This is a genomic window from Marinimicrobium sp. C2-29, from assembly GCF_038419845.1.
Taxonomy (GTDB): domain Bacteria; phylum Pseudomonadota; class Gammaproteobacteria; order Pseudomonadales; family Cellvibrionaceae; genus Marinimicrobium.
This window is the reverse complement of sequence record NZ_JBCAQT010000007.1, coordinates 1-57,671: the sequence shown is the minus strand read 5'-3', so window position 1 is coordinate 57,671 and position 57,671 is coordinate 1. Positions and strand designations below refer to the sequence as shown.

Below are 57,671 nucleotides of genomic sequence, written 5' to 3'. Positions count from 1 at the left end.
GGCGAAATCATCCGAGCCAAAGTCCAGGCGAACATAGCCGGCCGTGTTGGTCTCGGTGGTGTCGTATATCTCTTCGGGCGCAAAATAGGTCCCATCGATGACTTCATCACGATTCGGGTACGGCTCCCAGATACCCTCAGCGCCAGGGTTGTTCTGGGGCAGCTGGCGACCGGCGATCACTTCTTTCAACAGCTCTTCTTTCGGGAACAGGAAGCCGTCTCCGGGAATGTTCACCACACCGCCGCGATGGAAGTCAGACCAGTCGATGTACTCATAGTCATCGGCCAGCTCTTCGGTTTCCGACAGCCACATGGCACCTTCGCCACCATTGGGGCCCCACTCAGCGCCGATGTGACCCCAGTTGTACGACGTGCTGCGCACAATCTGGTTACGGTCGGCATAGCGCACGCCCGCTTTGACCGAACGGAAAAAGTCCATGCCATCCAGGTAATGGGTCACATCAAACCGTCCAGCGACGGACTCGCCTTCTGAACGCTCGTAATGGTCCATGGCCGAGCGCCACCAGTAGCTGTCCGGGTCCTGGTAGTAGTTGGTATCACCCGCCGGATCATCGGAGAAGCCGGGGAAGTCTTCCGCGTACCACTCGGGGTTCGCGTCACGACGTCCATCCCAGGGCTCGACAACAGTCAGGCTTGGTGTGTCACCGGTGGTGTCATAGCTCTGCAGCACGTAAAGGCCGTTGGCAACCTGGATGTCGTCATCCGAGGTGGTCGCATCCACAAACTGCAGATCACCTTCAAACTCCCACGCGTCTGACGGGGTCCACTTAACGTTAAAGCTCAGGTCATCCACGATGGTGTGGGTGTCTTTGTAGCGAGTGTCGGCCTGGAACTTCTGACCGAAGTAATCATTGGCAGTCACGTAGTCTTCCGGCGCATCACCTTCTCCGGTCCAGCCAGAGGGCACACGGCCTTCACCGCCGCGCCAGCCGCCGCCATCAACGATGAAGCCGGACTCGAAGATACCGCGATGGTTGAAGTCGAACTCGGTGCCCGGGTAGGGACGCGAACGACGGGACTCGGTCACTGTACCGTCATCCGTCTCTTCACCGTAGCCACCCTGATACTTGATAGCGTTCTCTTTCCAGCTCAGGCGAGCATCAGAGCGCATAAATTGTGCAGTCGCCTCGATCGTATCGTCGGGGCTGGCCCACTGGGCCGCTGCCGCGAAGCCCTGGCGCACACGGTCATCTTCTTTGGTAAAGAAGTTGGAGCCGTTGGTCATCCAGACCTGGTTTTCCTCGTCAGCCAGACCCGGAGGGGCGCCCACGGTATCCGCGTTGTACTTCACATAGGCGTCGCCCTGGATGCCGTGAGAAGTACCGATCAGCTCGGAGTAGGAGGCGTTCAGCAACAGGCCAAACTCACCCAGCTCCTCGGTCTCCCAGCGGTCACTGTACAGAGCGGAGAAGGTCGGAGAGGCTTCTTCGGCCATATCGCCGTAGGAGACGTCGCCGGTGAAGGCCAGCAGGCGGTCGTCCTGGTCAAAGGGCTTGCGGGTACGCAGGCTCACTGTGCCGCCAATGCCGCCTTCAATCATGTCGGCAGACTGGTTTTTGTACAGGTCCACACCGGCCATCAACTCGGGCGGCACGTCCTGGAAGTTCAGGCCACGGCCGGAGTTGGCGGTGAAAGAGTCCCGGCCGTTGAATTCACTGCGGGTCGCACTCATACCGCGGATCACCGCACCACTGCCCTCAACACCAAAGTGGTCGGGGTCATCAGGTGCCTGAAACCGCTCAATGGAGACGCCGGGCATCCGCTGCATGGCTTCAAGCACACTGCGGTCAGGCAGTGACCCGATATCCTCGGAGGAGATGGCATCGACGAAGGTATCGGCGTTGCGTTTGATATCCTGGGCGTTTTCCAGGTTCTGCCGGACGCCGCTTACGACGATTTCTTCCAGGAGAGGTTGTTCTTCGGACGCGGTCTGCGCCAGAGTGGGAGATCCCATTGCCATGACACACATGGCGAGCATCGACTTCTTGAAGGTGATGCCTTGTTTAGCGTTTTCGCGATAAACCATAGCGCTTTACCCCATTGTTATTATGTAACACAGTATCGACCGGCAGCCCCTCCCTTACCTTTAATGCCTAATAATAGAGAAGCGGTACTACCTGTGAACATTTGGCTTTCATTTTAAGTCGTGCCTGCTCGCTACTGCCCGGGCCGAACCGCTCAGGTAATAGTCAAACAGACCACTATATTGATAGTGCATCAACTCCATCTAATAGTCAAACAGTAAATTAAGCCGATTTGGACATGTTTTTCCACACCGGCAGCCAAATACGGTTGACACATGATTCCTCCTAAAATATAAACAATAGAGAAGTGATAAATCATACAAAACCGGCCAGCCCTCGACCTTTGCCCGGCGCATCGCTATAATCCGCGTGCGTCAAGGACCAGCCACAGCCATACTGGATGCCTTAAAGAGTCAGACGACCGCCGTTTTCGCCAATCAACCTGGATTTGAACCGTGGCCTCAACGAAGAACACAGATTCACGCCCGCACAGTCGCGTCGAGCCGCTGAATGAGCCAGACAACGTCCTCCCCGGCCTGTCAATCGACAACCTCATTTTTGGCCTGGACCACGGCCAGCTGGAAATCATGCTGGTCAAGCACGACGTGGGTCCGGGCAAGGGCCGCTGGGCCCTGCCGGGCGGCTGGATCAAGCGCGAGGAGAACCTGCGCGACGCCGCTTCCCGTCTGCTGGAAGAGCTGACCGGCGTGCGCGACCTGTTTCTGGAGCAGCTCAAGACCTTCGGCCGAGTGGACCGTTTTCCCAATGAGCGGGTGGTGACCATCGCCTACTACGCCCTGGTCAGCGCCGAGGACTACACCCTGGTGGCCGGGCGCAACACCTCGGACGCCAGCTGGTTCAACGTCCATGATCTGCCGGAGCTGATCTATGACCACTCCGAAATCGTCTCCTACGGCATCAACTTCCTGCGCCACCAGGTGTGCCACAAGCCCATCGGCTTCAACCTGTTGCCCGAGAAGTTCACCCTGCTGCAGCTGCAGGAGCTGTACGAGGCGATCCTGGATGTGAAGCTGGACAAGCCCAACTTCCGCCGGAAGATGATGAAGATGAACCTTCTCGCCCCCTGCAATGAAAAGCAGAAAGGCGTACCCCACCGCGCCGCCAACCTCTACCGGTTTGACTCAGAAGCCTACGAGCGCCTGACCGACAAAGGCTTCTCTTTCGAGTTTTGATCGACAGTGCGCCCCGGATTGGGGCGCACGGCTCCCGCTTTCGCACTTCCCCGAACATCAACGCGACTCGACAGCACCGATGTCTTGTAATCCGGAGCTGACTCAGTTAGTGTTATTGTTTGTTTGACTAGAAGATAAAAGGGCGGCCCCACCGCCAGAGATTCTTTGTTGTGAGATGGTTATGCAACGACCCCGAACCCTGAGTAAGATCCTCCTGGCCACGCTCGCGCTCAGCGCCAGCCTTCCCGCTCTGGCACTGGATGGCCTCCCCTATGTGAAGCACCAGTCCTCGGCGGACTCGCTCAGCCTGGTGGGCCCCGAGCATATCGCCAACCTGTACGTCGACTCCGGCGATGACGCGGGCGTAAAGCGGGTTGTCCGCGACCTGCGCGGCGACATTCAGGCCGTCACCGGCAAAAAACCGCAGATCGTGCACACCGCCGAGGGCCTCGGCACTCACGGCGTGATCATAGGGACGCTGGGGCAGAGCAAGCTGATCACCCGCCTGATCGACGAGGGCAAGCTCAACCCCTCGGACATCGAGGGTGAGTGGGATGCCTACCACATGGAAGTGGTGGAGAAACCTATGCCCGGAATGGACCGGGCGCTGGTCATCGCCGGCGCCAACAAGCGGGGCGCCATCTACGGCACCTACGACCTTTCCGAACAGATCGGGGTTTTCCCCTGGCACTGGTTCGCCGATGTGCCCGCCCAACAGCACGAACACCTCTTTGTAGACGGCGACCTGAAGGTGCAGGATCAGCCCAAGGTGAAATACCGGGGCATTTTCATCAATGATGAGGCGCCAGCCCTGACCAGCTGGGTCCAGGAAAACTACGGCGACTACAACCACGAATTCTACGAAAACGTATTCGAGCTGATTCTGCGCCTGAAAGGCAACTTCCTCTGGCCCGCCATGTGGAACAACGCCTTTGCCGACGACGATCCGCAGAATATGATTCTCGCCGACGAGTACGGCATCGTGATGAGCACCTCGCACCACGAGCCGATGATGCGCGCGGACAAGGAGTGGAACCGCTACGGCGAGGGCGCCTGGGAATACTCCACCAACCCCGAACACCTCTACGACTTCTGGGTTGAGGGCGCCAGGCGCAACAAGCCCTACGAGAGCATGTACACCCTGGGCATGCGCGGTCAGGAAGACACGCCCATGAGCGAAGGGCAGAATATCGAGCTGCTGGAAAAAGTGGTCAACGACCAGCGCGAGATCCTCGAGACCGTCTTTGACGACCGGCCGATCGAAGATGTGCCGCAGGTCTGGGCGCTCTATAAAGAGGTCCAGGACTTTTACGAAAAAGGCATGCGCGTACCCGACGATGTGACCCTGCTGTGGGCCGACGACAACTGGGGCAACATCCGCCGCCTGCCCACCCCCGAAGAGCGCGACCGCGAAGGCAGCGCCGGGGTTTATTACCACTTCGATTACGTGGGTGGCCCGCGCTCCTATCGGTGGATCAACGTCACGCCGCTGGCCAAAATCTGGGAGCAGATGAACCTGGCCTACCACTACGAGGCCAATGAGATCTGGATCGTCAACGTGGGCGACATCAAGCCCATGGAATACCCCACCGAGTTTTTCCTGCGTATGGCGTGGGACCCGGAATACTGGAACCGGGAGCGCCTGGAGGAGTTTGGCCCGCGCTGGGCCGAGCGCGAGTTTGGCCCGGAGCACGCCCAGGCCATCGCCCAACTGATGACCGATTACACCCGCCACAACGGCCGTCGTCGGCCCGAGCTGCAGAGTGCTGATACCTACAGTCTGCTGAACTATCGCGAGGCCGACCGCATCGAGGCCGAGATGGATGACATGATCGAACGGGCCAACGCCGTCTATGAGCAATTGCCCGAAGCGTACCACGACGCCTACGAGCAGCTGGTGCGCCACCCGGTCCGGGCCAGCGCCAACCTCACCAAGATGTACATCACCCAGGCGCGCAATCAGCTTTACGCCGAGCAGGGTCGCAACTACGCCAACGAACTGGGGCAGCGGGCGCGCGAGCTGTTCCGAAAGGACGCGCAGCTGGAGGAGCACTTCCACACCGAGGTGGCCGACGGCAAGTGGAACCACATGATGTCCCAGACGCGTATTGGTTACACCCACTGGAACAACCCGCCGGAGAACACCGCGCCGCTGATTTATGACTACCTGCCCCACGGCGCCGCCGATATGGGTGTGGCCGTGGAAGGCACAGAGCGTGCCTGGCCGGTGCCCGGTGCCTACGCTCTGCCCACCTTCAGCCCCTACGGGCGCGAAAGCGGGCGCATTGACATCTACAACCGTGGCACCACCCCCTTCGAATTCACCGCCGAAGCGAGCGACGACTGGATTGAGCTGAGTTCAAAGAGAGGAGAGGTGGAACGCGAAGTCACCCTGGATGTCAGCATCGACTGGGACCGCGCACCCGAGGGCGAGGCCCAGGGCGAAGTGTTCGTTCAGGGCACCGGCTGGGGCGGCGCCCGGGTTCAGGTCAAGACCTTCAGGCCCGAACCCGAGATGGCCCGTAACGTCGAAGGTTTCGTAGAGGCCAACGGCTACATCAGCATTGAGGCGGCCAGCTTTACCGACCAGAAAGACCAGGGCGGCCATTCCTGGAAGGTGATCCCCCAGCACGGGCGCACCGAGTCATCGATCAGTACTTTCCCGATCAGCGACAAGAGCTTTGAGGACCCGACCCATGGGCCCTACGTCGAATATGAGGTGTTCTTTTTCTCCACCGGGGAGTTCGAGGTTCACGCCCTGTTTGCCCCGAGCCTGGACATCGCCCCGGATCGGGGGCTGCGCTACGGCATCGGCTTTGATGACCAGACACCCCAGGTGGTGGACATCCTGGCCGACGATAGTGACGCCGCCTGGGAAAAAGCGGTCAGCGACGGCGTCCGCCGCTCGGTCAGCACCCATAGCATTGAGAAGCCCGGCCGGCACACCCTGAGAATCTACCGGGTGGATCCGGCCGCGACGCTGCAGAAAATCATGATTGATACCGGCGGGCTCAAGCCCAGTTACCTGGGCCCACCCGAGAGTCAGCGCCGCTGATCTCCGCAAAGAACAACGAGAGAGAACTATGAAAATCACCGACGCCAAGGTCATTGTCACCTGCCCGGGCCGCAACTTTGTCACCGTGAAGATCACCACGGAAGACGGCCTCTACGGCATTGGCGATGCCACACTCAACGGGCGGGAAAAATCCGTGGTCTCCTATCTTGAAGACTACGTACTGCCCGCCCTGATCGGCCGCGACGCCCGGCGCATTGAAGACATCTGGCAGTTCGTGTACCGCGGGCCCTACTGGCGCCGCGGGCCCATCGGCATGACCGCCCTGGCCGGTGTGGACGTCGCACTGTGGGACATCAAGGCCAAGGCCGCCAACATGCCGCTGTACCAGTTGCTGGGCGGGCGCAGTCGCGACCGCATCATGACCTACACCCACGCCAACGGTGAAGATATCCAGGCCACGCTCAAGGCCGTGGAAAAAGCGCGGAGCCAGGGCTACGACGCCATCCGCGTGCAGTGCGGCATCCCCGGGATCGACAAGATCTACGGCGTACCCCAGGGCGGCAAGGACTACGAGCCCGCCGATGCCGACCTGCCCTCGGAAGAGAGCTGGTCCACGCACAAGTACCTGAATTTCATTCCCCGGGTGTTTGCCGAAATCCGCCGCGAGTTTGGCCCGGACCTGCACCTGCTGCACGACGTGCACCACCGCCTGACGCCGATCGAAGCGGCACGGCTGGGCAAAGAGCTGGAGCCCTACCACCTGTTCTGGATGGAGGACCCGGTGGCGGCGGAAAACCAGGAGATGTTCCGCCTGATTCGCCAGCACACCACCACGCCACTGGCGGTCGGTGAAGTGTTCAACAGCATCCACGACTGTCGCGAGCTGATCCAGAATCAGCTGATCGACTACATCCGCACCAGTGTGGTCCACGCCGGCGGCATTACCCAGATGCGGCGCATCGCCGACTTCGCCAGCCTCTGGGGCGTACGCACCGGCAGCCACGGTGCCACCGACCTGTCACCGGTGTGCATGGGCGCCGCCCTGCACTTTGATTACTGGGTGCCCAATTTCGGCATCCAGGAACACATGGCCCACAGCGACAAGATGGAGTCCGTCTTCACCCGGGCCTACCGGTTTGAAGAGGGCTACTTCACCCCCGGAGAAGCGCCGGGACATGGCGTGGATATAAATGAAGAAGAGGCAGCCAAGCACCCTTATCAACGTGCCAGCCTGCCGGTAAATCGCCTGGAAGACGGCACCCTGTGGCACTGGTGAGCCAGCGCTTAAACCAATTTTTGATGTTCGACCTGCAAAGTGAGATTGCCCGTGACCGATACTAAACCAGAATCCGAGACGAAGTTTTCATCAGCCCCGCTGGTGACTCATATGTACACCGCCGATCCCTCGGCCCACCTGTTCGAGGGCAAAATCTACATTTACCCGTCACACGATGTGGAAGGCGGAGTGCCGTTCAATGATGATGGCTCGCACTTCTGCATGGAGGACTATCACGTTTTCTCCATGGACGAGCCCTTTGGCGAGGTGACCGATCACGGTCTGGCGCTGCACGTGGATGATGTGCCCTGGGCCGCCCGCCAGATGTGGGCGCCGGACTGCACCGAGAAGGATGGCAAGTACTACTTCTACTTCCCGGCCAAAGACGCCAAGGATGTGTTTTACCTCGGCGTTGCCGTCGGTGACCGCCCCGAGGGCCCCTTCAAGCCTCAGCCGGAGCCCATCAAGGGCAGCTTCAGCATCGACCCGGCCGTGTACAAAGACGGGGACGACTATTACCTGTACTTCGGCGGCATCTGGGGCGGCCAACTGCAGCGCTGGACCACCGGCACGTTCAGCGAGCAGGATCAGTACCCCGCCGACGACGAGCCCGCACTCTGCGCCAAGGTCGCCAAACTGCGGGACGATATGCTCGAATTCGCCGAAGAGCCCAAGGATATTCTGGTGCTGGATGAAAACGGCGAGCCGCTGAAAACCGGGGACAACGCCCGCCGCTACTTTGAAGGCCCCTGGGTGCACCAGTTCAACGGTACCTACTACTTCTCCTACAGCACCGGCGACACTCACTGCATCGCCTACGCCACCGGCAACAGCCCCTACGGGCCGTTTACCTACCGGGGCATCATGCTGGAGCCGGTCCTGGGCTGGACCAACCACCACTCAGTGTTGGAAAAGGACGGGAAGTATTACCTCTTTTACCACGACTGCGAAATGTCAGGCGGGGAGACGCATCTGCGCAATATCAAAATGGCGGAGCTGATCCACAACGAAGACGGCAGCATCCAGACCGTGAGCGCGTTCGAGAAATAACCGGACGTAAGGTAACGGCGGATGCGCCTTGGGCTTATCCGCCCTACGCCATCCGCCGTTGCCCAAACTCACGCCACCCCAACGGGTTAACTCAACCTACCGGATCGACCTACTTCTTCTTCGCCAACGGATTCGGCAAATCGGTAATCGTTCCGGCCGCCATCTCCGCCGCCAGACCCACCGTCTCATGCAGGGTCGGGTGCGCGTGCACCGTCATCGCCAGATCCTCCGCCGACGCACCAAACTCCAGCGCCAGGCTCAACTCACCCAACAACTCACCGGAATTCAGGCCCACAATACCGGCGCCCAACAACTGGTCGTTGTCCTTGCGGTAAATCAGCTTGGTCTTGCCCTCACTGCGACCCGCACCCAGCGCACGGCCACTGGCCGACCAGGGGAATACCGCCGTGCGATACTCAACGCCCTGCTCCTTCGCTTCCTTCTCGGTCAGACCAACCCAGGAGACCTCCGGGTCGGTGTAGGCGATGGACGGAATGCATCGCGGCTCGATAATCTTGTGCCCGGCGATCACCTCGGCGGCGGCATGACCTTCGTGGCTCGCCTTGTGCGCCAACATCGGCTGGCCGATGATGTCGCCAATGGCGTAGATGTGCGGCACATTGGTCTGCAGCTTCTCATTGGTATTGATAAAGCCACGCTCATCCACCTCGACACCGGCCTTCTCGGCACCGATTTTTTTGCCGTTGGGCGTGCGCCCCACCGCCACCAGAATCGCGTCGTAATTCTGGTCCTTGTCCGGCGCGTTTTTGCCCTCAAAGCTCACCTTCAGGGCCGTCTTGTTGGCCTTCACATCAGTGACTTTGGTGGATAGCATCACGTTGAAGTTGTCTTTGTTGTACTTGGTGTAAACCTGCATCAGGTCTTTGTCAGCGGCGGGAATCAGCTGATCGGCGAACTCCACCACGTCCACTTCGCTGCCGAGGGCCTTGTACACCGTGGCCATCTCCAGGCCAATAATGCCACCGCCGATCACCAACAGCTTTTTGGGGATTTCGCGCAATTCCAGCGCCGAGGTGGAATCCCACACCCGCGGGTCGTCATGGGGGATGAACGGCAGCTGCACCGGCAGGGAGCCCGCCGCGATGATCGCATTCTCAAACTCGATCTCAGTGGTCTTGCCCTCGTGGGTGACCGACAGTTTGTGATCGCTCACAAACTCGCCCACACCCTGCACCACCTGCACCTTGCGCTGTTTGGCCATGCCGGCCACGCCCTGGGTGAGCTTGCCCACCACGCCCTCTTTGAATTTGCGGATCTCATCCAGATCGATCTTGGGCTTGGAGAAAGTCACCCCGATGTCCTTGCCGTGGTTGCCTTCGTTGATCACCTGGGCCACGTGCAGCATGGCCTTGGAGGGAATACAGCCCACGTTCAGGCACACGCCGCCCAGGCTGGGATAGCGCTCCACCAAAACCGCGTCCATGCCCATATCGGCGGCCCGAAACGCCGCGGAATAGCCGCCCACGCCGCCGCCCAATACCAAAACCTGTGTCTTTAGGGTGTCTGCCACGAGATCTGTCTCCTGTTGTTGAGTCGATACTCTAAAAAGTCAGCCCATGATACTAATGACTCTGGGCCCAAAAGCCAATAAACTGAGGCCCGACGCCACCAAATAGACATAAACGCGCCCAGGATACAGACCACGGCATGAGCGACCCTCGCGGACAATTCTCCTCCAAAATCGGATTTCTGATGGCCGCCTCCGGCTCGGCCGTGGGGCTGGGCAACATCTGGGGCTTTCCCACCCAGGCCGCCAGCAACGGCGGGGGCGCCTTTGTACTGGCCTATCTGGTACTCGCATTTCTGCTCGCCTACCCGGCCCTGATGGCCGAACTGGTGATCGGCCGCCACGCCCGCGCCAACATCGTTACCGCCCTGGATCAGTTGGGCGAACGCCCCGCCACCCGACGCCTGGGGCGCGCTGTGGGCTACTACGGTGTTCTGGTGGCCGGACTGATCCTGAGCTTCTATGCCATCGTCGCCGGCTGGATGCTGGCGGAATTCGGCAAACCGGTCGCCGGGCTGATGGGCTGGAGCAGCGCGGAACAGTGGTTGGGCGGCGAGAGCCTTGCCCGCAACCTGCTGGTGTGCGGCATCTTCAGCGCGCTCACGGCGGCCATCATCGCCAAGGGCGTGGAAGATGGCATCGAAGCCTGGTCCACCCGGCTCATGCCCCTGCTGTTTCTTATCCTGCTCGCGCTGATTGGCTACGTCCTGCTGCAACCCGGCGCCACTGAGGGCCTCAAAACCTACTTGATCCCGGACTTCCGCCAACTGGCCGACCCCGGCCTGATGCTCAGCGCCATGGGCCAGGCGTTCTTCTCCCTGTCGCTGGGCGTGGGCACCATGCTCATCTACGGCTCCTATTTGCGCAAAGGCGACAGCCTGCCGCGCCTGGGGGCCGCCGTCACCCTGCTGGACATCAGCATCGCCTTCACCGCCGGTCTGCTGATTCTGCCCGCCATGTACGTCGCCCAGCACCAGGGCATCGCCATCTATGGCGAGAGCGGCGAGCTGCTCGCCGGCCCCGGCCTGATCTTTCAGGTGTTGCCCAGCCTGTTCGACACCATGGGCGGCGCGGGCGTCTGGCTCGGCATCGCCTTTTTCGCCCTGATGAGCATCGCCGCCCTCACCTCCTCCATCTCCATGCTCGAAGCGCCGGTCTCGGTGCTCACCGAACGCACCCGCCTCAAACGCACCGGCGCCGCATGGGGCATCGGCGCGTTCATCTTCGCCGTGAGCGCACTGATCATCGCCAACATGGGCACCCTGTTCGACGCCACCGTCTCGCTCACCACTGAATACAGCCAACCGCTGCTGGGCATCGCTCTGTGCCTGTTCGTCGGCTGGATCATGCACCGCAACCACCTGCTCAACGAACTCAAAGCCGGCCACCAGGACATCGAACACAGCCTGTTCTGGAAAATCTGGCCCTTCTACGTGCGCATCATCTGCCCACTGCTCATTCTTCTGGCCTTTATACAGTCCCTGCGATGAACCCTGACCTACACTCTGACCTTAACTCTGACCCGGGCTCTCAAGACCTGCTCGAGGCCGTCAACCAGACCATGCCTTTTGGGAAGTACAAAGGCCGCAAGCTGTTGGAGCTACCCGAACCCTATCTGGTGTGGTTTCATGGACAGGGGTTTCCCAACAGTAAATTGGGGAGGCAGCTGGCGCTGATGTATGAGGTGAAGGTGAATGGACTGGAGGGGATGCTGCAGGAATTGGTGCGCCGGTGACGTTTGAATTTGATTGCTGTATAACAGGGATTAGTTGGGCAAGTTGCCATACGACTATTAACTCTGACCTATATGAATCACCAGATGCGCCTGAACTATGCCCGTTGATCTGAACGCGCTTTTCCCCAAGCTGACCAATTTGTTGCTGGACGCTGTCTTCGTCGTTGATCTGGATGACCAGATCGTCTTTGTGAGCGATGCGTGTGAGGCACTGCTCGGGTATCGTGCCGATGAGCTGGTGGGCACGCCGATCACCGACTATGTGCATCCCGATGATCTTGCGGACACACGAGCGTCCATTGTTCGAGTTATGGTAGGCCAATCCCACAACGACTTCTGTAACCGTTATATCCACAAAGATGGCACTATTGTATACATCCTCTGGTCTGCCCGCTTATCCGAAGAGGACGGCGTGCGGATCGGTGTGGCGCGGGATGTGACGGCCCTGAGACAGGCCGAGGATAAACTGCGTTTCCTCGCCCATCACGACCCCTTGACAGGGCTTACCAACCGATTGTTGTTCCATGATCGACTCGAGTCGGCACTGTCCGCAGCCCACCGTCACCAGAGCAGCCTGGCGTTGCTGTTTCTGGATCTCAATGACTTCAAGTACATCAACGATACCCATGGACATGCCATGGGTGATCGGGTGCTCTGTATGATTGCCGGACGGCTGGAGGGCTGCGTTCGAGAGACAGACACGGTGGCCCGGATGGGTGGCGACGAATTCACTGTGCTGTTGACGGATATCCAGTCGGTGGAAGCCGTTTACGACAAGGTGGAGGAAATCATCGCCACTGTAACCGCGCCTCTGGGTGCCGAATTCGGCAATATCAAAACGCCGTCCTGCAGTATCGGCGTAGCCTGTTATCCAGCGGACGGGGAGGACGCCGACACCCTCTTGAGCCATGCTGATGACAATATGTACCAGCTGAAACGGCGACGCACCTGATCCTGGCCGACGAGTTACACTGTACGCCAGGCGTCATGCGGCCAGCATCGACAAACCATTGGGAGCGCCCACTTCGCGGGGCGGAATACGAATCGGGACCACAACCTGGGAAATCAGACCGTTGTCACAACACTATAAGCACAAGGACATACACTGGCTGACGGGGCAGTTTTGCGACGCCAGCAGCGAATCGAAGTACCGCGATTCTATCGAGGAAAGAGTCCGGTTTGAATCTCGTCTTGCGCTGGTTGTAGCATCCGCAATCTTTGCCATGTTCGGCATTAGCGACTACAACCTGCTGGGGTTAACCCGAGAGTATTATTTACTGTTAACCATGCGCATCGTTGTGGTCAGCTCGTGCCTCGCGCTGGCATTTATCCTTGGGCGTAGCGGCGGGTACTCCCGAGCCGTATGGCTGCATGCGTTCCCACTGTGGATATTCGCGCTGGGTATTATTTTGATTGTACCCTTGCGTCCGGAGAGTTTCTCGACCCAGGTAACCGCCGCAGTGGTCGCAATAATGGCGTTTTACCTTCTGATTCCCAACTTGCTCACGGTGGCGGCAGTCGCAAGCGTTTGTTTAAGTATTGGATTTTTATGGGCTGCAGTGATTTTTGTGGGGATATCACCAGCGGTTACGCTCCGTATCGGTCTGCTGTTGGTTATGGCGAATATCGTCGGCTACAGCGCTTTGTTGCGTATAGAGTTTCTTCAGCGCAAGCAATTTTCGCTACTTAATGAGGAGCGCGACCAGAACGGACAACTACAAGCCGAAATCGCACACCGAAAGTCACTGGAAAAGCAACTGCGCATGGTCGCTGAGCATGACGCGCTGACAGGCGTCAATAGCCGGGGGCATTTTATGCAACAGGTCGAGGCGCAACTGCATCGCTCCCAGTGGGAAGAAACGCCCTTCTGCCTGTTCATGATCGATGTCGATCATTTCAAGCACGTGAATGATACCTGGGGGCACACCCACGGCGATCAAGTGTTGACCAGAATCGCGGAGGTGTGTCAGCAATCGCTGCGCCCCACCGACATAATCGGTCGCTTCGGCGGTGAGGAGTTTGTGGTGGGGTTACCGAACACCGATCCAGGCGATGCGCAAGCCGTGGCAGAGCGACTAAAGGAAAATGTTGCCGCACTGACACTCGGCGGTGAAATGAGCGGACTGCGCCTGAGCGTCACCATTGGTATAGCGGTCGCCAACGCCGAAGATGATCTGGATGCACTTATTGCGCGAGCGGATAACATGCTATATGTGGGTAAGCGTGATGGTAGAAATCGGGTGGTAATGTGAAGCTAAGGCGGTCTAGCAAGTACGGTAATAACTTCGTAGCTCTAAAGCGCCACCTTTACTGTGAGCAAATGCGAGCGCACTGTCGAATGCTTTTGCAACAAGCTCGGCTTCCTCGTTGAGTCCTGCCGACTCACAGATTACCGTCGGCTAGGTTCAGACTGTTAAACAGGTCACAGCCGACGCCATCCAAAGACTGTAAAGTGGCCGCTGAATTCCAGTCACCACTACTTTATCTTTGACCAAATTGAAAGGTCCAGATAAATTTGAGAAAAACGGACCCCAACCCATCGAGAAGGAGTTTGCTATGTCTCAATGCCCTCCAATTATTGGCCTAAACCTGGACGTGGAAAGCAACGAAGCCATCGAACGTATTCGGGAGAAAACGCAGTTTGGTAGAATGCTTGGCGCAACGTTGACCGCAGGCGTCTTTAACAGCATATTTACCAAGAGCAAGGCGCCAGTGTCAGGCTACAATATCACTCAAACGGATTGGCGGCTCTACACCGAAGCCATTAATGCTATTCCTACGCTTACGAAACGGGCTATCAGGCAGGAAATCGATATGATGCTTGTCCATTATCAAATGCCGGGAAAATATGATCACAATCACGTCGAATTCTGGAGGGGGCTTAAAAATGGCTGCCAAATTCCCTAAAACCATTTTCTTTATCGGCGCATTAATAGCGACCAGCTCTTGCGCTCAGACGGCATCGACGTCTCACGATGAAGAGTCACGTCTTTTGGCACACCTTGCCGATAAGGTAACCGCTGACCTGGTTGATCTGGATGCGTCGATTGACAACTGCAATGCGAAAGCCAGTTCCCGCGGAACGGTTGACCTGGAAGACATTCCGGTTGAAAGCGATGATGCGAATAAGGAGAAGTTGATGGTGGGAATCAGCCACCTCTACTTCGACAATCTGTTTGAGTGCGAGCGCGCTGCCAGGGAGCGATTGGCCTTTAGTCTGGGAACGCTGAAATCACTCAACCCACAACCTGATCAACTTCCGCCTGATATTGAAGCGATCAATGCCGGATTACTATACCCGACGAAGAAGCAGGTAGAGTACGCTGTTCATTATCAAAGCCTGCCAGAATCTCTGCGAGAGACTTTGGAAGACCGGGTAGGAGAAGATCCTTTCGAATTAATGAGCACTTTGGAGAAAAACGGGCTTATCAGGAACTAGCCAGCGACGACTGCAACTTCGGGGGTTTTAGCTATTTACGTCAGCTCGCGCTTGGTAGGCCTCGTTAAAGTCATCTACAGCGACGCCTATGGCCTGGCATATTTCCACCACCTCAACATAGTCGAGCCGCCGCTCGCCGGTCTCGTACTTGGAGACATAGCTTTGCGGCCGACCCAGTGCTTGGCTCAGCTCAACTTGCGTCAGCCCCGCCCTCTCCTTTCTCAACTGTCTTAACAGCTCTCTCAGTACTTGTCTGTTGTGGTCCCAGGATCGATTGGTCATTTGGATATTTCTACCGCTTGAGAAATATCCCAAACTAGTATATCTTTTGATCTATCCCATTTCAGGATATTAAAGGACGATCATAACAAGGAGTCAGACAAATGTCGCTTAAAAACACATTTAGAGTACGCATCTGCATTCATGAAATGACCCCAAACTTCCCTCTCGGGGAGTTTATGCGGTTAACCTTCGACTTGGGCATACCTCGAACCCGGGTTCTACAAGAGCTGGACCAGTTGCAGGAGGAGCTGGATATGGAAGCCGAGGCCCTGAGGAGTAGACCAGAGAACCAGTCAAGGTCGGCGATTCAGCATGAGTACTGGTGTTTTTATTGCGCCCAGGTTCGGGCGCACTACCGAATGTTAATCAACAGTGATTCACACCTGCACTAGAACTCCGAAAACTGACGTCCGACCGCTCCATTTCGCGACGTCGAGACGTCTCCGCTATTTTTGGCCTGTAGTGGTCAACTAATTCCGGACAATAGGTCAGGATGGTTGCCGCCACTCTTGAAAAGCCCTCCCGGGCGGTCTATACCTTGTTATTACCATCCTTACCCGCATCGAGGCCGCTTCCGCCAACGCGCACCGGCTGGGTGCCAGTCGACGGAAAAGGAAAAGTGGTGAAGCTTCAACAGCATACGGATACCGCGGTCGTCCAGAAGGCTACACAAGCGTAAGTACAGAAAACATTGAGCAGCCGATTTGCGCTGCTGCGGAGTTGATTCATGAAATCAGCGGCTGCCTTGCTGTATTCGTCGTTGTTTCTGGCCCCGGCCCTGTTGCTCTCCGGGGTTGGCTGGGCGCAGACGCCCCCGGCGCTCGAACCGGGCGAACGCGTGCGCGTCCATCGGCTGGATGCCCAAAGCGTGGTGGGGCAGGTGGAGCGTGTCCAGGACGATACACTTTTCCTGATCGCTGAAAGCCGGGCCCGGACAATGACGGTGCCGCTTCACTCTGTCAGCCGGCTGGATGTACAGCGCCGTCGCACGCGCGGTCAGGGGGCCTGGCATTGGGCCAAGGGCGGTTTTGTCGTTGGCGCGGTCGCCGGTGCGGTGACCTGCAGCGCGGACGTGGAGCGGTGCCGGGAGTCGTCCGGGATGAACGACGCCGAGATCCTGCTCGGCTCGGCCCTGTTCGTCGGTGGGGGCCTGGCATTTATCGGAGCCGTTGGTGGAGCCATGTTTCCGGGAAACTATTGGGAGGGGGTGCCGGTGCCGGCACAGGTCAGCCTGACGCCGGTCGGAAACGCCGGCTTCAGGCTATCCGCTACCTGGAAGTTTTAGCGGTGCCTCGTCCCGAATAGGTCCGAAGGACACTGATACCCGATGATCCTGTTCGATGTTGTTATGCCACCCAAGGAGGCCAACCATGAAATTTGTTCACGATCCCGAGGGCGCCCGCCTGCCCATCAAACTGGACAGCACCAGCAACGGGGAGTTTTCGCCCATTCCGCTGGACCGGACGAGCAAGCTGGCCAATCGCATGGCCCATGAGGCCGCTTCCACCAACGCGCACCGGCTGGGGGTCAGTCGGCGGCAGCTGCTGGTCTCCGCCTGTGGCGCGGCGACCACGCTGCTGGCGTTCAACGCGGCCCAGGCCGCCGCTGGACGCGGTGCCGGCTTTTATTCCCTCGCCTCGGAGGCGGGGCTTGATAAGGATGCCGCGACCGAGGCGCTGGAGGGGGATGAGTTCATCTTCGATGTGCAGGGCCATTTCGTGAACCCTACCGGGGCCTGGCTGGACCATATTCCGGAGGATGCCCGGCCCCTGTCCGGCATGGAGCAAGCCGGTTGTGCTCTGGCCAGCGGCAAGGGGGATCGCTCCTACCTGAAGTGCCTGGGTCCGGATGCGTTCATCCAGGATGTGTTCATGGATTCGGACACCGACCTGATGGTGCTCTCTTTCGTGCCCTCGAAGCGGGACGAGGAGCCGCTCACCATTGAGGAGGCGGCCGCCGCCCGCTCGATTGTCAATCAGATGAAAGACAACCGCCACCGCCTGTATCTGCACGGGCGGGTCAACCCGAACCAGGACGGTGACCTGGAGGACATGGACCGTCTGAAGGAGGAGTTCGGCGTGGTGGCCTGGAAGACCTATACCCAGTGGGGGCCGGACGGCCAGGGCTATTGGCTAGACGACGAGGACACCGGCATTCCCTTTCTGGAGAAGGCACGCAAACTGGGCGTGAAGATCATCGTGATTCACAAGGGCATTCCCTTTGGCAAAGAATCCTATGAACACTCGCTGTGCGATGACATTGGTCGGGTCGCCAAGCGCTATCCCGACCTGAAGTTTCTGGTCTATCACTCGGGGTTCGTGCCCGGGCAATCCGAAGGCCCCTACGACCCGGAGCGGAACGAGGGCGTGGATTCGCTGGTCAAGACCGTGGTCGAAAACGACCTGGGCCGACACTCCAACGTCTACGCGGAACTGGGCTCGACCTGGCGCTTTCTGATGCGCGACCCGGACTCCGCCGCACACACCCTGGGAAAGCTGATCAAGTACCTGGGGGAGGACAATGTGCTCTGGGGCACCGACTCCATCTGGTACGGCTCGCCCCAGGATCAGATTCAGGCGTTCCGCACCTTCCAGATCGCTGAAGCGGTGAGAGAAAAACACGGCTATCAGGCGCTGACGCCCGAGATCAAACGTAAAATCTTTGGCCTGAATGCGCTGGTTCCCTACGAAATTGACGAATCGCTTATCCGCCAGTTAGTGGGCAAAGACAGAATCTCGCTGGCCCGCGCCCAGTACCGCGAACACCCGGACCCCCATTACCGCACCAATGGCCCCAAAACCCGCCGCGAGTTTCTGAACCTGATGCAATGGAGTGGTGGCCGGGCTACTTGATCGGGCAGTGTAAACAGCTCAGCCCGGCGGTTACTGTTCAAGCCTCTGCAAAAACGCCTCAAGGCCCTGGACATAGCGCTCCCGGGAGCGGAGAAAACCGGTGGGAGATATTGCCGGCGTTGCCGTGGAAAAACAGCAGCACGCCCCGCGCTTCGTGTGCCGGCAAGAACCAGGCATGCAAGCGTTCGCCGTCGGCGGTGGTCAGGGTCAGCTCCTCGTATCCCAGGCCAGCGTCGGCCGGGGTAGCCTCCAGGGCCCGGCTCGGAAAGTGGATCATACAGCCCTGCAACAACCAGGTCAGGATCAACAACGCCAGATAGCCCGACCCCAGTACGGCTAGCCAGTGCAACAATTTGCTCATGGGTGTCTCGATGCGTGGTAGTCGGTTTCTCTTAGTGTAGCCGACCCATTTTACCCAGAACAGCCGGCGCCCTTTTTTCACGGTTGGCGTTGACCTTTTGATCAGCTGCTGATGGGTGGTCTTGCGCGACAGGGGGCAGGATGCCATCATGGCTTTGTATTATAAAGGAACGAAAACCTAACCAGGTCCCGCTTTAAACGTTGAGTCTTATAAAGGTTAACCCCATGATAAAGAACGCTGTATTACTCACTTTCACTCTTTTGTCCCTGTTTGCCGCTGTGGCCACGACCCAAGCGAGCGAAGAACACGTGCGACATATTGTCGTATTCCAATACGAAGACAGCGCAACAGACAATCAGATCGAGCAGGTGACGGAAGCTTTCCGTAGCCTGGAGGATGAAGTTCCGGGTATTGTCGCCTTTGAAGATGGCGTCAATAATAGCCCCGAGGGGTTGAACAAAGGATTTACGCACGTCTATATGGTGACCTTTGAAGACGCCAACGCCAGAGATGAGTACCTTCCTCACCCGAAGCACAAGAAGTTCGTTGAGCTGATGGAAGAGCTCGACATCCTTGAAGATGTTTTTGTGATCGATTATTCAATCAAGGCTCATTGACAACCACAACCCACCCGTCTGTCAGTCCCTGTTGATTCAACTGTCAAAAACGGGGACTGACGGCAGAACGTGAAGCAGCTGACAGCGAGTCTGTTGAGCATTAGCTCTCAAATTTTTGAAAAATTTTCTGGTTTTGTTTATTGCAACGCCAGAGATTATATAGCCAGCTTGATCCGCCAAAAACCAGCCTATAAACTCCAAAGTGATAAGCGCCCAATCTGAATGAGCGGGCATACCTTCCCCGGTATTTACAGGAGTTTTCTTATGGCACTTGGCGACGAACTTTCAAGCATTGACTTCAAATCCATGATCGGCGGTCCACTCGATGCAGTGGTTAGGGCTCAGGCACAGTCGGCACAAACCTCCGTTGATTTCATCAAGGCAGTCGGCTTTGAACAGGACAGCAATGAACCGACAATGATCACCTTCAGTTACATGAAGGCGCTTGAATCAACTGATGACGACGGAAACACAACCGTAACACCGACCAAGTACGACTTAACGGTACCCATTCTTACCATGCTCCCCATACCCTTCATTCGGGTGGAGGAGACCACAATTGATTTCAACGCAAAAATCAATTCCGTCCAGGAGTCGACAACCAGCTCTTCCCATGACCTCAACACCAAGCTTTCCGCCAAAGGAGGCTGGGGTCCGATTTCAGCCAAACTCAGTGCGAGCTACTCTTACAAAAAATCAACTTCTGCCAGTTCCAAGATCGAGCGAACCTACAGTATGGCGGTGCATGTCAGGGCCGTTCAGGACGAGTTACCAGCGGGAACGGAACGACTTCTCGGCATACTCGAAAACTCCATCCAGGAAGTTCCTTCAAACAGCCAATAATAAGTAACCGAGTATAGGCGGGCCTCCACCAGGGCCCGTCTGATCACCGAAAAAGGACCATACTATGTCAGAACTTAGCAACGTGCTTGGAACGTTGATGGTGAGCCTGGTTCACGCCCGCCGCATGGCGGATGAAGAGACTGCAGCAGTCGCCGAATACTACAAAGATCACCCATTATTGGAGGGAATGAGTCTGCCACGGGTTCGCGTTCCAGAGTTGACCATCGACATGCCCATCACACTCGATGAACATGAAATGGAAAGCGAAGCAAAGCTCAATAACCCGGCAACGATCCAAAAGGCCATTGGCGACCAGCTAAGGAAATCAATGAGCGAAGAGGGAGTGGACGACGGCGATGACGTGTTCACCAAAACGTTTACCCAGGAAACCAAGCGGCTTTTGGAACAAATCAATAGCCGGCACAAGTCACTGGGCGGAAAGGTAAGCCGGGAAGAAATCGTCAGAGCCGTCGACGACTCACTCCGACGCTCCCTGAAGAAATCGAGCCTCGACCGTTCTCTTCCCAGCGAAAACAAAGAAAACATCATTAAAGCCATACGACACAAAGTATCCGCAATCTCCCTTAAAAGCCCATCCAGGCCCCAAAGCTTCAAAGCGTCAGCCATTACCAGCGCTGTCAAGGAAAAGGCCACCTCCGAATCGGCGGTTCGACTGAGAATCACCCTCCGGGAAGAAGGCTTAGAATGGGCCACTGGTCAGAACAGTGACGGATCAATACGCAGCCAGCTTCAACCTGAGTAGTTTCCATGCTAGCCGTCGTCCGTGAACAGATAGTCGAACAGCTGATGGGGTTGCCCGCTATTGTGGATCAGTACCTGAGCCACGACAGTCACTTTGTCGGAAACACGCTGCGCTGGATGCGGGAAACTGAAGAAAAGCTTCAGAGCTCGCGTTTACCCATCACCTCGGAGATATCAACACTACGTGGCCTGGTGGCGGCAACGGACGAGGGTTACACCGAGCCAGAGGTGGTGACCGGACAAAGAAGCAGTCGCAAAACCCGCCGGGTAATGGTTATGCATCTGCTACGAAAGGCCGAGCAGGCTTTACGCGAGCAGGCCACTCAGATCGATCGGGAATTTGACGATTTTAAGGACAAGCTCTCTCAACTGCTGGCAGTATCCTCTTCCAAAAAGGCTATTCCCGCCTCAAAAGCCATCGACACCCTCTATATCGATAAAATATGGGAGCTCTTGAAGGAAGCACCAGAAAACAAGAACCTGTATTTCTACATACAGGCCAGACTCTCGGAAACCGACCGACGTTATCTTCTGCAGGACCTGTTGCATCATTTACTGAAGTCTTAGGAAGAACAACGGAAGAAACCCGACCACCTCTACTCAGGCGCCGATCCGGCCAGGCACTGGAACGATACCGTGCAGACAGGCTCTCTCAACACCTTCCCTCGTCGGCCATGCTCAGGCCCAGAAACACCATGTAGCCCCGTCATCTTTACATCACCATTTATATGACTTATTGTTGAAAGCCTATCCTACCATAAAAAAATCAGCTTCTACCGGAATGGAAATAGCATGAATACACTCTCCCTGCGCACTCTGTTGATCGCACTCCCTGCCCTGTTCACGCTCAGCGGCTGCACGACTCCCGACTCTCAGCCCGACCAGCCATTGCCCGATCCCGATGCGGTCCTGGAAAAGCTGACCCGGGCCAACGACTATTGGCAGGAAGAGAACCCGGAACCCGGCTGGGCTTTTTGGGAGCACGCGGCCTACCACACCGGCAACATGGAAGCCTATTTTGTAACCGGTGATCAGGATTATCTTGATTACTCGCTGCGCTGGGGTGAGCGCAACGACTGGATGGGCGCCAAGTCCGATCAACCCTCCGAGTGGAAATACAGCTACGGCGAGACCGACGAGTTCGTGCTCTTCGGGGACTGGCAAATCTGCTTCCAGACCTATATCGACCTTTACGAAATCACCGGTGACCGCGAAAAAATTGAACGCGCGCTGGAAGTGATGGAGTACCAGATGGCCACCGATGCCTCGGACTACTGGTGGTGGGCTGATGGCCTCTACATGGTGATGCCGGTGATGACCAAGCTCTATCAGGTGACCGGCGACGAGCTTTATCTCGAGAAGCTGCATGAGTACTTCACCTACGCCAAGAGCATCATGTACGACGAGGAAACCGGCCTGTTCTTTCGCGATGCCAAGTACGTTTACCCCGAGCATAAAAGCCTGAACGGCCGCAAGGATTTCTGGGCACGGGGCGACGGCTGGGTTTTTGCAGGTCTGGCCAAAGTGCTGGAGGATTTGCCCGAAAACCATAAGCACCGGGACGAATACCTTGGCATTTACCGGAAAATGGCCGACACCCTGGCCCAGGCACAACAGCCCGGCGGTTACTGGACGCGCAGCCTGCTCGACCCGGAGCACGCGCCGGGTTATGAAACCAGCGGCACGGCCTTTTTTACCTACGGTTATCTGTGGGGCATCAACAACGGCGAACTCGACCGCGATACCTATCTGCCCGTCGCCCTGAAGTCCTGGGAATACCTGTCTGAAACCGCACTGAAAGACAGTGGCATGGTCGGCTATATTCAGCCTATTGGCGAGCGAGCCATACCCGATCAGGTGGTTGATGCCGACTCCACGGCCAATTTTGGTGTGGGCGCCTTCCTGCTTGCCGCCTCGGAAATGTACCGGTTGGTGGAACAATAGGATTACCACAACGATGGAGGACCATGAGTCGAGTGCCTCCTTTCTTGCGGGAGGCACCAACATGGTGCAACAATACATTCAAGGAAAGCCGCCGTAAGGGCGACACAATCATTCATCGCTTTTTCCTTCAAACCAACTCATGCGCCAGACGCGAGGGACGGAAACTTCTGTAAACTTGTGTTTATCAAGTGGAAAGTTCCAACAGTACCGACTAGCCTTGCCATTATATGAGCAATTGGTATCGTAGAGGAGTGCAGGGCGTTGATAGACTTTCACAATCACAATGGCCAACAGGCCTCCTCAGCCGACCAGACCGCCACCTCCGCGAATATCGATCCTGGCACGACGATCAATCAGCTATTGCCGAGTCTTCTTGAGGCTGTCCGCTTCAATCTCGAAATGGACGTTGGCTTCATTTCAAGGTTCAAGAATGGGTTCCGGGAGTTTCTCCATGTCAGTAGCGAAGGCCTGCAAGCGGCACCGGTACCGGGGGACAGTGACCCGCTTGATGAGTCGGCCTGTATCAGGGTTGTCAGTAACCAGGCCCCCAAGCTGGTTCACGATGCCCAAACGCACCCAACTCTGATGGACCTGCCCGCCATCAGGGCACTGGGAGTCAGAACCCATATGAGCGTCCCTATTCCATCGGGAAACGGCGATGTTTTTGGTACCCTGTGCTGTTACTCCTCTCATTACAGGGAAGCGATGGACGAACGCGATATCGGCTTCATGTCCGTAATCGCCGATTTGATCGGCGCCACACTGCAAAAGGAGCAGCGTGTTCTTGATGACATCTCAGACCGCCGTGACTACATCCGCAATGTGCTAAATTCCGACGGACTACAGATGGCCTGGCAACCCATTGTGAATAGCATAACGGGTAATATTGTCGCGGTTGAAGCACTAGCCCGATTTCAGACTGACCCCTACCGGCCACCCAACGAGTGGTTCGATGAAGCGGTAAAACTCGGGATCGGCACAGAGCTGGAGAAAAGCGCTTTTGCCAAGGGGATGGCCATTGGGGAACACCTGCCCAAGAATATCTATGTGGGCTGTAATCTTTCCGGGACGACTTTTATTGAGCCGACCTTTCAGACCTTTCTCAAACAACAGAGCCTGGAACAAACCGTACTGGAGATCACGGAGCATGACGTCATTGTGGATTACGACTCATTGACTTCCAGTCTTTCAGGGTTTCGCAACCAGGGGCTTCGGTTGGCCATTGACGATTTTGGGGATGGCTATGCGGGATTCCGACATATCGTGGAGCTGAATCCCGACACGATCAAGTTAGACATGTCCCTGGTACGCAACATAAACCATAACCCCACGATTCAGGCGGTGGTAAAGGCACTGGTGGGTTTCGCCGAAGACCGCAATACCCAACTACTGGCCGAGGGTGTTGAAACCCAGGCCGAGCTCGATACCCTAAGATCACTGGGAATCAGACTTGTGCAGGGCTATTTATTCTACAGGCCAATGCCTCAATCTCAACTTTTAGAGCTTTTCCACTCCACTTGAAGTGAGGTGTGCTGTGGTTTCTGTATAACCCAGACCCACGCGAGATAAACACCGCAAGATTCGGGTCGACGCCGACCCCGCCGTGATCTAACCTACAGATCCAACTGCCGCGCCTGAGGCCCCTCATGTCTGACTATGACCGTGTCGCACAAGCCATGGCGTACCTGGTCGAACACGCCACCGACCAGCCGACGCTGGAGGAGGTGGCCGCTCAGGTGCACCTGAGCCCCTATCACTTTCAACGGCTGTTCAGCCGGTGGGCAGGAACCACCCCCAAACGCTTTCTTCAGGCATTGACCCTCGAGCGCGGCAAGCGCCTGTTGGCCGAGCCGATTGGGATGATCGAGATCTCACACGAATTGGGCCTGAGCGGCAGCTCGCGGTTGCATGAGCACTTTGTGCAACTGGAGGCGGTCACCCCTGGCGAGTACCGAAGCCGAGGCGAGGGGCTCAACATTGACTATGGGCTGCACCCGACACCCTTCGGCCCGGTCTTTGTCGCACTGACGCAGCGCGGCATCTGCCGCCTGGGGTTTGTCGATGAGTCCAGCCTCGATGAGATGGCGGCCGAACTGGAAAAAGACTGGCCGGCAAGCGCGCTGAGCAGGAACGACAGCAGCACTCAAGCGGTACTCGATTCGCTGTTCCATTCAGCCCCGGAGGATCGGCCGGGCCCGCTCTCGGTGTATGTGAAGGGAACCAACTTTCAGATCGCGGTATGGCGCGCCCTGCTGCACATTCCTGCGGGCGCACTGGCCAGTTACGTCCAGGTAGCCGCCGCAACAGGGCGACCCACCGCTTCCAGAGCCGTCGGCAATGCCATTGGCGCGAACCCGGTGGCCCTGCTGATCCCCTGTCACCGCGTAATCCAGCAAAGTGGCGCCCTGGGTGGCTACCGCTGGGGCGCCGGGAAAAAGCAGATGCTGCAGGCCTGGGAGCGGGCGCGATACGACTGACGTTGGGGGCGGGTTACTTCTCCTGCTGGCGCACCATTTGTGCAAACTGCTCCGCCGGCAAGGGTTCATTGCCGTAAAAGCCCTGAAATTCATCGCAGGCATAACCGCGCAGACAGTCATACTGGCCGACCGTTTCGACGCCTTCGGCCACCACCCTGAGCCCAAGACTTCGACCCACCGCGATGATCGCCTTGGTCAGCCCCTGATTTTCGGTCGAACGAACCAGATCGTGAATGAAGGAGCCGTCGATCTTGATGGTATCCACCGGGAACTGTTTCAGGTGCGACAGCGACGAATAGCCAGTGCCGAAATCATCGATGGCCACCCGAACGCCCATCTGTTTGAGGCTTTCGAGAATCTTGATGGTCTGCTGCATGTCGTGCATGACCATGCTCTCGGTGATTTCAACCTCCAGCAACCGCGGGTCCATCCCCGTTTCCTCAAGCGCCAGGGTAATATCGTCCAGCAGGTGCTCGTCGATGAACTGCCGGGCGGACAGGTTGATCGCCATGCTCAGGGCGGGAAAGCCTTCCTTCTGCCAGGCCACGTTCTGCTGACACGCGGTTCTGAATACCCAGCGACCAATGGGAATGATCAGTCCGTTTTCTTCGGCCAGCGGAATGAACTGCATCGGAAAGATAATGCCCAGCTCAGGGTGCTCCCAACGCAGCAGCGCCTCCATCCCGGTCACCTGTCCCGTGGCCATGTCGCGTTTGGCCTGGTAGTAAAGCCGGAACTGGTCGTGTTCGAGCGCGTTGCGCAGGCTGGACTCCAGCGACAGCCGCTCAAGAGAGTTGGTATTCAACTCATCGGAATAAAACTGGAAGTTGTTTTTGCCCTGCTCCTTGGCGTGATACATCGCCACGTCGGCATTTTTCATCAGGGTCTGCTCGTCATCGCCATCCTTCGGGAACAGCGTGACCCCAATGCTCACGGTCACCCGGAACTCCTGCCCCACCAGCGTGAAGGGCCTGGCGGCGGCCGAGAGAATTTTTTCAGCCACTGGTGCAACCTCACTGGAGACACGGATTTCCGGCAAGAGCACCACAAATTCATCGCCGCCCAGGCGGGCCACAATATCGCTGTCACGAACCGAGCGATTCAGCCGGGCCGCAATTTCCTTGAGCAAGTCATCGCCCGCCTCATGGCCCAGAGAGTCATTGATGGTTTTGAACCGGTCCAGATCGAGAAACAGCAGCGCAAAGCTTCTGTGATAACGGCGAGCCTGAAGCATTTCCTGAGTCAGCAATCGGCTGAAAAACGCGCGATTGGGCAGCTCCGTCAGGCTATCGTGAAATGCCAGATACTCCACGCGCCGGGCATGCTCGATCCGCTCTTCCAGCACCCGGGAGCGCTCTTTCTGCAGTCGCCAGCTCAGCCACCCCAACAGCCCCAGGATGGCGATCAACAGTACACTGGCGCCCGCCGATCGCCACAGATAGACCCGCCGGGCCTCGACTGCACCCGCCATTTGCTCCCGCTCTGAAAGCCCGACGACAATGGCCAGGGGGTACTGGTACATTTCTCTGGCAATCGTGTATCGGCGGGTGTTATCCCACCGGTTGAGCTGAACCTCGGCTTCCCCCTCCAGGTCATCCATCACCCAGGAGTCGTAGTCGATCTGCTCGCCCACCGACACAGTGTCACCGCTGCGGCGGGCCCGAAAGACCCCGTCGGTGCCCACGATCCCCAGCACACCCTGCTCCCCCAGGGCAGAAGGGTCATAGCCACTGACAAAATAACTGGCATCGACCATCAGCATCACCAGCCCGTGACGGTTGTTTTCACGCTCAAACCGGCGAGCAAAATACAATGTCTCGTCCCCGTCGGGATGTTGCTGAGGCTTGCCTACCACCATCGAAGCGCTTTGCAGTGCCCGGCGCCGCGTATCAGGGGAGATCCGTTCCTCGGCGGTGATGTCCTGGTTGGCGGCCAGCGTGTCGCCGTTGTCGTCGGCCACTACCACGGTGAACAACAGCGCCGGGGGCAGCAAGCCCCGGTCCGCCAGATCCTGCAAACTCTCCTCGGGTGATTGGCGGCGCAGGTCGTAGCGCACAAGCTTCAATGTTTGATCGATCTCACGCAGGGCTCTCACTACCTGGGCTTCATAGGTGTTGGCGACATCGACCGTCAAAGCCGCCGCCGCCCGATCCGCCGCCGCGCGTTCCCGTGCGATGAGATTGAACGTTACGCTCCACAGAATGGCCAGCACCACCAGTGTGACGATAGCAAACAGAACCGAGGGGTCCATCAGGTGGTGCCAGCGGCCTTTGGCTTTTGCACCCTCTTGCGTGTGTGGCCCGGTTGTTGGCGTCTCGTTGCTACTCAATGTCCAGAACCCGTAATGTGTTGTCCACCGGCACCTGGTTGGAGTCGATGTAGCCAATGGCCGTGCGATCATCTGACACAACGTCGGCCACCGCCTGACTGTCGGAAACACTCCGCGGTGGCTGCCCCCGACCGGTAAAGATCAGGCGCGACCAATGCGATTTGATCTGGGCGGGCGAGCGGCCCAGGTACTCTTGATAAAACTGTTCATGAGCGGGGGAGCGGTCGGACTGGTCGATCGGTGTCAGGCTTTCACCATTGGGCAGGCTGACCGACCGGCCCAGATAGAGGTCGGACAGTTGAGCACGGCTCAACGAGTCCAGGGCGTTATCGGCCGACACCACCACGACCACCTCGGCCGCAGCGATGCTGGTCAGCAGGCTCAACAACAGCCCACAAGCCACCCCTGTCAGTCGTTTTAGCATGGCGATCACCTTAAAATACGAAGTCGAGTGTGGTGCTGAACAGGGTCATCGTGCCACCCCGTTCAAAGCCCGGCTGGTCATTCGCCAGAACCCCTTCGGAGTCCGCTCCCAGATCGATGTGATCGAACTGCACCTTGAGCGCCACACTGCGAGCAAAATCCCAGCGAATACCGGCGGCGACACGGCCCTGTCGCGCGGCGTCATTCAACGCTTCGTTCAACAGGGCGTTGAGCGGTTGCGCCTGGGGCGCATCAATTCCCGGGTGAGAGGTCTCGCTGAAAACTTCCCGGTCGGCCAGGGTAAGGTAGGGGGTCAGGGCACCCAACCGGTAGCCACCGGTGATGTACCAGCCGCGATTGTCGCCCACCAGAGTCCGGCTCCGGTTGCGCGCCCATTCGGCCATCACAAACCAGTCACCCGGATCATAGCGAGTACCAATACTCATGACTTCAAAGCGTTCATCGTCGATATGGTACCGATCGGCGATGGCCTCACCCGGGGGACCAAACGCCCGGTAGCCTTCAAACAGGCCATCGAAGGCATCCACCGTCAAGCGGATGTTGGTATAGCTGGCAAACAGTGTGGTCGCCCCCCACTCCAGAGTGTTGGCCAGGGTGATGCCGTTCTCGGCATCGACGGTAACCTCAATCTGATCTTCCGGGACGTTCGCATCTTTACTGCCATACAGGACCTGCAGCGTATTGGTGGCCTGACCGAAGCGGGCACGATAGCTCAGACTCAGACCATCCGTGTTGGTCACCGGCACCAGGTGATACACCTCGGGGGGCGGACGGCTTGAGGGGGTGGCGTAACCCACCTTGCGGTACTCCGAGGTCATGTACGTTGGCAGCACCATGCGTCCGACGCGCAGCTGCAGATTCCGGGTGATGTCAAAACTGATATTGGCCCACTCAACGGCCGGGTTATAGGTGCCGTCGTGTTGCTGCTCCATCACAAACTGGAGCACCCCCGAGGTTCGGGGCGCCAGATCGGCGGACAGCTGAAGCCCCAGCTTGGTATCCACTTTGGCGCTCCAGTCACCGCTGTGACCTACGCCCTCGGGAGCCAGCAAGCTGGATACGAAGTCCGCCTGGTCTTCATCGGAATGCACAATGCCCAGGGTGCCAAACCCGTCCAGGTTCAGCCTGGAGGACGCCGCAGCCACCGGCGTGGAGGCCAGGAGGGCGGCAGCAATCGCGGTGGTAAGCATGGCGAAGGCGGCACAGCGTGTGCCCCGGGAGGCCATCCACTTCGTTATAACCATAGAATTTCAACCTTTCAGGGTCATGTTTTTATTGTCATTGTAACAGGTCCGCGCTACCGCCCGCTGCCACCCTGCCAGCATGGGGGTACGCTCCTCGCGGCTCATCTGGGTCTCACAGCGCCGCTCCAGCTGCCAGGTCTGGGCCACCTCATCCAGACTCCGGAACAGCCCCAGCTGCAGGCCCGCCAGGCGGGCCGCGCCCAGGGCGGTGGTCTCGATAATGGTCGGGCGCTCCACCGGCACCTCCACGATATCCGCCAGCATCTGGAGCAACCAGTTGTTGGCGACCATCCCCCCGTCCACCCGCAGGGTATCGGGGCGGGCTCCGGCATCGTCGCTCATGGCCTGAAAGAGATCCCGGGTCTGATAGCACACCGCCTCCAGAGCGGCCCGCGCCAGTTCGGCCCGACCGCTATCGCGGGTGAGGCCACAGAGCACGCCCCGAGCTTCCGGGTCCCAGTGGGGCGCCCCCAGCCCGGTGAAGGCCGGCACCAGGTACACGCCCTTATTGGAGTCCAGACTGCGGGCCAAAGCTTCGGTTTCCTCTGCTTTTTCAATGACGCCGAGCTTGTCGCGTAACCACTGGACCGCGGCGCCCGCCACAAAGATCGCGCCTTCCAGCGCATAGGTTGTTTTGCCATTGAGGCGATAGGCTACGGTAGTCAGCAACCGGTGCTGGGACAGCCGGGGCGTCTCCCCGATATTCATCAGGGCAAAGCAGCCCGTTCCGTAGGTACTTTTGACCATGCCCGGCTGAAAGCAGGCCTGGCCGATAAGGGCGGCATGCTGGTCCCCCGCCACCCCGGCGATGGGCAGCTCCCGCCCATCCAGACCTTCGGTGGCCAGACCAAAATCGGAAGCGCAGTCATGCACCCGGGGCAACATGGCCTCTGGGATGGCAAATATCCTCAGTAACTCGGGGTCCCAGCGCTGCTCGTGAATATTGAACAGGAGGGTGCGCCCGGCATTGGTGGCGTCGGTGGCGTGCACCCGGCCTCCGGTAAAAATCCAGATAAGCCAGGTGTCCATGGTGCCGAACAGCAGCTCCCCCCGCTCGGCCCGGGCCCGGGCACCATCCACCCGCTCCAGAATCCAGGCCACCTTGGTGGCGGAAAAGTACGGATCCAGCAGCAACCCGGTACGCGCCCTCACTTCATCTTCCAGGCCCTGATCGGCCAGGGCGCGACACTGACCGGCGGTGCGCCGGTCCTGCCAGACGATGGCGGGGTGAATGGGCTTGCCGGTCTGCCGATCCCAGACCACTGTGGTTTCACGCTGATTGGTGATGCCAATGCCCAACACAGCCTGGTCTTTGCCAAGCCCCGTCAACGCTTCCCGACAGACCGCTGTGGTCACCTCCCAGATCTGCTCGGCGTCGTGCTCCACCCAACCGTCGTCGGGGAAGTGCTGGTCAAACTCGCGCTGGGCGCTGCTGACCAGCTGCCCGTCCGGCGTAAAAACCATGGCGCGACTGCTGGTCGTGCCCTGGTCGATGGCCAGTATGCAATTGGACATAGTGGTGCTCCTGTCGTTTTTGATATTTTGGAATCTTATCTGATCTCCCAAGGATAGCACTTCACCTCTCTCCCTAGAGTTGTGCTTCGAGTCTCACCCCCGGCATGAACCAGCCAGCACTTTCTGAATTTCATGGATGAAAAATGCGAAAGCTGTGCACCTTCGCGCATTTTTTGGAGAGGTTCCGATGCACACTCGGCGGTCATTGGTATTGATGATCAGACCACCGGGGGATTTTGACCATGGGAACACTGTTCGCGTTTGTGATTGGCGCTTTTCTGGGCATGGTGGTGACCGCCAGCCTGTACCGAAACCGGGACTCCCGGAACGTCTGCAACGCCATTGCCAGCGTGCAGCGCTATCTGGAGACCGACGACCTGAAGCCGCTGGACAAAATGACGGGCAAGCTCAAGCTGCATCTGGACCTGATCAACGAAGCCGATGAACTGGTGGTTCGTAGCGAGTGGGCTCAACAGCAGAAAAGCCGGTTTGTGTCCCAGGCGGTAAAAATCATCCGTTTGCGCAACAGGGGCGAAGCAAAGGCGCAGCAAGAGCGATTGCTTCTGGCCCAGAAAGGGCTGAAGCAATCCGGTCGGAATCTGCTGGGGTATTTTCAGTTCCCGAGTTTTCTCTGGCTTCGGGCGACGCTGGCGCGGCTGATGGTGGATACCCGTAAGCAGGTGACCGCGCTACGCACCTCGTAGAGCCCCGGTGTGGGCTCTAAGGCTTTTCCGTTCAGAGTCTCAACGATCACTCGGCGACACGGAGAGCTCGGCTGGAGTGAGGTGCCGACGCTGCCAGAAATAGTGAAACGCCCCGACGATATGAAACAGCAGAAGCGCCGGGAGCACATACAGCCCTGTATACACATGAAACAACTCCGCTGGCCCGTGCAGAAACGCGAGGCTTTCCAGCGGAATGAGCACCGTGAACCAGCCGAACACATTCACGCCCTCATTCTCCGTAAACAAATAGAGTGGCCCCGTGATCACCTGAATCAATAACAGCCAGAGCACCAACCGGTGCACCCAGGCAGCCGCTACACGTTGCCAGCGCACCTCCCCCTGTGTCGGCGGAAAGCCCTGATAGAGCCGGTAGCCGACACGCCACAGCACGAACCAGAAAGCAAAAAATCCCAGCCCGACATGGGCGGACATGATGTAGCCTTCGGCGCTATCCGGAGCCCCGGCGGCCATCAGCCCCAACACCAGCATGGCGGTGACCAGCAATACCGTCACCCAGTGGTTGATGACCGATATGGCAGAGTAGCCCGTTGTGTCATTCATTGAGCACCTCCCTTCAGGATTGGAATAGGTCCAGGGATAGTAACCCGGATTTGCGACAGTTTAATTGATTGATTCGAGATCAGAGAATGAAAAAGGGGGAAGTAAGGATCAATTGAGGAGGGGTGATTGGCAGCGGACGCTGGGGAAGCGCCCGCTGCACAACAAATGCTTAGGCCAGTTCGGCCAGCACTTCTTCCACGATGTTCAGGCCTTCTTCCAGGACGTCGTCCTGGATGGTGACCGGCATCAGGAAGCGGATGGAGTTGCCATGCATCCCGCAGGTCAGAATGATGAGGCCCTTTTCTTTGGCCTTTTTCATCACCTGCGCCGCCAGATCGGCACGAGGCTCGCGGCCCTTCTTGTCAGTGACCAGCTCAAACGCGGCCATGGCGCCCAGGTTACGGCCATTGTCCACGCACTCGAACTGATCCTGCCACTTGGCGAAACGCTTGGCCAGCTTCTCACCCAGGCGCTGGCTCATACCCAGGATGTCCTCTTCTTTGAACACGTCCATCACGGCCAGAACCGCCGCGCAGGAGACCGGGCTGCCGGTGTAGGTGCCGCCCAGGGAATTGGGGCCGGAGCTGTCCATGTGCTTGTCGGTGCCCACGACCGCTGAGATCGGCATGCCATCGGCCATGCTTTTGGCCACGGTCATCATGTCCGGCTCAACGCCACTGTGCTCAATGGCAAACATCTTGCCGGTGCGACCGAAACCGCTCTGCACTTCATCGACGATCATCAGAATGCCGTGCTCATCACAGATCTCACGCACCGCCTTGAGGAACTCGGGCGACGCGGCATAAAAACCACCTTCGCCCAACACCGGTTCGATGAAGATGGCGGCGGTGTCCTTGGGATTGGAGTCAGTCTTCAGAGTCATTTCCAGACCGCGCAGCGCCTGCTCTTCACTCATGCCATGATAGGGCACGGGGAAGGGAGCGCGGAATACCAGCCCGGGCATGGGGCCGAAATCGCCCTGATAGGGATTGACCTTGCCATTCATGGCCATGGTCATGAAGGTGCGGCCGTGGTAGCCGCCATCGAAACAGATGACATTGTTACGACCGGTCGCCGAGCGGGCGATTTTCAGGGCATTCTCTACCGCTTCGGCGCCGGAGTTGGCGAGCATCACCTTGGCGTGACCGCGTACCGGTGCCACCTTGCTGAGCGCTTCGGCCACCTGGACATAACCCTCGTAGGGCATGACGGTCTGACAGGTGTGCATCAGCTTGTCCAGCTGTGCCTTTACGGCAGCAACGACCTTGGGGTGACGGTGACCGATGTTCAACACACCAATACCACCGGCAAAATCGATCATGCGTTTGCCGTCCGCGTCCCACACTTCCGAGTTCTCGGCGTGGTCGGCAAACTGATTGTTGGGGCTGGCGGCGCCGGCGGCGACGTAGCGATCTTTCAGGGCTTGCAGGTCTTTGTTGCTCACTGTAATTCTCCTTTAAGAGTTGGTACCGGACGACTGCGATAGCGCCCGTCCAAGCTGAGTAAAATACTGATGAAAGGCCGCGTTGATACGTTCACGCTGATCGCCTTGTGGGTAGAGGCCAAGTCTGGCTTCGTCGGATTGGCGGGTGCCCTGAACCAGAAATCCGTTTTTTATCGGGGCATCCTGCACAAAAGCTTCAAACGCACGAGCGCACAGCTCCTCAGGTAAAGTATAGTAAATAACACCCAATCGCTCATCCTGAAGCGCAGACTGCCGGAACAGCTCACTGGGTGCCTGCCCCGATTCGTTGACCAATACAGTGCGGTAACAATTACGCAACAGCTCGTTCAGCGGATGACTGACCGGGGGCGCACCATCCAGCCAGGCCTTGGAGCCAAATCGCATGGGTGCGCCTTCCAGCGCAAAGGCCTTGCGGCAAATGTAGTGATCAAACGCATGAAACCATTCGTGGGCGATACTGCCCGGGCCCGCGTTTTTGGCCAGCGCAAAGGTATGGGTGGCCGGCTCGTAATGGGCGGCGACGCCACGCTGGCCCCCGGTGCCGTACTGCAGCGCCAGCGTACCCCGCAGGGAAATCAGCGCTTCCGGTCCGCTCAATATGGCCATTAAATCACACAATGCATCGTGAAACAGGGTGGCGGCCCGCAATTTCTCGGGTTCTGTCACCCAGCGACCGATCGCAATTGATCTGAAATTGAACCGACGACGAATATCCAGGAATGATGTTGAGGCCTGGGATCCATGCGCCGGGCCTCGCCGGTGAAAGGCTCTGGACAGCAGGGTAGCGCCTGTCGGGGCCTCGTGATTTGCCTTGGCGCTGTACCTCTGTACCATGAAATGACCGTCAACGATTAACAGGGCGCCGCCCCCGGAAGAGGCCACGACAGTTCACATGATGCCACAGCCTCGGCCGTCGCCCAACCATCCACTCAGGAAACAGGACCCAATCCATGACCGCAACGAAAGCCTATGCCGCCCAATCCGCCAGCTCGGGCCTGAGCCCTTTCACCCTGGATCGGCGCGACCTGCGGCCCGATGACGTCGCCATTGAGATCGACTACTGCGGGGTCTGCCACACCGATATCCACTTTGCCGAGAACGATTGGGGCTTTTCAGTCTATCCGGTGGTACCAGGCCACGAGATCATCGGCCGGGTCACCGCCGTGGGCGACAAGGTCAGCCAGTACAAAGCCGGCGACCGGGTCGGTGTGGGCTGCATGGTGGATTCCTGCCGCCACTGCTCGGCCTGCGAATCCGGCCTGGAGCAATACTGCTTTGAGGGGATGACCGGCACCTACAACGGCGAGGATCGCCGCGATGGCAGCATCACCTACGGGGGCTACTCCGACAAGGTGGTGGTCAGCGAGCGCTTTGTCCTGCGTATTCCCGACAAGCTCGATCCGGCCGCCGCGGCGCCACTGCTGTGTGCCGGCATCACCACCTACTCTCCCCTGCGGCACTACGGCGTCAAGGCCGGCGATAAAGTCGGCGTACTGGGCATGGGCGGCCTGGGCCATATGGGCGTGAAGTTCGCCAAGGCCCTGGGTGCCGAAGTGACCATTTTCACCCGCTCCGAGGCCAAAGTCGCCGAAGCCAGACAACAGGGCGCCGATCATGTGATCATTTCCTCGGATGAAAAGCAGATGGAGGCGGCCACGGAGCAGTTCGATTTTCTGCTCGACACCATTCCGGTACAGCACGATCTGAACCCCTACCTCAACTGCCTGCGTTTTGACGGCAAGCACATCGTGGTGGGGCAGATTGATACCATTGAACCACCAGTGCACACCGGCAGTCTGATCATGAAGCGCCGGGTTCTGGCCGGCTCCATCATCGGCGGGATTCCCGAGACCCAGGAGGTGCTGGACTTCTGCGCGGAGCACGACATCAGCTGCGATGTTGAAATGATCAATATGCAGGACATCAACACCGCCTACGAGCGCATGAAAAAAGGCGATGTGAAATACCGGTTTGTAATTGACATGCAGAGCCTCAAAGCCGAGGCCTAGCGGTCCACTACAGCGGCCATATCCACAGCAGAAGGGGCGTGCCGAGGGCGATCACGATCAGCTCCATCGGCAGGCCCAGTCGCCAGTAGTCACCGAAGCGGAAACCGCCGGGACCCAGGATCAGGGTGTTGTTCTGGTGGGCAATGGGTGTCAGAAACGCACAGGAGGCGCCCACTGCCACCGACATCAGAAAGGTATCGGCATTCACGCCCAGTTGGTCGGCACTGCTGATGGCAATCTGGCACATCACCGCGGCCGTGGCGGCGTTGTTCATGAAGCTCGACAGCACCATGGTCACCACCATGATGATCACCAGCGCAATGATCGCACTGCCCATCGAGAACCAGTCCAACAACCAGACCGCGATCAGATCCGCCGCGCCGGTGCTGGCCATCACGCCCGCCACCGGCATCATGGCCGCAAGTAACACCACCACCGGCCAGTCGACCGACTCATATACCTGACGCAGCGGCAGGACACGCAGCGCCATATAGGCGAGCATGGCACCGGCGAAGGCCACTGCGGCGGGCAACCAGCCCAGAGCCGCCACCAGGACCGCGGCCGCCATCACCCCCACCGCGGTGGCCGCTTTGCCCTTGTCGGGCATGCCGATGGCGCGTTCGGCCAGGGGAATGCACCCGAAGTCCCGGGCGAAGGCCCCCAACGCATCGTTGGTGCCCTGCATCAGCAGCACATCGCCCGCGTGTACCCGGGTGGAGCGCAGCCGTTTGATGGAACGCTGCCCCTGGCGCGACAGGGCCAGCAGGTTGATGCCGTAGCGTGAGCGCAGGTGAATATCGCTGACCGTACGGCCGATCAGGTCGGAATCCGGCATGGCCACCAACTCCTGCAAGGTCAGGTCGGTCTCTTCCGGGCTCTTTTTTTCGCGTCCTTCCAGCTCGTCATCCGCCTCCGGGTCGTCAGACTCGACGCGGTTTCTGTCGATATTGTCTTGTCGGGCCTCGGGAGTCTTGCTCGACGCTACGCCCTCTTGCTCAGTCTCGTCCTCAGGCTCCTCTTCATGATCCTCTTCATGGCCCTCCTCTTGGTCCTCTTCAGGCTCTTCCTCAGATTCCTCTTCGAAGGCCTCTTCCAACGCCAACCCCAGACTGGACAGCACACTCGATAAGGCCTCGGGCTCAGACTCCAGCACCAGGATGTCGCCCTCGCGCAACACCCGATTGGCGTGCGGCGCCATCACGCGCATGTCACTTCGCACCATGCCCACGATCTGGGCCTCGCCTTCATCGAGCATCTGCTCAACGTCACCCAGCCGCTTGCCCACCACTTTGTTCTTTTCGCTCACGCGCACTTCGGTAATATAGGTGCCGGTATCAAAGCCCTCGGCCCCCGCCGGCTCGCGCCTGGGCACCAGTCGCCAGCCCAGCAGCGCAATAAAGGCCACCCCCGCGAGCGCCACCAGGCCGCCCACGGGAGAGAAGTCGAACATCCGGAAGGGCTCGCCCATCTCCTCGGCACGAAAGCCGGACACAATCAGGTTGGGCGGCGTACCGATCAGCGTGGTCATACCCCCCAGAATGGTGCCAAACGCCAGGGGCATCAGCACCGCCCCCGGTGGCACCCCCTGTTTGTTGGCCAGTTGTATGCCGATGGGCATCAACAGCGCCAGCGCCCCCACGTTGTTCATGAAGGCCGACAGCACGGCTCCGAGGCCTGTCAGGGCGGCAATGCCCAGCGCCAGGCCGCCACTTTTGGGCAGAACCTTCTGCGCCATGACATCAATGGCCCCGGTGAGCTGAAGCCCGCGACTGAGTACCAGCACACAGGCCACGGTAATCACCGCCCCGTGACCAAAACCGGAAAAGGCCTCATCCCCGGGAATCAGCCCGGCCACGACACAGGCCAGCAGCGCCGCCAGAGCCACCATATCGTGCCGCCAGCGGCCCCACAGAAACAGACCGATGCTGGCGGCCAGGATGGCGAGAATGATGGCTTGGTCTTGGGTCATGGCGCTTTACTCCAGGCGCAAATGGTCCAGATGAATCGTCTGCTTTTCTGAAATATTAGTGGCGAACAGTAACAGACGTCCAATCCCGGCCAGATTCATGTCGCGCCCGGCGGGCGCTTCGCGCACTTCCGCCAGTGAAATGCGATAGTGATTCCAGCCGGGCGCCAGCTCCAGACGTTTGTTGAGGCGGTCGTCGTAGCGATTGGAGTGCCGATCATGCCGGTGATCATTGATGCGCAGAGTCATCACCAGTGGCTGCTCGGTGTGCAGGGAAAACGCCAGCCACTGATAACCACGCCAGTCACTGACCAGGTGGTTCAGGCTGGCGCCGGTATAGCGTCGCTCACCACTGGGGTCGCCCAGCGGGATGGCCAGGCTGTATTCGCCCTGAGCCACCGGCTCGGTCACACGCTTGAGCCCCCCACTCCAGGACGCAAGGTCGCGCTGATGCTCAAAGTCCGACAGTACCGGGAACTGTTGCACCCGGTGGTAGTGACTCAATAACTCGCTACCCAAACCGGCCAACTGCCAGAGCAGTAACAGTGATGACAGGAACCGTCCCGTCCAGACGCGCCAGTCGGGCCGCAGCCCCCAGAAAAGCCCGAACCAGGTACCGATGAGGTTGCGCATCACATCGTTCCAACTGGCATCGCGCCCCACTTGAGACTGGATTGCTTCGATGACCAGGCTGGAAAAAAACACCGCAAGACTCAGGAACAACCAGCGCCGAGGCGTATCCAGGCGAATCCAGTGTCCGAGCCACACAATGAACAGGGCAAAGAACACCATGTGTCCCTGGCTCCAGGCCGTGCGGTACACAGGCGGGGAAACCCAGTCGGGCCCGCCGATAAAAAACAGTGGCACCGCTACCAGCAAAGGCAGAAGCAGCCAGCGGCGCCATATCGAGCGAACCCGATCCCCCTCGTCCATCAATAGTGATACCCAATGGTCAACATATAGGCAGGCTCATTCAGTTCGGTGCGGCCCCAACGATCAAAATCCAGTTCGCCCTTCAGCCGGCGAACATTGATCCCCAGATTGATCTTCCGGTTGACCGTAAATTCCAGGCCGAAACGGGCGTAAGGTGCCAGTATCAGATCCCATTCTGCACCGCTCAGATCAACCGACAGGCGATTGCCATCGCTCACGTCGTCATAGTAGTAGTCTGGATTGCCGACTCGGCCCCAGTAGAGCGCTGGCCCAGTGGAGGCATAGACCCGCACCCAGTCAACCGGACGCAGACTGACGAAACCGCCCAGAGAAAAGTCACCCAGCCATTGTTCACTGCTGACCCTGACTTGTGAATTGCGGCCGGCAAGGAACAGGCCGTAACCACTATTGCTGTTGTGGCCTACCTGGGCACCCATTTCCCATCCGTACTGAAAATCGCCGTGCTCACTCGCCAGCTGGCCCACAAAACCGAAAGTATCAAAGGACTGCTCCCATTCCGTCATGGGAGTGGAAGCCTCCGTCTCCCGGCCCCGGGAATAAGTGTCGAAAACTCCCACAGTGGCCTGCACATAGCGAGTGGGGCTGTGGTTCATCCGGGACGTTAAATAAGAGTACTGAGCGCTGACGGTTGCAGGCCAGAACGCGGCCGCCGCCAAAATCCCAACGTAAACAAAAAAGTTCACCCGGTGCTTTTTATTAATCATTCTCAATACATCCATTTTCGGCCTCCTGTTGCCTGTTATTGACGGCCGGTGGTTACCGCTCAATTATCAAAACCGCGCCTGTCCCATACCATTGAACTGCTTGGCCAGATTGGTGGCGTAGTTGTCCGTCATGCCGCTGATGTAGTCAATCACTGCCATCAGCGCCTGATACTTGTAGCTTCCCTCTTTGGCGAATACCGAGGGGTGAAAGTTGTTATCGCCCATCAGCGCGCGCACGCGATTGTCTTTGTAGGTCACCTGTTCCGGGTCGCCCAGCAACGCATCCACGGCGCCGCACAACGTGCTCAGCAGAGTGCCGATGGTATTGTAGGCGCCGATTTCCAGCTCCACCCGCTGGGCGTGATTGAAAATACGCTGGCGCGCCAGGTCCTTGGCGGCGGCCACTGCGTCGCGCACCTTGGGCTCGCAGAGCGCGATCAGATCGCCCTGCACCCGCCCGGCAAGAAAGTCTTCCTGATGCGCCATAAAGGCTTCGGCACCGGCATCGATCAGGGCGCCAATCACCTTGCCCCGCAATATCGCGGGTTTACGCCCATCGTCCACCCGGGCCAGATTCTTTTCCAGCTCGGCCAATTGCGCCGGTTCAATCACCGAGCTCAAGATGTCATAGACTTCCGGCCAGTTGAGCAGCCCCATTTCCAGGCCGTCTTCCAGGTCGAGAATGCAATAACAAAAGTCGTCCGCCGCTTCCATCAGGTACACCAGTGGATGGCGACAGTACCAATGCTCCCCCACCGGAAGCAGGCCGGTGTGGTGGGCAATCTCGTGAAAGTAGTCCAGCTCAGTCTGGAAGACGCCATACTTGTTATTTTTGGGTCGCTGGTTCTGCACGCTCGGCGTCGCCGTCCAGGGGTATTTAATTGAGGCGCCGAGTGTGGCGTAGGTCAGTCGCATGCCCTCCTCGTACTGATAATACTCCAGCGTGGTCAGCACCCGCAGGCTCTGGGCATTGCCTTCAAACAGGCGGATATCATCCCGTTCGGCTTCGGTGAGCGCCTCCAGATACTGGCGCCCCTCTTTCTGAAACCAGTTGCGGATGGCCTCCTCCCCGGTATGACCGAAGGGCGGGTTGCCGATGTCGTGGGCCAGACAGCTGGCCTGCACAATATCCCCGATGTCGGTCGGCAGCACCGGCTCGGGCAGATCGCCCCGGGCCTGGAGAGCGTTGCCCACCCGCATTCCCAATGTCCGCCCAACGCAGGCTACCTCGAGGCTGTGGGTCAGCCGGTTGTGAACATGGTCATTGGCCGCCAGTGGATGCACCTGGGTTTTGCGCGCCAGACGACGGAAGGCGCCGGAGAAGGTAATCTTGTCGTGATCGGAGTAAAACGCGGAGCGCCCCTCCTCGCTTTTGGCGGGGCGCCGGCCCAGACGCTCGGCACAGAGCAGTTGTTCCCAGTTCATGGTCATGCAATCGATCCTCGAGGGCCTGATAATACAGTTCTGCAATGTACCCCAGTATGAATCATCAGCACAAACCCGCCCAACATTAGGGCGCCATGCCCAAGCGCGGAGCATCCGGGCGAGCCATCGCGCTCTGATACTGGCCCGACCATTGACCTAAAGAACGCGTAAGCACCTGATTTAAAAGCCTTTACGCGGCTTCATGGCGTACGGGGAAACTCTGGCACAGTTTCTGCTGAATACAATCTTGCATACAAGATGGTATTTCCAGAGGAACTGTAATGACGCCCCAAACCGGCTGGACTGTGAACGACTGGCGCCAGGCTTACCAGAAGAAAACGCTGGAGCCCCGTGCCGCCCTGCAATCGCTGCGTGCGCAACTCTCGGTCGACGATCCGGCCTGGATCTATATTCTCACCGAAGAAGAGGTGGATGCCCAGCTGCAACAACTGCAGGACCGGGGCATGCCCGAGACCCTGCCGCTCTACGGGGTGCCCTTTGTCATCAAGGACAATATCGATGCGGCCGGTCTGCCCACCACCGCCGCCTGCCCGGCTTACCGCTACCTCGCCTCGGACGATGCCAACAGCGTCGCACGGCTGAAAGCCGCCGGCGCGATCCTCATTGCCAAAACCAACCTGGACCAGTTTGCCACCGGGTTGGTGGGCACTCGCTCACCCTACGGAGCGGTGCCCAACAGCTTCAATCCCGACTACGTGTCCGGCGGCTCCAGTTCCGGTTCTGCCGTGGCGGTTAGCCGTGGCCTGGTGCCCTTCAGCCTGGGCACCGATACGGCCGGCTCCGGACGGGTGCCCGCCGGCTTCAACAACATTGTGGGCCTCAAGCCCACCAAAGGGCGCTTCAGCATCAGTGGCGTGGTGCCCGCCTGCAAAAGCCTTGACTGTGTCTCGGTTTTTGCCCTGAACGTGGAAGATGCCGAGACCGTCGCCTCGGTGATGGAAGGCTTTGACTACACCGATGGCTACTCCCGCCGGGCGCCCCATCCCGCCCGCTACTTTGCCGAAAACCCACGCTTCGGCATTCCCGCGCAACCCGAGTGGTTTGGCGACCAACACGCCCAGGCCGCCTGGAAACGGACTCTGGAGCAGCTGGAGCTCCAGGGCGTCGAGCTGGTGCCACTGGATTTCACTCCCATGCAGACGCTCGCGCAACTGCTCTATAGCGGGCCCTGGGTGGCCGAGCGCCACGCGGCCGTGGACGACTTCATGGCCGATCACGGCAATGGGATGAACGAGGTAGTGCGCGGCATCATCGAGCAGGCGACGAAATTTTCAGCCACCGACGCCTACAAGGCTGAGTACCGACGGGCCGAGCTGGCCCGGGAAATCCAGACCCTGATGCAGTCGCTCGACGCCCTGCTGGTCCCCACGGCGCCGCGGCTGCCGACGATCGCGCAGGTGCAGGCCGATCCGGTCAAGGTCAACAGCCAGCTGGGCACCTGGACCAACTTCGTCAATCTGGCCGACTGCAGTGCCCTGGCGCTGCCCGCGGGCCTGCGCACCGACGGCCTGCCCTTCGGCATCACCCTGATCGCGCCCGCCTGGCAGGACGCCGCCCTGGCGGACTTCGGCCGACGCTGGCAGCGTGCCCAACCCTGGAAGCGCGGCGCCACCGACCTGCCCCTGCCCGAGCCCGTCGAGCCCGAAACGCCGCCCGAGGGACATGTGCGTCTGGCCGTAGTGGGCGCCCACCTGAGCGGCATGCCCCTGAACACCCAACTGACCGAACGCCACGCGCGTTTTGTTCAGAGCACCTTCACGGCCGACCACTACCGGCTGTTCGCCCTGCCCAACACCACTCCGCCCAAGCCCGGCCTGATTCGTGCCGCCAGCGACACCGGAGGGGAGATTACCGTGGAGTTGTGGGACATGCCCCTGGATCAGTTCGGCCGTTTCGTGAATCTGGTACCAGCGCCGCTGGGCATCGGCACACTGACGCTCAAAGACGGGCGCGAAGTGAAGGGGTTCATTTGCGAGGGCGCGGCGATCGAAGGCGCTGAGGAGATTACCCAGCTTGGTGGGTGGCGGGCCTATATCGAGAGCCTGCAATAGAGGTTGTCCGCCGCAACGCCCGGTGCTTCTGGTGGGCGAAGCCCACCCTACGAGCTCGTTATTGGTGGGCAGAGCCCACCCTACGGGCTAACACAAAGCATTATTGATGGAGAACAACCATGCTTCACACGGTACTCATTGCCAACCGCGGTGAAATCGCGGTTCGCATCGCCAAGACGCTGAAGAAAATGGGCATCACCTCGGTGGCGGTGCACTCGCACGCCGATCGCAACAGCGCACATGTGGACGCCGCCGATATCGCCATCAACCTGGGCGGCGAAAGCGCGACCGAGAGCTATCTGAAAGTGGATAAAATTCTGGCTGCCGCCCGGGAAACCGGGGCTCAGGCCATCATTCCCGGCTACGGCTTTCTCTCGGAGAATGCCGAGTTCTGCGAGCAGTGTGAAGCCGAGGGCATTGCCTTCTGCGGCCCCACGCCGCAACAGATTCGCGAGTTTGGCCTGAAGCACACCTCGCGCGAAATCGCCGAAAAAGCCGGCGTGCCCCTGACGCCCGGCACCGGCTTGCTGGACTCACTGGAGGAGGCGGTAGCCGCCGCCGATCGGATCGGCTACCCGATCATGCTCAAAAGCACCGCCGGGGGCGGCGGCATCGGCCTGACCCGCTGCGACGACAAAGCGGCATTGATGGAAGCGTTTGAAACCGTCAAACGGCAGGGACAGAATTTTTTCAGCGACAGCGGCGTGTTTCTCGAACGCTTTGTCGACAACGCCCGCCATGTGGAAGTGCAGATTTTTGGCGACGGCGAGGGCAAGGTACTGGCGCTGGGCGAGCGCGACTGCTCCCTGCAGCGGCGCAACCAGAAAGTGGTGGAAGAAACTCCCGCCCCCAAGCTGCCGGCCGCCACCCGCGAAAAACTGCTGCAGGTTTCCACGCAACTGGGCGAGGCGGTCAAATACCGCTCGGCCGGCACCATCGAATACATTTACGATCCGGCGCGTGATGAGTTTTATTTTCTGGAAGTGAACACCCGCCTGCAGGTGGAACACCCCATTACCGAGGCCTGCACCGGAGTCGACCTGGTGGAGTGGATGATACAGACTGCGGCGGGCGAACCGCCCGAGCTGGACATCGAGATTGAACCGAAAGGCGCCGCCATTGAAGTGCGCCTCTACGCCGAAGACGCGGTGCGGGACTTTCAGCCCTCGCCCGGCACCCTGACCGAAGTGGTGTTTCCGGAGGATGCGCGCATCGACACCTGGGTGTCCGCCGGCACCGAAGTCTCGCCCCACTACGACCCCATGATCGCCAAGATCATTGTGCACGGCAAAGACCGTCAGGATGCCATCGCCAAAATGCTGCATGCCCTGAGCGCCACCCGCACCGCCGGCATTGCCACCAACCTGGAGTATCTGCGTCAGATCGTGGGCTCGGATTTTTTTGCCAGCGGCGATGTGGCCACCAATAAACTGGCCGACTTTGTCTACCGCCCGCCGGTGGTGGAAGTGATTCAGCCGGGCACCTACACCAGCATTCAGGACTACCCGGGACGCGTGGGCTACTGGGGCATCGGGGTACCGCCCTCGGGCCCGATGGACGATTACGGTTTTCGCCTGGCCAACCGCATTGTCGGTAACCACGAGCACGCCGCCGGTCTGGAGTTCACCATCATCGGCCCCAAGTTACGCTTTCATGCCGACACGGTCATCGCCCTGACCGGTGGTCACACGGCGGCCACTCTGGATGGCGAGGTCGTTCCGCACTGGCAGCCGATTCCGGTCAAGGCCGGACAGGTGCTGGATGTGGGCAAAGCCGAAAACGGCTGTCGCACCTATCTGGCCGTGCGCAACGGTTTTGATGTGCCCGAGTATCTGGGCAGCCGCTCAACCTTTGCGCTGGGCCAGTTTGGCGGCCACGCCGGCCGCGTCCTGCGCGCGACCGACATGCTCATGCTCAACAATCCCGAGCTCGAAGCCTGCACCACCCCCGCCCCCATCGCCGAGCCCGCGCCGGCACCGGCCGGGTTGATTCCCGATTACGTCAACGAAACCCTCGACGGACCGCGCGAGTGGGAAATCGGTGTGCTCTACGGGCCCCACGGTGCGCCCGACTTTTTCAAGGAAGAAGCCATCGAAATGTTTTTCAACACCGCCTGGGAGGTGCACTACAACTCCAATCGCCTGGGCATTCGCCTCAACGGCCCCAAGCCCAGCTGGACCCGCAGCGACGGTGGCGAGGCGGGGTTGCATCCGTCCAACATTCACGACACCGAGTACGCGGTGGGCTCGATCAACTTTACCGGCGACATGCCGGTCATCCTTACCAAGGATGGCCCCAGTCTGGGCGGGTTTGTCTGCCCGGTCACCATCGTCAAGGCCGAGCTGTGGAAGGTGGGTCAGGTCAAACCCGGCGACCGCTTGCGCTTCAAACAGTTGAGCTTTGATCAGGCGCTGGCCATGGAACTGAGCCAGGACAAAGCCGTAGAGGAGTTGAAAGAACAGCCGCCGATTGAGCCCATACCCATTCCCGAACCGGAGCACGACCTGTCCCCCTGCATTCTGGCCGCCCTGCCCGAAGCGGAGGGCCGACCGGAGGTGGTCTATCGCCAGGCGGGCGACAAATACATTCTGATGGAATACGGCCCCCTGCTCATGGACCTGCGTTTCCGTCTGCGGGTGCACGCCATGATGGAGGCGCTCAAAGAAAACCCCATTGAGGGCATTATCGAACTCTCGCCCGGGGTGCGCTCGCTGCAGGTGAACTACGACAGCCGCGTGATTCACCAGCGCGATCTGGTCAAGGCATTGCTGGATATCGAAGAGCATCTGCCCCCCGTGGACAAGATGCGCGTGCCCAGCCGGGTGATCCATCTGCCCATGGCGTTTGAGGATTCCGCCACCCTGGAAGCGGTCGCCAAGTACCGGCAATCGGTTCGCGATACCGCTCCCTGGCTGCCCAGCAACACCGAGTTCATGCGTCGCATCAACGGCCTGGAGTCCATCGAACAGGTGCGCGACGTTCTGTTCAATGCCAGCTACCTGGTACTGGGGCTGGGCGATGTCTATCTGAGTGCGCCCTGCGCGGTGCCCATTGATCCGCGCCACCGGTTGCTCACATCAAAATACAACCCGGCGCGCACCTACACGGCCGAAGGCACCGTGGGTATCGGCGGGGTGTATATGTGCATCTATGGCATGGACTCGCCCGGCGGCTACCAGCTGGTGGGGCGCACCCTGCCGATCTGGAACAAGTTTCTGAAAAACGATGTGTTCATCAACGGCGAACCCTGGCTGTTGCGGTTTTTTGACCAGGTGCGCTACTACCCGGTCAGCGAAGAGGAACTCACCGAACAGCGCGAGGCCTTTCGCGAGGGCCGGCTGAGTGTCCGCATTGATGAAGATGTGTTCGATATTGCCGAGCACGAACAGTTTCTCGCCGACAACGCCGAGAGCATTGCCGTCTTCAGGAAAAAACAGCAGGCCGCCTTCACCGAAGAGGTCGCACTCTGGCAGGCGGATGAAGAAAAACAGGTGGAAGCCGCGCTTCAGGCCGCGCCGGGAATAGATCCCAACGAGGTCGACGGCCATGCGGTAACCGCCGATATCAGTGGCAGTGTCTGGAAGCTGCTAGTCGAGCCCGGGGACAAGATAAAAATCGATCAACCGCTGCTGATTGTCGAAGCCATGAAAATGGAATTCTCGGTGTGCGCCGACCGGGCGGGTACCGTGGGCGACGTTCACTGCGCGCCGGGCAAGCAGGTCAACGCCGGCGACCTGTTGATGGTGCTGGGCGACTGAAATACTGCGCCGCTCCGCAAACCACCGGGGCGGTCGATAAAACTCAGTCAGCCTGGGCCGCCAGGGGGGCGCCCGGCTCCAGATCCACCAGCACGCGATTGTTCAGCCGGGCGGCTTCGTTCCATTCGTGGGCAGAAGTGGAACCGGCCATCGCCGGATAGTCGCGGAAGACCCGGTCGAGAGGCCGGATGATGAGATCGATGGCCTCGTTCATGTAGAGGGACGACTCGGCCAGCATGGCCTCAAGCCGCTCGGCCATCACGTCGGAGGCGTTCATTCCGAAGAACTCACTGACCAGTGCGCAGTCTTCCATTCGGCTGTCGCTGTCGGGCAACTGGGGCTGCCCACCCATGTCGGTGACCACACAGAAATCGCCGGCATTGACGCTCACCTGAATTCGACCGCGAAAGTCACGGCTGCTCAGTCGCGCGATCAGTTCGTTCAGACGTTGGGCAGTTTCCGGGGCCACCAGGTCCCGGTGAAATCCCTGAAGGCTGCTCTGGTTGATGGCCCAGGACAGGTCCGGCAAATAACGCTCGGCCAACGGGGTGTCCGGAGGAGTGGACGAGCGGGAAGAAGCGACCGGTGCGGTGTCCGCCCGATGCGCCGCGTTGCGTTCAAACTCGGCCAGCGCCGAGCTTACTTGCGCGCTCTGCTCGGCCTGGTGCGCCTGCACCGATTCCATCTGCCGGTCAAGCTGCCACCAACCCAGGCCTCCGAGCGCGATCAGGGCAACGACCGCCGCCACGCGAGCCAATCCGCCCCGCGACCGGGTGGTATTGTGGGTCGACTGGCTCTCGGCCTCCTGTGAATCTTCCTCAGTCTTTCGGGAATCGACGTTGGCCTGCTTCAGGTCGCCCACTTCGGTAGCCAGTTTGTTCACCAGGTGCCGGACTCCCTGCATTTCGCGCACAAGGCGGGAGGTGACAATGCGCCGGTTGTCATCAATGGTGTGTTCCAGCTCGCGCAGGCGCAGTTCCAATGACAGGAGGTTGCCGGTCTCCGGCGGATTGTCTGGTTCCCCGCAGCCCTGCCCGGTCGCCGCCACGTCTTCGGTGGGTAGCGCTGCCTCGGGGGCACTGTCCCTTCTGGCTTTTTCGGATGCGCTCCGATCCTCTTCCCGATAGATATGAATGGCTTTGAGCACGTGGCTCAGATCAGTGGCGTTAATGGTGTCTTTGCTCACCACATCCAGCGCACCCAGGGCGCGGGCCTGGCTGGTGTACACATCCCCGCTTTTGGATGTGTACATGATCACCGGAATGGTCGCGGTCGCCGGGTGGGACTTGATGATCTGCAGCGCGCGAAAGCCATCCATGCCCGGCATCAGGTGATCCATGAACACCACATCCGGCACACTGCTCGATAAATAGCTCAAGGCCGACTCGGCCGAATCGACGGCCACAATATCGAGATCATAGGAGCGAAGCAGTTTCTTCAACCGATGCTGCGCGGTTCTGGAATCATCGACGATCAATGCGCGTTTGGTTGCCATGGCCTTGGAATCCCTGGTTATTATACTAGCGTGCTGTAGCACCGGAACCATACCAAATAGGTTCCGCCGTTACGCTGGACTGAGTCACAGCCAGACTTTGCAATCGGTCACTGTTTGGGCAGTCGGCGAGTTGTCGCAAATTTCAACTGACCCCCTTCTGGCAAGCTCTTCCATGAGGCAGGCAACGTATTGCACGCTCCAAATAAGTGCACCCAATTCGGCCTCTATTTTCCGTATTTCTTCCGCCCTTTCCACCTAAGTGACTGAAATCACGGTGTTCTCCTCACTCCCATAAGCCAGCGACACGTTTGGCACACTTCCTGCTGAATACAATCTTGCATACATGATGATATTCAAGGCGGACCCGGTGACTCGACCCAACAACACTCGACAAAGTCTGACCGAGCGAATTTACGCCGCACTGAAGCAGGAGATTTTTGACTTTGTGCTGCTACCGGGCGACCGGTTCACTGAAAGCGAAGTGGCCGCGCGTATGACCGCCAGTCGCACTCCGGTCAGAGAAGCACTGACCCTGCTGCAACGGGAAGGCTTCGTGGATGTGATGTTCCGCAGTGGCTGGCAGGTCAAACCGTTCGACTTTGAACAGTTCGACCAGCTGTATGAACTGCGCATCATTCTGGAAATGGCGGCCATCCGTCGGCTCTGTGAAATGAACACCCTTCCCGACCTGGAAGACCTGAAAGATTTCTGGCTGGTGGAGCCGGATGATCGGCTGGATGACGGCCCACACGTCAGCGCCATGGACGAGCGCTTCCACATCCGGCTGGTGGAAGCCAGCGGTAACCGGGAGATGGCCCGCGTGCACCACAACATTACCGAACGGCTGCGCATCATCCGGCGGATCGATTTTACCCAGCGGCCACGCGTTGAGGCGACCTACGACGAACACGCGAAAATACTGCGCACCATCATCAAGCGCCGGGCCGACGAAGCGCAGCGCTTGCTCAAGACCCATATTGAAGAGAGTCAGACCGAAGTGCGGAAGATCACCCTGCACATGTTGCACGAGGCCAGACAGCAGCCGTCTGACGTCAGACTTTCAGAAGGGGTGGGCTCGGCCAGGCCGTGACACTCTCACCCAGTGATTTCAGGAAGATTGCCGTTAAAAACAGGAGTTTTATCCGCGTTCCCCGGACGCAAAACCACACCATCATTGATAATCAATGGAGAATGACAAATGAAGCTTAAATCCATCCTCAAACCAGTCGGGGCACTCGGCATCGCCTGCGGCCTGACTCTAAGCGCTTTTAGTACACACGCGCAAGACGACGAAGACACCATCAAAGTCGGTGTGCTTCACTCGCTGTCCGGCACCATGGCCATCTCGGAAACCACCCTGAAAGACACGGTCGAAATGCTGGTGGAAGAACAGAACAAGAAAGGCGGACTTCTGGGTAAAAAACTCGAAGCCGTTGTGGTCGACCCCGCCTCTGACTGGCCACTGTTTGCCGAGCGCACCCGCGAGCTGATCACCCAGGAAGACGTCGATGTGATCTTCGGTTGCTGGACGTCGGTCTCGCGCAAAGCGGTACTGCCGGTCATCGAAGAGCTCAATGGTCTTCTCTTTTACCCCGTTCAGTACGAAGGTGAAGAGTCCTCGCGCAACGTCTTCTATACCGGCGCGGCGCCCAACCAGCAGGCCATTCCCGCCGTGGACTACCTGATGAACGATCTGGAAACCGAGCGCTGGGTACTGGCCGGTACCGACTATGTTTACCCGCGCACCACCAACCGCATTCTGGAAGCCTACCTGAAATCCAAGGGCGTGGCTGACGAAGATATCATGATCAATTACACCCCCTTCGGCCACTCCGACTGGCAGAACATCGTGTCCGAGATCAAGCGTTTCGGTAGCGCGGGCAAGAAAACCGCCGTGGTTTCCACCATCAATGGCGACGCCAATGTGCCCTTCTACCGCGAGCTGGGCAACCAGGGTGTATCGTCAACCGACATTCCCGTGGTGGCCTTCTCCGTGGGTGAAGAAGAGCTCTCCGGCATGGACACCAGCCCGCTGGTCGGCCACATGTCCGCCTGGAACTATTTCATGAGCGTGGATACCCCGCAGAACGAAGAGTTCATCAAAACCTGGCACGAGTTCACCGGCGATGAAGATCGCGTGACCAATGACCCGATGGAAGCGCACTACATCGGCTTCAACATGTGGGTGAAAGCGGTCGAGAAGGCCAAGAGCACCGATACGGATGCAGTGGTAGATTCCATTGTCGGCGTTGAGGTTCCCAACCTGACCGGCGGTACCAGCAAAATGCTGGCCAACCACCACATTGAAAAGCCCGTACTGATCGGTGAAATCCAGGAAGACGGCCAGTACTTTGTCGTTTCTCAAACCGATGATCTGGTACCCGGCGACGCTTGGTCTAATTACCTCGAAGGCAGCAAGAACCTGATTGGCGACTGGACTGATCCCATCAACTGCGGCAACTACAACACGGTAACCGAAGAGTGCCTGGGTTCGACGGCCATGCAGGAGTAATAGCCATCAGTTCCACCAAGCACTGATTGACGCCCGGACCCGCCACATGAACGACCCGTGGCGGGCACCGGGCTTCTCGCAGGGGGTTTGCAACTCCCGTTAGTCTTCGATGCGATGTTAAACGGTAAACCTATGAACAACTTTCACTACAGGATGTCGCCGCCAACGCCACGCTCACCGGCGATCAGGCTCGGCTGGCTGGCCGGCCTCGCGCTCTGCCTGAGCCTGGCACTCGGCCTGAACGCCCACCCCAGCGTGGCTCAGTCCGAAAATCCTCCTCCAGGCCAGGGCGCTACCGATAGCGACTCCCAGACCAAAGCCGAGGCGGCATTGCAGGAAGGCCCGATGGGGACGGGGGAGAAAGATCAGCCGTTCAATGACCTGGTTTACCGCCTGGTACAGGGCAACCTCAAGGAAATATCCGAGGCCGTGGATGGTCTGGTGGAGCTGGAACACGAGCGCAGCGCCGCCGTGCTGGATGCCCTGCAACGCGGCGACCTGTTTGCCGATCGCTCAAGCCCCCCGACGGTCGCCATCCGTCAGGAAGCCGGCTTCATGCTGGAATTTTTTACCGGTTCGCCCGTCATGGCCGAAACCGCCGAACAATTGAAACAGGTGCGGATCAACAACCGCTTGCGCAGCCAGCTCAGCACCTTGATGGCCAAGCTGGAACTCAACCACGAAGACGCCGAAGTTCGCTACGAAGCCGTGCGACGACTGATCAGCGATGGTATCGACGAGGACACCGTTGAATTGATCAGGCAGCGGCAGGAAAAAGAGACCTCCCCGCTGGTCAACGACGCCCTTGATGCGGCGTTGGCACTGTACCGACTCGAGGACGACGATGCCGAGGTACGTCTCGCCGCCATTGATGTGCTCAGCGGCTCACTCGAACAGGAAGCGCGCAACAATCTGCGCCTTGTGGCGGCTGATGACCCCGATGATTCGGTGAGGGCCGCCGCCGGAAGCGCGCTGGAATCCATTTCCGGGCGCATCAAGTTCTACCGCTTTCTCGAAACGCTGTTCTTTGGCCTGAGCCTGGGCTCGGTTCTGTTGCTCGCCGGTATCGGCCTGGCGATCACCTTTGGCGTCATGGGTGTGATCAACATGGCCCACGGCGAATTGATGATGATCGGCGCCTATACCACCTGGATGGTGCAGCAACTGTTCCCGGACCTGATCGAATGGAGTCTGCTGATCGCCGTGCCCGCCGCGTTTGTCGTGTCCGGCCTGGTGGGCATCGCCATCGAGCGCGGGGTCATCCGCTTTCTGTACGGGCGCCCACTGGAAACCCTGCTCGCCACTTTCGGCATCAGCCTGATTCTGCAGCAGACCGTGCGTACGCTGTTCAGCCCGCTCAACCGCTCGGTCAGCTCACCGGACTGGATCAGCGGCACGCTCACTATCAACCCGGTGCTCTCCATCACTTATACCCGCCTGTTCATCCTGATTTTCGGGCTGATGGTGTTCTTCGCCCTGATCGGCGTGATGAAGCGCACTTCTCTGGGCCTGAAGGTCCGCGCCGTTTCCCAGAACCGCGCCATGGCGCGCGCCGTCGGCGTTCGCTCCAGTTGGGTGGACGCCCTCACCTTCGGCCTGGGTTCCGGCGTGGCCGGTATTGCCGGTGTGGCCCTGTCGCAGATCACCAACGTCGGGCCCAACCTGGGCCAAGCCTACATCATCGATTCGTTCATGGTGGTGGTCTTCGGTGGGGTTGGCAACCTCTGGGGCACCCTGGTCAGCGCCATGAGCCTGGGCATCATCAACAACTTCCTGGAGCCCTATGCCGGCGCCATGCTGGCCAAAGTGATGGTTCTGATCATGTTGATCCTGTTCATCCAGAAGCGACCCAAGGGCCTCTTTCCGCAGAAAGGCCGGGCCGCGGCGGATTGACGCCGGCCGAAAAACAGTGAAGCGGGCGGGCGCGAGCCCCGTCCGGTTTTTAGGGAACACACAGCGTTCGAGAAGAATTTATGTTGATACAACGTCTACTATTCAATGATCGCGGCGGCATGGTGGTGCTGGGGATTATCGCCCTGGCCACGGTGATCGTCCCGATTCTCAATCTGGCCCTGCCGCCGGAATCCCCACTGCATGTCTCCAACTACATGGTGGCGCTGCTGGGTAAATTTCTGTGCTTCGCCCTGCTCGCCCTGTCCGTGGACCTGATCTGGGGCTATGCGGGCATTCTGTCGCTGGGCCATGGGGCCTTCTTCGCCCTGGGTGGTTACGGCATGGGCATGTACCTGATGCGCCAGATCGGGGACCGGGGCGTCTACGGTCACCCGGAGCTGATGGACTTCATGGTGGTACTGAGCTGGGACAGTCTGCCCTGGTACTGGCAGGGCTTTGACATGTTCTGGTTCGCCATGATGATGGTGCTGCTGGTGCCGGGGCTGCTGGCGCTGGTATTTGGCTGGCTCGCCTTCCGCTCGCGCGTGACCGGGGTGTACTTTGCCATCATCACCCAGGCATTGACTTACGCCCTGATGCTGGCCTTTTTCCGCAACGAAATGGGCTTTGGCGGCAACAACGGCCTGAACGATTTCAAGGAAATTCTCGGCTTTGATATCAATGCCAAGGGCACCCGTGTGGGGCTGTTCATTGCCTCGTCCCTGGCGCTGATGCTCGGCTACTTTGCCTGCCGCTACATTGTTACCTCCCGTATGGGCCGGGTCATTCTTTCCATCCGCGATGCCGAAAGCCGCACCCGCTTCTGCGGCTACAAGGTCGAATCCTACAAGCTGTGGTTGTTCGTCTTCTCTTCCATGCTCGCCGCTGTGGCCGGCGCGCTCTATGTGCCCCAGGTGGGCATCATCAACCCGGGCGAGTTCTCCCCACTGAACTCGATCGAGATGGTGATCTGGGTTGCCACCGGCGGTCGCGGCACCCTCTTTGGCGCCATCGTCGGGGCATTCTCGGTGAACTACGCCAAGACCTTTTTCACCGCCTGGTCGCCGGAGGCCTGGCTGTTTATTCTCGGCTCGCTGTTTGTGCTGGTGACCCTGCTCCTGCCCCAGGGCCTGGTCGGCCTGTTCAAACGCTTCCAGCGTCGGAGCAAATCCGATGAGTACGACCAGGGCACACCCGAGAGCGCACAGAGCGAGAGCGCGCCGGAGCCCGACACTGACAGGAAAGAAGGGGGTGCGGTATGAACCTGATCAAACAGGCCCAGCAGTTCAGCCAGAAAGCGATACCCAAAAAAGATCCCAACTTTCGTCGGCCCATTGATACCAGCCACGGCCCGATTTTGTATGTCGAGGATGTGACGGTCAGCTTTGACGGCTTCAAAGCACTGAACAACCTGAACCTCTACGTCAATGATGGCGAGTTGCGCTGCATTATCGGACCCAATGGCGCGGGCAAAACCACCATGATGGATGTGATCACAGGCAAAACCCGACCCGATACCGGCAGCGTGTTTTTCGGTCAACAGATCGACCTGCTGGGCCTGTCCGAACATCAGATCGCCCGGGGCGGTATTGGGCGCAAATTCCAGAAGCCCACAATCTTTGAGCCGCTGAGCGTTTACGAAAATCTGGAACTGGCCACCGCCGGCGACAAGCGCGTCTGGCTCACACTGACGCGCGAGCTCAGTGGCGAGCAGCGGGACCGTATCGATGAGGTGATGGTCCAGATCGGTCTTAAAAACCACCGCCATCAGTTGGCCGGCGCCCTCTCTCACGGTCAGAAGCAGTGGCTGGAAATCGGCATGCTGCTGATGCAGAGCCCCCGGGTGCTGTTGGTGGACGAGCCGGTGGCGGGCATGACCGGGGAGGAAGTGGAGCACACCGCCGAGCTGCTCACCTCGCTGGAGGGCAAGCACTCGGTAATCGTGGTCGAGCACGACATGGCGTTCGTGCGCTCCATCGCCCGCCAGGTCACGGTGCTGCACCAGGGCTCGGTGCTCGCGGAAGGCACCATGGACCAGGTCCAGAACAACCCCAAGGTGATTGAAGTCTACCTGGGCGAATAACACGATTGACGGTAGGAGACACCCGTGCTCAAGATCGACAGTATTAACCAGTTCTACAGCCAGAGTCACATTCTCTGGGACCTGAGCCTGGAGCTCAAGCAAGGCACCTGCGGCACCCTGCTGGGCCGCAACGGCGTGGGCAAAACCACGCTGCTCAAATGCATTACCGGACTGCTCCCGGTCAAAGACGGTCAGATTGCGCTGGACGGCAAGGACATCACCCGCGTTTCCACGGAAAACCGCGCCCGGGCCGGCATCGGCTACGTACCCCAGGGGCGGGAGATCTTCCCCCTGCTGACCGTGGAGGAGAACCTGCGGATCTCCCTGGGCGCCCGCTCCGACCGCGCCCGGCACATCCCCCGGCACATCTACGACCTGTTTCCCGTGCTCAAAGAGATGCGCAACCGCCGCGGCGGCGACCTCTCGGGCGGCCAACAGCAACAGCTGGCCATCGGCCGGGCACTGGTGCTGGACCCCAAACTGCTGATCCTGGACGAGCCCACCGAGGGCATCCAGCCCAATATCGTGCGGGACATCGGCAACGTCATCACCAAACTTAACAAGGAGATGGGGCTCACGGTGCTGCTGGTGGAGCAAAAGCTGCCTTTCGCGCGCAAGGTGGGCCACGACTTCTTCATCATGGAGCGCGGCCATCTGCAGGCCCAGGGCCCGATCGCGGACCTCAGCGACTCCCTGGTCAAGCAGTACCTGAGCGTCTGAGCCGCTCGGCGGGCCTTGCTATCAGCCCGCCCTGGCTCTACAATGCTCGACCCGATGGAACTTCGCGCCAGGTGCGCAGTCCCAAGGGATGCCAGGCGGAAAGGTCTCACGAGGCCCGTCCGCCCGGCCCGGTAAATCACAGATTACCCCTTTTTAAGGGGGCGATTTGGATTCGACGCCGGTAACGAAACTCAAGGTGCATGTCGTGATGGCAGCCAATCACGTTAATCCAAAGCTGCAACTTAATAGTTGCCAACGACGACAACTACGCTCTAGCAGCCTAAAAACCTGCTAGCGGTCAATAGCAAGGTGCCAGTACCGCGTTATTGACTGTCAAACAGAACTGGATCGCGGTGAAACTCGCCTGTGGTGGATCCGTTAAAACCTAAACAGGATCGCGTCTTACGTCCTGCCCGTTGGGCTGTAAGAGGCTAAATCAATAAACGGAAACTAAGCATGTAGAGCCGAGAGCGGAGTACCGGCGGACGGGGGTTCGAGTCCCCCCGCCTCCACCAAACTGCAAGACCCAAGCCCCTGATTTTCCTAGAGAATTTCAGGGGTTTTTTATTTATGGGCCTCAAGTGTCGAAAAAGTGTCGAAACTGCCACCTCAAAGACATCCTATTGCCAAACACCCCCTAAATATGTACAATTTCTCGTACACGGGGATAGAGGTAGGCTTTTGCCTACATATTACAAAGAAAGTAAGAGGGCAACATTGTGGACATCATTAACTTTTCCGCCTTCCGGGAAAAGTTGGCGAGTTTTATGGACAGGGTGAGTGAAGATCACGCTCCAGTTGTGATTCGACGCTCCAAGAACCGGTCAGCGGTCCTTATGAGCCTGGAGGATTTCCAGTCCTATGAGGAAACCAGCTACCTTCTGTCTACGCCAGCCAACGCCCGGGCGCTTCAAACTTCTCTAGCAGAGGCTGAGCGCGGCGACGTCATACAGAGGAACTTGGTTGAATGATTTTGGCGTGGACACCGACTGCTTGGGGTGATTATGAATACTGGCAGGGAATCGACAAAAAGACGGTAAAACGTATCAACAAGCTCATCCGGGAAACGATGCGCACACCCTTTGACGGTATCGGTAAACCTGAGCCACTAAAGCACGGGCTAAAAGACTGCTGGTCCCGGCGCATCGACCGGGAACATCGGCTGGTGTACAAGCTTAAAGGTGAAGGCCCAGACGCTACCTTAATTATCATTCAGTGCCGTTTCCATTACGAATAACCTTCCCAACCTCAAACCATTGAATCAAGCTCATCTAACTTAGGACGAAACTGTACAGCCCCCGCCAAGTGCTGAGGGGACAGGTGAGCGTATCGCATGGTCAGGGCAATGCTGCTGTGCCCCAAGATGCGTTGAAGCGTCAGGATATCCCCACCGTTCATCATGAAGTGGCTCGCATAGGTATGCCGGAGAGCGTGAGCGGCCTGCCCTTTCGGGAGCTTGAACGAGCATTTTGCCAGGGCACGGCGAAAAGCATTGATCGAGGTGTTGAACACCTGGAACTGACCTTTGGCATGCTCCCTGATCGCGGTCTCCAGATCGGCGGAAATGGGGACGGTCCGGTTTTTACCGCTTTTGGTGTCGGTGTAAGTCACCCTACCCTGCCCTACCTGGGAGATAGACAGGTTCAATGCTTCACCCCAACGGGCCCCGGTTTCCAGGCACAGGCGGGTTGCGAGGTACAGCGAGGGATTGAAGGCGACCTTGTCCAGTAGCTCGCGGCATTGTTCCAGGGTCAAAAACGTAAGCTCCTTTTCCTTCTGCTTGATGGGCTTCACCTTGATCAGTGGTGACTGGTAGCCGATCTGATCCGTACCCCAGAGGTAGTTATATACCGCGTTGAGGTAACCCAGTTCATTGTTCAATGTTTTCGGCGAGACTCCCGCCTTAATGCGGCGATGGCGGTAGCCGAGATACTGAGAGGGTGTCAGCTTCCGGGCGACCGGATCACCCAGGGCCTTAGTTAAGCGGACAACGGAGCTATGGCGGCGTTTGGCGTCCACCAGGTTTATGCCGTGATGCTGATACCAGAGCTCAACCAGTTCCGATAGTCGACGTTTATCAACCGGTGCCGGGTTCCAGTCTTTGGCGGTGGTCCCGGCATACTGTGCCCTTATGTGAGATTCAAAGCGTAATGCCTCGCCTTTGGTTTTTACAGTTTTCCGGTGCCGCTTGCCCTTGATGGGCTCTACATCGACTCGCCAACGTCCATCAGAGAGTTTTTGAATCGCCATATCAGACCGCCTTCCCCCATCGTAGATAACGCTCTTTCAGCAAGTCTTCAATATGTTCACTGAATGCGATCTCTGAGAAACCCTTATCCTTGTAAAAGTCCTCGATGGTGTACCAAAACGGAAGCTTT

The 57,671-nt window shown here is 58.9% G+C and carries 48 protein-coding genes and 1 other RNA gene (1 of these 49 running past the window's edge); 32 read left to right on the top strand and 17 right to left on the bottom strand.

The genetic code is table 11. From position 1 onward, the window contains the following. Positions 1–2,046: the 5' portion of a TonB-dependent receptor gene (locus tag AAE484_RS08485; RefSeq protein ID WP_341937942.1), read on the bottom strand. It extends 1,329 nt beyond the left edge of the window; the window shows 2,046 of its 3,375 coding nt (coding positions 1–2,046); it begins with the start codon at positions 2,044–2,046; the stop codon falls past the left edge of the window. A gap of 453 nt (positions 2,047–2,499) precedes the next feature. Here AAE484_RS08485 and AAE484_RS08480 point away from each other — a divergent pair, with 453 nt between their 5' ends. From AAE484_RS08480 to AAE484_RS08465, 4 genes are all read left to right on the top strand, one after another. Then, on the top strand, positions 2,500–3,237 hold the full coding sequence (locus AAE484_RS08480) for an NUDIX hydrolase (protein WP_341937941.1): 738 nt from the start codon (positions 2,500–2,502) through the stop codon (positions 3,235–3,237). Positions 3,238–3,418: 181 nt separating this feature from the next. After that, a complete protein-coding gene (locus AAE484_RS08475) occupies positions 3,419–6,292 on the top strand; it encodes a glycosyl hydrolase 115 family protein (protein ID WP_341937940.1) in 2,874 nt (957 codons plus the stop codon). A 28-nt stretch (positions 6,293–6,320) separates the two neighbouring features. Next, positions 6,321–7,529, top strand: coding sequence for a D-mannonate dehydratase ManD (gene manD, locus AAE484_RS08470; protein WP_341937939.1), 1,209 nt, complete (start codon positions 6,321–6,323; stop codon positions 7,527–7,529). A gap of 111 nt (positions 7,530–7,640) precedes the next feature. Then, a complete protein-coding gene (locus AAE484_RS08465) occupies positions 7,641–8,579 on the top strand; it encodes a glycoside hydrolase family 43 protein (protein WP_341937938.1) in 939 nt (312 codons plus the stop codon). 109 nt (positions 8,580–8,688) lie between these two features. Here AAE484_RS08465 and lpdA read toward each other — a convergent pair whose 3' ends face one another. Next, a complete protein-coding gene (lpdA, locus tag AAE484_RS08460) occupies positions 8,689–10,110 on the bottom strand; it encodes a dihydrolipoyl dehydrogenase (RefSeq protein ID WP_341937937.1) in 1,422 nt (473 codons plus the stop codon). A 137-nt stretch (positions 10,111–10,247) separates the two neighbouring features. Between lpdA and AAE484_RS08455 the strand changes: the two genes are divergently transcribed. The 6 genes from AAE484_RS08455 (at position 10,248) to AAE484_RS08430 (ending at position 15,281) form a co-directional block, all read left to right on the top strand. Next, positions 10,248–11,597 (top strand): sodium-dependent transporter, encoded by a 1,350-nt coding sequence (locus AAE484_RS08455; RefSeq protein WP_341937936.1) that lies wholly within the window; start codon positions 10,248–10,250, stop codon positions 11,595–11,597. Further along, complete coding sequence (locus AAE484_RS08450) at positions 11,594–11,842, top strand: DUF3820 family protein (protein WP_341937935.1); 249 nt, start codon at positions 11,594–11,596, stop codon at positions 11,840–11,842. Before AAE484_RS08455 ends, AAE484_RS08450 begins: the two co-directional genes overlap by 4 nt. A 97-nt stretch (positions 11,843–11,939) precedes the next feature. Then, positions 11,940–12,794, top strand: a complete 855-nt coding sequence (locus tag AAE484_RS08445; protein ID WP_341937933.1) for a sensor domain-containing diguanylate cyclase — start codon at positions 11,940–11,942, stop codon at positions 12,792–12,794. 121 nt (positions 12,795–12,915) lie between these two features. After that, positions 12,916–14,094 carry a GGDEF domain-containing protein gene (locus tag AAE484_RS08440; protein WP_341937932.1) on the top strand — a complete coding sequence of 393 codons (1,179 nt, stop codon included), beginning with the start codon at positions 12,916–12,918 and terminating at the stop codon, positions 14,092–14,094. Positions 14,095–14,398: 304 nt separating this feature from the next. After that, positions 14,399–14,749, top strand: a complete 351-nt coding sequence (locus tag AAE484_RS08435) for a hypothetical protein (protein WP_341937931.1) — start codon at positions 14,399–14,401, stop codon at positions 14,747–14,749. Then, positions 14,730–15,281, top strand: coding sequence for a hypothetical protein (locus tag AAE484_RS08430; RefSeq protein ID WP_341937930.1), 552 nt, complete (start codon positions 14,730–14,732; stop codon positions 15,279–15,281). The genes AAE484_RS08435 and AAE484_RS08430 overlap by 20 nt, the downstream gene beginning before the upstream one ends. 27 nt (positions 15,282–15,308) lie before the next feature. On the opposite strand, the gene AAE484_RS08425 is transcribed toward AAE484_RS08430, so the two are convergent. Then, entirely contained in the window at positions 15,309–15,563 is a 255-nt protein-coding gene (locus tag AAE484_RS08425; protein ID WP_341937929.1) for a helix-turn-helix domain-containing protein, read from the bottom strand. Positions 15,564–16,290: 727 nt separating this feature from the next. Between AAE484_RS08425 and AAE484_RS08420 the strand changes: the two genes are divergently transcribed. After that, positions 16,291–16,848, top strand: a complete 558-nt coding sequence (locus AAE484_RS08420) for a hypothetical protein (RefSeq protein WP_341937928.1) — start codon at positions 16,291–16,293, stop codon at positions 16,846–16,848. Positions 16,849–16,933: 85 nt separating this feature from the next. Further along, the gene (locus tag AAE484_RS08415; protein ID WP_341937926.1) at positions 16,934–18,415 is read left to right on the top strand and encodes an amidohydrolase family protein; all 1,482 of its coding nucleotides are present in this window, start codon (positions 16,934–16,936) and stop codon (positions 18,413–18,415) included. A 58-nt stretch (positions 18,416–18,473) separates the two neighbouring features. On the opposite strand, the gene AAE484_RS08410 is transcribed toward AAE484_RS08415, so the two are convergent. Further along, entirely contained in the window at positions 18,474–18,776 is a 303-nt protein-coding gene (locus tag AAE484_RS08410; RefSeq protein ID WP_341937925.1) for a hypothetical protein, read from the bottom strand. A gap of 224 nt (positions 18,777–19,000) precedes the next feature. Here AAE484_RS08410 and AAE484_RS08405 point away from each other — a divergent pair, with 224 nt between their 5' ends. The 7 genes from AAE484_RS08405 (at position 19,001) to AAE484_RS08375 (ending at position 25,419) form a co-directional block, all read left to right on the top strand. Next, a complete protein-coding gene (locus tag AAE484_RS08405) occupies positions 19,001–19,393 on the top strand; it encodes a Dabb family protein (RefSeq protein WP_341937924.1) in 393 nt (130 codons plus the stop codon). 264 nt (positions 19,394–19,657) lie between these two features. Further along, positions 19,658–20,236 carry a DUF2589 domain-containing protein gene (locus AAE484_RS08400; protein ID WP_341937923.1) on the top strand — a complete coding sequence of 193 codons (579 nt, stop codon included), beginning with the start codon at positions 19,658–19,660 and terminating at the stop codon, positions 20,234–20,236. Positions 20,237–20,300: 64 nt separating this feature from the next. Further along, the gene (locus AAE484_RS08395; RefSeq protein WP_341937922.1) at positions 20,301–20,999 is read left to right on the top strand and encodes a hypothetical protein; all 699 of its coding nucleotides are present in this window, start codon (positions 20,301–20,303) and stop codon (positions 20,997–20,999) included. 5 nt (positions 21,000–21,004) lie between these two features. Further along, entirely contained in the window at positions 21,005–21,565 is a 561-nt protein-coding gene (locus AAE484_RS08390) for a hypothetical protein (protein ID WP_341937921.1), read from the top strand. A gap of 225 nt (positions 21,566–21,790) precedes the next feature. Continuing rightward, the gene (locus AAE484_RS08385) at positions 21,791–22,942 is read left to right on the top strand and encodes a glycoside hydrolase family 88/105 protein (protein WP_341937920.1); all 1,152 of its coding nucleotides are present in this window, start codon (positions 21,791–21,793) and stop codon (positions 22,940–22,942) included. Between the two features lie 261 nt (positions 22,943–23,203). Continuing rightward, the gene (locus tag AAE484_RS08380; protein WP_341937919.1) at positions 23,204–24,463 is read left to right on the top strand and encodes a sensor domain-containing phosphodiesterase; all 1,260 of its coding nucleotides are present in this window, start codon (positions 23,204–23,206) and stop codon (positions 24,461–24,463) included. Positions 24,464–24,588: 125 nt separating this feature from the next. Beyond that, positions 24,589–25,419: a bifunctional transcriptional activator/DNA repair enzyme AdaA gene (locus tag AAE484_RS08375; protein WP_341937918.1), complete on the top strand. Its 831-nt coding sequence runs from the start codon at positions 24,589–24,591 to the stop codon at positions 25,417–25,419. Positions 25,420–25,432: 13 nt separating this feature from the next. Here AAE484_RS08375 and AAE484_RS08370 read toward each other — a convergent pair whose 3' ends face one another. From AAE484_RS08370 to glpK, 4 genes are read right to left on the bottom strand one after another with little or no spacing between them, the layout of a single operon-like run. After that, positions 25,433–27,748: a putative bifunctional diguanylate cyclase/phosphodiesterase gene (locus AAE484_RS08370; protein WP_341937917.1), complete on the bottom strand. Its 2,316-nt coding sequence runs from the start codon at positions 27,746–27,748 to the stop codon at positions 25,433–25,435. Continuing rightward, positions 27,741–28,172: a hypothetical protein gene (locus AAE484_RS08365; RefSeq protein WP_341937916.1), complete on the bottom strand. Its 432-nt coding sequence runs from the start codon at positions 28,170–28,172 to the stop codon at positions 27,741–27,743. The genes AAE484_RS08370 and AAE484_RS08365 overlap by 8 nt, the downstream gene beginning before the upstream one ends. Positions 28,173–28,182: 10 nt before the next feature. Next, on the bottom strand, positions 28,183–29,436 hold the full coding sequence (locus tag AAE484_RS08360; protein WP_341937915.1) for a porin: 1,254 nt from the start codon (positions 29,434–29,436) through the stop codon (positions 28,183–28,185). 6 nt (positions 29,437–29,442) lie between these two features. Further along, positions 29,443–30,951: a glycerol kinase GlpK gene (gene glpK, locus AAE484_RS08355; RefSeq protein WP_341937914.1), complete on the bottom strand. Its 1,509-nt coding sequence runs from the start codon at positions 30,949–30,951 to the stop codon at positions 29,443–29,445. 242 nt (positions 30,952–31,193) lie between these two features. Between glpK and AAE484_RS08350 the strand changes: the two genes are divergently transcribed. After that, entirely contained in the window at positions 31,194–31,655 is a 462-nt protein-coding gene (locus tag AAE484_RS08350; protein ID WP_341937913.1) for a hypothetical protein, read from the top strand. Between the two features lie 39 nt (positions 31,656–31,694). Here AAE484_RS08350 and AAE484_RS08345 read toward each other — a convergent pair whose 3' ends face one another. The 3 genes from AAE484_RS08345 to AAE484_RS08335 form a co-directional block, all read right to left on the bottom strand. Next, the gene (locus AAE484_RS08345; RefSeq protein ID WP_341937912.1) at positions 31,695–32,237 is read right to left on the bottom strand and encodes a cytochrome b; all 543 of its coding nucleotides are present in this window, start codon (positions 32,235–32,237) and stop codon (positions 31,695–31,697) included. Positions 32,238–32,406: 169 nt separating this feature from the next. Further along, positions 32,407–33,681: a 4-aminobutyrate--2-oxoglutarate transaminase gene (gene gabT, locus AAE484_RS08340; protein WP_341937911.1), complete on the bottom strand. Its 1,275-nt coding sequence runs from the start codon at positions 33,679–33,681 to the stop codon at positions 32,407–32,409. Positions 33,682–33,693: 12 nt separating this feature from the next. Beyond that, a complete protein-coding gene (locus tag AAE484_RS08335) occupies positions 33,694–34,536 on the bottom strand; it encodes a CLCA_X family protein (RefSeq protein ID WP_341937910.1) in 843 nt (280 codons plus the stop codon). A gap of 116 nt (positions 34,537–34,652) precedes the next feature. On the opposite strand from AAE484_RS08335, the gene AAE484_RS08330 reads away from it, so the two are divergent. Continuing rightward, the gene (locus AAE484_RS08330) at positions 34,653–35,711 is read left to right on the top strand and encodes an NAD(P)-dependent alcohol dehydrogenase (protein ID WP_341937909.1); all 1,059 of its coding nucleotides are present in this window, start codon (positions 34,653–34,655) and stop codon (positions 35,709–35,711) included. Between the two features lie 7 nt (positions 35,712–35,718). Here the strand turns inward: AAE484_RS08330 and AAE484_RS08325 are convergent, their stop codons facing one another. From AAE484_RS08325 to AAE484_RS08310, 4 genes are all read right to left on the bottom strand, one after another. After that, positions 35,719–37,680, bottom strand: a complete 1,962-nt coding sequence (locus tag AAE484_RS08325) for an SLC13 family permease (RefSeq protein ID WP_341937908.1) — start codon at positions 37,678–37,680, stop codon at positions 35,719–35,721. A gap of 6 nt (positions 37,681–37,686) precedes the next feature. Further along, positions 37,687–38,610, bottom strand: a complete 924-nt coding sequence (locus tag AAE484_RS08320; protein ID WP_341937907.1) for a hypothetical protein — start codon at positions 38,608–38,610, stop codon at positions 37,687–37,689. Then, a complete protein-coding gene (locus AAE484_RS08315; protein WP_341937906.1) occupies positions 38,610–39,335 on the bottom strand; it encodes a hypothetical protein in 726 nt (241 codons plus the stop codon). The genes AAE484_RS08320 and AAE484_RS08315 overlap by 1 nt, the downstream gene beginning before the upstream one ends. Before the next feature lie 66 nt (positions 39,336–39,401). Then, a complete protein-coding gene (locus AAE484_RS08310; RefSeq protein WP_341937905.1) occupies positions 39,402–40,766 on the bottom strand; it encodes a deoxyguanosinetriphosphate triphosphohydrolase in 1,365 nt (454 codons plus the stop codon). A 275-nt stretch (positions 40,767–41,041) separates the two neighbouring features. On the opposite strand from AAE484_RS08310, the gene atzF reads away from it, so the two are divergent. Both atzF and uca read left to right on the top strand, forming a co-directional pair. After that, positions 41,042–42,832, top strand: coding sequence for an allophanate hydrolase (gene atzF / locus AAE484_RS08305; RefSeq protein ID WP_341937904.1), 1,791 nt, complete (start codon positions 41,042–41,044; stop codon positions 42,830–42,832). A 119-nt stretch (positions 42,833–42,951) separates the two neighbouring features. Continuing rightward, on the top strand, positions 42,952–46,590 hold the full coding sequence (gene uca / locus AAE484_RS08300) for an urea carboxylase (RefSeq protein ID WP_341937903.1): 3,639 nt from the start codon (positions 42,952–42,954) through the stop codon (positions 46,588–46,590). Positions 46,591–46,633: 43 nt separating this feature from the next. Here the strand turns inward: uca and AAE484_RS08295 are convergent, their stop codons facing one another. Further along, the gene (locus AAE484_RS08295) at positions 46,634–48,085 is read right to left on the bottom strand and encodes a response regulator (RefSeq protein WP_341937902.1); all 1,452 of its coding nucleotides are present in this window, start codon (positions 48,083–48,085) and stop codon (positions 46,634–46,636) included. A gap of 367 nt (positions 48,086–48,452) precedes the next feature. Between AAE484_RS08295 and AAE484_RS08290 the strand changes: the two genes are divergently transcribed. From AAE484_RS08290 to AAE484_RS08250, 9 genes are all read left to right on the top strand, one after another. Beyond that, on the top strand, positions 48,453–49,175 hold the full coding sequence (locus AAE484_RS08290) for a GntR family transcriptional regulator (protein ID WP_341937901.1): 723 nt from the start codon (positions 48,453–48,455) through the stop codon (positions 49,173–49,175). A gap of 108 nt (positions 49,176–49,283) precedes the next feature. Continuing rightward, positions 49,284–50,597: an urea ABC transporter substrate-binding protein gene (urtA, locus tag AAE484_RS08285; protein ID WP_341937900.1), complete on the top strand. Its 1,314-nt coding sequence runs from the start codon at positions 49,284–49,286 to the stop codon at positions 50,595–50,597. A 132-nt stretch (positions 50,598–50,729) separates the two neighbouring features. After that, complete coding sequence (urtB, locus tag AAE484_RS08280; RefSeq protein WP_341937899.1) at positions 50,730–52,490, top strand: urea ABC transporter permease subunit UrtB; 1,761 nt, start codon at positions 50,730–50,732, stop codon at positions 52,488–52,490. 80 nt (positions 52,491–52,570) lie between these two features. Continuing rightward, positions 52,571–53,752: an urea ABC transporter permease subunit UrtC gene (gene urtC, locus AAE484_RS08275; protein ID WP_341937898.1), complete on the top strand. Its 1,182-nt coding sequence runs from the start codon at positions 52,571–52,573 to the stop codon at positions 53,750–53,752. Next, positions 53,749–54,573, top strand: coding sequence for an urea ABC transporter ATP-binding protein UrtD (gene urtD, locus AAE484_RS08270; RefSeq protein WP_341937897.1), 825 nt, complete (start codon positions 53,749–53,751; stop codon positions 54,571–54,573). The genes urtC and urtD overlap by 4 nt, the downstream gene beginning before the upstream one ends. Before the next feature lie 24 nt (positions 54,574–54,597). Further along, positions 54,598–55,293, top strand: coding sequence for an urea ABC transporter ATP-binding subunit UrtE (urtE, locus tag AAE484_RS08265; RefSeq protein WP_341937896.1), 696 nt, complete (start codon positions 54,598–54,600; stop codon positions 55,291–55,293). 157 nt (positions 55,294–55,450) lie between these two features. Continuing rightward, positions 55,451–55,808, top strand: a transfer-messenger RNA (tmRNA) gene (gene ssrA, locus AAE484_RS08260). 204 nt (positions 55,809–56,012) lie between these two features. Beyond that, entirely contained in the window at positions 56,013–56,264 is a 252-nt protein-coding gene (locus AAE484_RS08255; RefSeq protein WP_341937895.1) for a type II toxin-antitoxin system Phd/YefM family antitoxin, read from the top strand. After that, positions 56,261–56,530, top strand: a complete 270-nt coding sequence (locus tag AAE484_RS08250) for a Txe/YoeB family addiction module toxin (protein ID WP_341937894.1) — start codon at positions 56,261–56,263, stop codon at positions 56,528–56,530. The genes AAE484_RS08255 and AAE484_RS08250 overlap by 4 nt, the downstream gene beginning before the upstream one ends. Positions 56,531–56,541: 11 nt before the next feature. On the opposite strand, the gene AAE484_RS08245 is transcribed toward AAE484_RS08250, so the two are convergent. Beyond that, positions 56,542–57,543 carry a phage integrase gene (locus AAE484_RS08245; protein ID WP_341937893.1) on the bottom strand — a complete coding sequence of 334 codons (1,002 nt, stop codon included), beginning with the start codon at positions 57,541–57,543 and terminating at the stop codon, positions 56,542–56,544. Positions 57,544–57,671: the final 128 nt, after the last annotated feature.

What these genes read in the sequence shown, in the direction of transcription:
- AAE484_RS08415 (WP_341937926.1), top strand. Translation starts at nt 16,934, where the DNA reads ATGAAATTTGTTCACGATCCCGAGGGCGCCCGCCTGCCCATCAAACTG.
- manD (WP_341937939.1), top strand. Translation starts at nt 6,321, where the DNA reads ATGAAAATCACCGACGCCAAGGTCATTGTCACCTGCCCGGGCCGCAAC.
- AAE484_RS08330 (WP_341937909.1), top strand. Translation starts at nt 34,653, where the DNA reads ATGACCGCAACGAAAGCCTATGCCGCCCAATCCGCCAGCTCGGGCCTG.
- AAE484_RS08325 (WP_341937908.1), bottom strand. Translation starts at nt 37,680, where the DNA reads ATGACCCAAGACCAAGCCATCATTCTCGCCATCCTGGCCGCCAGCATC.
- AAE484_RS08455 (WP_341937936.1), top strand. Translation starts at nt 10,248, where the DNA reads ATGAGCGACCCTCGCGGACAATTCTCCTCCAAAATCGGATTTCTGATG.
- AAE484_RS08335 (WP_341937910.1), bottom strand. Translation starts at nt 34,536, where the DNA reads ATGGTACAGAGGTACAGCGCCAAGGCAAATCACGAGGCCCCGACAGGC.
- glpK (WP_341937914.1), bottom strand. Translation starts at nt 30,951, where the DNA reads ATGTCCAATTGCATACTGGCCATCGACCAGGGCACGACCAGCAGTCGC.
- AAE484_RS08315 (WP_341937906.1), bottom strand. Translation starts at nt 39,335, where the DNA reads ATGATTAATAAAAAGCACCGGGTGAACTTTTTTGTTTACGTTGGGATT.
- AAE484_RS08405 (WP_341937924.1), top strand. Translation starts at nt 19,001, where the DNA reads ATGATAAAGAACGCTGTATTACTCACTTTCACTCTTTTGTCCCTGTTT.
- AAE484_RS08250 (WP_341937894.1), top strand. Translation starts at nt 56,261, where the DNA reads ATGATTTTGGCGTGGACACCGACTGCTTGGGGTGATTATGAATACTGG.
- AAE484_RS08475 (WP_341937940.1), top strand. Translation starts at nt 3,419, where the DNA reads ATGCAACGACCCCGAACCCTGAGTAAGATCCTCCTGGCCACGCTCGCG.
- AAE484_RS08245 (WP_341937893.1), bottom strand. Translation starts at nt 57,543, where the DNA reads ATGGCGATTCAAAAACTCTCTGATGGACGTTGGCGAGTCGATGTAGAG.
- AAE484_RS08410 (WP_341937925.1), bottom strand. Translation starts at nt 18,776, where the DNA reads ATGAGCAAATTGTTGCACTGGCTAGCCGTACTGGGGTCGGGCTATCTG.
- AAE484_RS08395 (WP_341937922.1), top strand. Translation starts at nt 20,301, where the DNA reads ATGTCAGAACTTAGCAACGTGCTTGGAACGTTGATGGTGAGCCTGGTT.
- AAE484_RS08295 (WP_341937902.1), bottom strand. Translation starts at nt 48,085, where the DNA reads ATGGCAACCAAACGCGCATTGATCGTCGATGATTCCAGAACCGCGCAG.
- AAE484_RS08350 (WP_341937913.1), top strand. Translation starts at nt 31,194, where the DNA reads ATGGGAACACTGTTCGCGTTTGTGATTGGCGCTTTTCTGGGCATGGTG.
- AAE484_RS08345 (WP_341937912.1), bottom strand. Translation starts at nt 32,237, where the DNA reads ATGAATGACACAACGGGCTACTCTGCCATATCGGTCATCAACCACTGG.
- atzF (WP_341937904.1), top strand. Translation starts at nt 41,042, where the DNA reads ATGACGCCCCAAACCGGCTGGACTGTGAACGACTGGCGCCAGGCTTAC.
- urtD (WP_341937897.1), top strand. Translation starts at nt 53,749, where the DNA reads ATGAACCTGATCAAACAGGCCCAGCAGTTCAGCCAGAAAGCGATACCC.
- AAE484_RS08420 (WP_341937928.1), top strand. Translation starts at nt 16,291, where the DNA reads ATGAAATCAGCGGCTGCCTTGCTGTATTCGTCGTTGTTTCTGGCCCCG.
- AAE484_RS08400 (WP_341937923.1), top strand. Translation starts at nt 19,658, where the DNA reads ATGGCACTTGGCGACGAACTTTCAAGCATTGACTTCAAATCCATGATC.
- urtC (WP_341937898.1), top strand. Translation starts at nt 52,571, where the DNA reads ATGTTGATACAACGTCTACTATTCAATGATCGCGGCGGCATGGTGGTG.
- urtB (WP_341937899.1), top strand. Translation starts at nt 50,730, where the DNA reads ATGAACAACTTTCACTACAGGATGTCGCCGCCAACGCCACGCTCACCG.
- AAE484_RS08320 (WP_341937907.1), bottom strand. Translation starts at nt 38,610, where the DNA reads ATGGACGAGGGGGATCGGGTTCGCTCGATATGGCGCCGCTGGCTGCTT.
- AAE484_RS08435 (WP_341937931.1), top strand. Translation starts at nt 14,399, where the DNA reads ATGTCTCAATGCCCTCCAATTATTGGCCTAAACCTGGACGTGGAAAGC.
- AAE484_RS08445 (WP_341937933.1), top strand. Translation starts at nt 11,940, where the DNA reads ATGCCCGTTGATCTGAACGCGCTTTTCCCCAAGCTGACCAATTTGTTG.
- AAE484_RS08390 (WP_341937921.1), top strand. Translation starts at nt 21,005, where the DNA reads ATGCTAGCCGTCGTCCGTGAACAGATAGTCGAACAGCTGATGGGGTTG.
- AAE484_RS08465 (WP_341937938.1), top strand. Translation starts at nt 7,641, where the DNA reads ATGTACACCGCCGATCCCTCGGCCCACCTGTTCGAGGGCAAAATCTAC.
- AAE484_RS08425 (WP_341937929.1), bottom strand. Translation starts at nt 15,563, where the DNA reads ATGACCAATCGATCCTGGGACCACAACAGACAAGTACTGAGAGAGCTG.
- AAE484_RS08375 (WP_341937918.1), top strand. Translation starts at nt 24,589, where the DNA reads ATGTCTGACTATGACCGTGTCGCACAAGCCATGGCGTACCTGGTCGAA.
- AAE484_RS08360 (WP_341937915.1), bottom strand. Translation starts at nt 29,436, where the DNA reads ATGGTTATAACGAAGTGGATGGCCTCCCGGGGCACACGCTGTGCCGCC.
- AAE484_RS08365 (WP_341937916.1), bottom strand. Translation starts at nt 28,172, where the DNA reads ATGCTAAAACGACTGACAGGGGTGGCTTGTGGGCTGTTGTTGAGCCTG.
- AAE484_RS08430 (WP_341937930.1), top strand. Translation starts at nt 14,730, where the DNA reads ATGGCTGCCAAATTCCCTAAAACCATTTTCTTTATCGGCGCATTAATA.
- AAE484_RS08385 (WP_341937920.1), top strand. Translation starts at nt 21,791, where the DNA reads ATGAATACACTCTCCCTGCGCACTCTGTTGATCGCACTCCCTGCCCTG.
- urtA (WP_341937900.1), top strand. Translation starts at nt 49,284, where the DNA reads ATGAAGCTTAAATCCATCCTCAAACCAGTCGGGGCACTCGGCATCGCC.
- AAE484_RS08450 (WP_341937935.1), top strand. Translation starts at nt 11,594, where the DNA reads ATGAACCCTGACCTACACTCTGACCTTAACTCTGACCCGGGCTCTCAA.
- AAE484_RS08310 (WP_341937905.1), bottom strand. Translation starts at nt 40,766, where the DNA reads ATGACCATGAACTGGGAACAACTGCTCTGTGCCGAGCGTCTGGGCCGG.
- uca (WP_341937903.1), top strand. Translation starts at nt 42,952, where the DNA reads ATGCTTCACACGGTACTCATTGCCAACCGCGGTGAAATCGCGGTTCGC.